We start from the raw sequence: 55,090 nt of genomic DNA on the forward strand, positions 1-55,090 counted from the left end.
AGGCCGCCTACGACGTCCACCGCAACCTCCACCAGGGCAAGGTCGGCGTCCTCGCGCTCGCCCCCGAGGAGGGCCTGGGCGTCCGCGACCACGAGTTGCGCGCCAAGCACCTCGACGCGATCAACCGCTTCCGCGCCGCACCGGCGGAGCGGACCGATGTACCCAGCCGACCCGAGCAGTGAGAACCACGAGCCAACCGGCGCCGGGCGTCCCCGAGAGGTGAAATAGCTTTGGAATCCACCGCATTCGCAGCAGCTGTGGAAGGCGGCACGAGCGGGACCCTCCCCATGGGCTCCTTCTACCGCGACGGCGGCGCGCCGGCCATCATGCGCGCCGCCCACTTCCCCGACGAACTGTTGTCCTACCTTCAGATGGAGGGGCTCGCGGCCCTGGAGTCCGCCACCCGTCACTGCTGCGACAGCCTCGTCGAACACGGCTGTTACGACGGCCGGGCCCTGGAGGTCGCGCGCGCCGCCGGCCTTCCCTACCTGGGCATCGACATCAGCCCCGGTGCCATCACCGAGCTGGACCGCCGGGTCGGCGCGGAGGGCCTGGACGGCCAGGCCCGTGCCGTCGTCGGCGACATCCTGCACAACGGTTCCTGGGTCACCGAGGTCGTCGGCCGGCGCCCGCTCCAGCTGCTCCCCTTCAACCTGCTGGGCAACTTCGCCGAGCCCGAGAAGGTGCTGGCGAGCGTCGCCGCGGTCGGCGGCATAGCAGTGATCTCCGTCTTCAACGAGCAGCCCTGGACCAACGAGGTCCGCAGGTCCTACTACACCGCCTGCGGCATCGAGCGGCTGGACGAGACCGCCGGTGAGTACGGCGGCGTCGTCTTCCGGGGTGACGGCGGTTTCGCTTCCCAGTCCTTCAGCGAGGAGGGACTGCTCCGACTGCTCGGCACGGCCGACGCGACCGTCCTGAACCGCACCGGCAACCGGCTGGGCCAGTGCGTCACCGTACGCCTGGGCAGCGGGCTCGACCCCGAGCAGGAGGACTGAGATGCCCACGGAACCGACTGCCGGCGCCTGCTCGCCGCGCCCGTCCCTCGAGTGGTCGGACGGGGCGGTGCTCGTCGTCGACCAGCGGGCCCTGCCGCACGAGTACCGGCTGCTGAGGCTGGAGACCGTCGACCAGCTGGTCGACGCCGTCCGGTCGCTCGCCGTGCGCGGGGCCCCCGCCATCGGCCTGGCCGGTGCGCTGGGCGTGGCCATGTCCGCCTTCCGGCACACCCGGACGGGCATGTTGGACGAGTCGGCCGTCCGCGCCGACGCCGCCCGGATCGCCTCCGCCCGGCCCACCGCCGTCAACCTGGCCTGGGCCGTGGAGCGCGTCCTCGGCGCGCTCGGCGGCGGAGCACAGGCCGTACTCGGCGAGGCCCTGACCATGCTGGACGAGGACATCGCCGTCAACCGGGCCGCCATAGGCCAGGCTGCCGACCTGGTGCTCTCCCTCACCCCGGACCGCCCCCTGCGGATCCTGACGCACTGCAACACCGGGCGGCTGGCCACCGCCGCCCTCGGCACCGCCCTCGGCACGATCGTCGAACTGGCCGGCCGCGGCCTGGTCGAGGAGGTCCTCGTCGACGAGACCCGGCCGTTGCTCCAGGGTGCCCGGCTGACCACTTGGGAGCTGGCCGAGGCAGGCGTCCCGTACCGGCTGTGCGTGGACTCCGCCGCGGCCGCCGCGATGGCGCGCGGCCTCGTCGACGTCGTCCTGGTCGGCGCCGACCGGATCGCCGTCAACGGGGACGTCGCCAACAAGGTGGGCACGTACGGACTGTCGGTCGCCGCCGCCCGCCACGACATCCCCTTCATCGTGGTCGCCCCCGAGTCGACCCGGGATCCGGCACTTCCCGACGGCTCGGGGATCGTCATCGAAGAGCGGTCCGCGGACGAGGTGACCCACGTGGCGGGCACCGCCGTCGCCCCCGCCGGGGCGGGCGCGTACAACCCGGCCTTCGACGTCACCCCGGGTGAGCTGATCACCGCTGTGATCACCGAGAAGGCGGTCCAGCGCCCGGCCGCCACCCGGCAGCGGCTCGGCGCGGAACTGGCCCGCTTCTCCCGGCAGCTCTACGAACGGGGCTGGATGCCCGGCACCTCCGGAAACCTCTCGGTACGGCTGCCCGGTGAGTCCGGGCACGCCCTGATCACCGCCAGCGGCCGGGACAAGGGCGAGCTGACCGCTGGCGACGCCGTCCTCGTCGACGCACGGACCGGCGAGAAGACCGAGGAGAGCGCGCTGCGCGCCTCCGCCGAGACCGCCATCCACGCCGCCGTCTACCGGGCCGCCGACGCGGGCGCCGTGATCCACGTGCACGCGCCGTACGCCACCGCCGTGGCCACCGCCACCAGCGCGGCCGACGGTCCGCGGACGGTCGAGCCGGCCGGGTGGGAACTCCTCAAGGGATTCGGCCTGGCCGACCCGTCCCGCGCCGCCCTGCCGGTCTTCCCCAACCACCCCGACGTACCGAGGATCGCCGCCGACGTGGAGGCGTACCTGGGGGCCCCGGTCCCGGACGGCGGCCCGGAGCGGATACCCGGCCTGCTGATCGCCGGGCACGGAGTGACCGTCTGGGGCCAGGACCTGTCGCAGGCTCGCAACCGGCTCGAATGCGTCGAGGCCATCTGCCACCAGATGGTGCTGGCAGACGCCCACGCCCCCGCCCACTCCCAAGGAGGCCATCGATGACCCTGCTCCATGTGATGCCGGACGACGCACCGGACACCGTGCTCCTGCGGACCCGTGACGCGGACGAGATCGCCTCCGCCCTGCGCGAGCATTCCGTCGTGCTGCGCCACTGGGAGGTGCGCGGCCCGGTCTCCTCCGGCACCGACCCCGCCGAGGTGCTGGAGCGCTACCGCGCCGAGGTGGACGCGCTCCGCACCGCGGAGTCACTGGGCCTCGTCGACGTCGTCCAGATGCACCCCGAGGACTCCGACGCCTGGCGCGAGAAGGCCGCCGCCGCACGTGGCACCTTCCTGGAGGAGCACCGGCACACCGAGAACGAGGTCCGCTTCTTCGCTCACGGTACCGGCTGCTTCTACCTGCATCTGGAGGGCAAGGTGCTCGCGGTGGTGTGCGAGGCCGGTGACCTGCTGTCCGTACCGGCGGGCACCACCCACTGGTTCGACATGGGCCCGGTCCCGGAGTTCTGCGCGATCCGCTTCTTCGAACGCGAGGACGGCTGGGTCGGAGACTTCACCAGCGACCCCATCGCGCAGCGCTTCCCCCGTCTGGATGCCCTGCTGGCGGCCTCCCGGTGATCACCTTCACGGCCGCAGCGGTGGTCCTCGACATCGAGGGCACGACCGGCTCGGCCGCCCACGTCCGCGATGTCCTCTTCCCCTACGCCCGGCAGCGGATCGCCGACTGGTTCGCCGCGCACCGGGGCACCGCGCGCCACGCCGAGCTGGTCCTCGCGACCGGTGCGGCCGAGGAGTCGGATGCCGTACGCATCCTGACCGAATGGGCCGACGCGGATGTCAAAGCCGCCCCGCTCAAGGCGGTCCAGGCCCTGATCTGGGCCGAGGGGTACGCCGACGGCAGCCTGCACGGGCACGTGTACGAGGACGTGCCCGGCGCGCTCGCGGCCTGGGCCGACGCGGGCATCGGCCGCTGGATCTACTCTTCCGGGGCCCGTGCCGCGCAACGCGACTGGTTCTCCTCCACCGCGTACGGGGACCTCACCCGCCACCTCGACGGCTACTTCGACCTGGAGAACACCGGACCCAAGCAGGACCCGGTCTCCTACCACCGGATCGGTGGAGTCCTCGGAGTCCCGGCCGGGCGGATCCTCTTCCTCAGCGACGCGCCGGCAGAGCTGGCCGCCGCGGCCGAGGCAGGCTGGCAGACCGCACGGGTTCACCGCCCCGAGGACCCGCCGGTCACCGAGCCGGGCCCGCACCCCACCGTCCAGACCATGACCGAGATCCAGGTGGTACGACCGTGAACACGACATCCGAACCCGCGCGGCCCGACACCCCGGCGGACATCCGGGCCGGCATCGGCGCGGACATAGGCGTCATCGGCGGCAGCGGCTTCTACCAACTGCTCGACGGCGCCGAACAGATCAAGGTCACCACGCCGTACGGTGACCCGTCGGCCCCGCTCTCGGTCGGCACGGTGGCCGGCCGCCGGGTGGCCTTCCTGCCCCGGCACGGCCACGACCACGAGTTCCCGCCACACGAGATCAACTATCGGGCGAACATCTGGACCCTGCGCGCCGCCGGCGTCCGTCAGATCCTGGCGCCCTGCGCGGTCGGCTCGCTCCGCCGCGACCTGGCCCCCGGCACCATCGTCGTCCCCGACCAGCTGGTCGACCGGACCAGCGGCCGGGTCCAGACCTTCTACGACCGGGGCGCGGTGCACGTGCCGTTCGCGGACCCGTACTGCGCGCACGGCACGGCGGCGATCTCCGAGGCGGGTGGTTCAGGCGTGCGCACCGGCGGCGCCATGGTCGTCATCGAGGGCCCGCGCTTCTCGACCCGCGCGGAGTCCCAGTGGTACGCCGCCCAGGGCTGGTCCCTGGTCAACATGACGGGCGCCCCCGAAGCCGTCCTCGCCCGCGAACTGGCCGTCTGCTACACCTCGCTGGCGCTCGTCACCGATCTCGACGCGGGCCTGGACGCCGACGAGAGCGTCTCCCAGGACGAGGTCTTCAAGGTCTTCGCCGCCAACATCGAGCGGCTTCGCGGAATCGTCCTGAAGACCGTGGAACTCCTGCCGGCCGAGCGTACCTGCCGCTGCGCCCAGACCCTCGACGGCATGCGTCTCCCCTTTCAACTACCGTAGCCCCTCAGCCTTTTGAACGAATAGGAACAGAGCGAGCAGATGAGCGACGACCACACCACCCCCAAGCCCCAGACGGACCCGGCCCACTTCTTCTCCACCGACATCCGGGTCGGCCGCATCCTGACGGTGGACGAGTTCCCGGCGGCCCGGAAGCCCGCCTACAAGATCACGGCGGACTTCGGCCCGGCCGGCGTGCTGGCCACCAGTGCCCAGGTCACCAACTACCGGCCCGAAGAGCTGAAGGACCGACTGGTCATCGGCGTGATCAACCTCGGAAAGAAGCGGATCGCCGGTTTCACCAGCGAATTCCTGATCCTCGGTTCGTACGACGCGGACGGCGCGGTCCACCTGCTGTCGCCCGAACCGGTGGCCGTGCCCGGCGATGTCATCGGCTGACCGGCTGCCGGAGCCGCACCCGGCGGGGCGGCCGGACGTCCACCTCGCCCGGGTGGCCCCCGGGCTGGCCCACGCGGAACGCCACGCCGGGGTCCTGAGCATGGCGGAGCGGGCCCGGCTGGCCCGCTTCGCGGTCGCGGCCGACCGCGACCGCTACCTGGCCGCGCACGTGGCGCTGCGGGTCCTGCTGGGCGATCGGCTCGGGCAGCGCCCCGAGGACGTGCCGATCGCCCACGCCGCCTGTGCCGGCTGCGGCGGCCCGCACGGCCGACCGGTGGTCCCGGGCAACCCGGTCCACTTCAGCCTCTCGCACGCCGGCGAGTTCTTCGTGATCGCCCTGTCGGAGCACGCGGCGGTCGGGGTGGACATCGAACGCGTCCCGCCGCGCCCCCTCCCGGGGGCCCTGCACCCGCAGGAGGAGGACGAACTCGCCCTGCTCGCCCCGGCGGACCGCCCGGCGGCCTTCGCCCGTGCCTGGACGCGCAAGGAGGCTGTGCTCAAAGCCCTCGGCACCGGCCTCCAGAGCGACCCCACCACCCTCCTCCTGGGGACGGCACCCACCCCGCGCCCCCACCCGGTCTGGCACCTCACGCCGATCCCGACCCCCTCGTCCTACGCGGCCACTCGCGCGGATCCCCGCCACCCGAAGAGGCTCGGCGTCCTCCAGGAATCCAAGGAAGGCGCCTGATCCGGGCTCAAGTCCAGGTCAGGCGCCTTTCCCAGGGGGCGGTTGCGCGCCCTGCGGGTGGTTACGCTGCGGGCTGGGCGTCGCGGACGACGCTGGTGTCCTCGCCGGCGGCGGCCGCGCGCAACTCCAGGGGGGCGCCGCACGTCACGGTCGGGCTATCCGTTCCCGTATCAAGACGAGCAGTTCCTCCCGTGTGCGGGAGTCCAGTCAGGCGTCCAGCGCCGAGTCCGCGAGGCTGCGGCCGATCGCTGCTCGCGGTACGGAATCGGCCTGTCGCAGAACGGTCAGGCGGACTGCTACACGGTGCTTGCAGAAGTTGCCCTCCTGGCGCGGTACTGGGTAGTAGCACCAGCCGGTGAGCCCGCTGTCCTCGTCCCCGGTCAGTTCCACCTGGTAGGCGTCGCTTCCGTCGACAGCGGCGGTGATTGCTTCATCCCCGATCTCCAGCCGTGAGACCGCGGACAGGTAGCCGAGCCCCGCTCCCAGGATCGAGCACAGACGGATCTGCCGGCGCGTCAGCAAGGTCAGCAAACGGTCAGCATGAGTCCTGAAACACCTGGGGAAAGCTGACCGAACATGCGAAACGTTGTAGGCTGCCGGGACGCCCTTGACCTGCAGGAAGCAGGCAGGGAGCCGTCTTCTAGGAGCTCACATTGCTGCGCACCATGTTCAAGTCCAAGATCCACCGGGCCACCGTCACCCAGGCCGACCTGCACTATGTCGGGTCCGTGACCGTCGACGCCGATCTGCTGGACGCCGCCGACCTGCTCCCCGGGGAGCTCGTGCACATCGTGGACATCACCAACGGTGCGCGGCTGGAGACTTACGTCATCGAGGGTGAGCGCGGCTCCGGCGTGATCGGGATCAACGGGGCCGCCGCGCACCTGGTGCACCCCGGGGACCTCGTCATCCTCATCAGCTACGCGCAGGTCGAGGACGCCGAGGCCCGGGCGCTGAAGCCGCGTGTCGTGCACGTCGACGCCGACAACCGGATCATCGAACTGGGCGCTGATCCTTCCGCCCCGGTACCGGGCACGGACCAGGAGCGCAGTCCCCACGCCGTGGCCGTTCGCTGAGTCCCGGAAGGAGCCGGGGACCATGCCCGAGAGCAGGAACACGCCGATCGAGTACCGCGACGATCGCAAGGCCGGGCGGTTGCTCGCCGTCGAGGACGGGACGGCGGTCGGGTACATCGCCTACTTCGTGCTCGCCGGGCCGCCCCGCGCCCTGGTGGCGGTGCACACGATCGTGGAGCCGGGCCACGAGGGCCGGGGCATCGCCGGAGGGCTGGTCAGGACCTTCTACGGACTCGCCGAGGCCGAAGGCGTGCCCGTGGTCCCGCTCTGCCCGTACGCGGCGAGCTGGGCCGCCAAACACCCCGACGAAGCACCCGTCGCGCCCGCCGAGGCGGTCGCGGCGGCGAAGGCGCAGCTGGCGGCCGACTCCGACCTGTGGTGACGGCCCGCGGCCCGACCCTGCTGCACACCTCGCCCGCACACGTCCCCGTCTTCGACGCGCTGCGTGACCGGCACCACCCCGGGGCCGCCCTGCGGCACCTGGTGGTGCCGGAGCTGCTGGAGCGGGCCCGTGCACACGGGCCGCGGTCCGTCGCCCCGGGCGGGCCTGCCGGAGCTGCTTGCCGGGGCCGGGTCGGGCCCCGTGCTGGTCACCTGCTCCACCCTCGGGGCGACCTCCGAGGCCCTGGCTCCGGCTCTCGGCGCCCCGGTGCTGCGCGTGGACCGGCCGACGGCGGCCGCGGCCGTGCGTACCGGCCCGCGCATCGCCGTCCTGGCCGCCCTCCGATCGACGCTCGCCCCGACCGTGGAGGCCGACGGCCGCGGGCACCCGGTGTCGGTCACCACGCACCTCGTCGCCGGAGCCCGGGAGAGCTTCGAGGCGGGCGACACCGCCCGCCACCTCTCCCGGATCGCCGCCGCCGACGCCGACGCCGTGACCGGTGCCGACGTCATCGTCCTCGCCCAGGCCTCCATGGCGGGCGCGGCCGGGCCGACCACGACCCGGATCCCGGGGCCTGCCAGCCCCGCGAAGGGTCTGGCCGCCGCGCTCGCCCTGACGGCCGCCCCCTGGGGGCGTACGTGCCGCGATCGCGGGAAAGTGCCGTATATGGTGCGAAAACTCATGGTGCGAAAACCCGAAGACACCCAGCCGCCGGTCCCCGAGCCCGATCCGACGCCGGCGCCCAACCCGTTCCCCGACCCCGAGCCGATCCCGCGCCCCGTGCCACCCGTACCCGGCCCCGTTCCGGAGCCGGACCCGGTACCCCCGCCCCCGGGACCCGCGCCGGTTCCCCAGCCCGGGCCCTGGAGCCGGGTGTAGGCGTCAGTCCGTGCGGACCTCGGAGCGGTCGCCGCTCCAGAGGGTGTGGAAGGAGCCGTCACGGTCGGTCCGCCGGTAGGTGTGCGCGCCGAAGAAGTCCCGCTGGCCCTGGGTGAGGGCCGCCGGGAGCCGCTCCGCGCGCAGCGCGTCGTAGTAGGCCAGTGACGCCGCGAAGGCCGGCACCGGAATGCCCGCGCCCACCGCGGCCGCGATCACGGACCGCCAGCCCTCCTGCGCCGCCCCGATCTCCTCGGCGAAGCGCTCGTCCGCCAGCAGGCTCGGCAGGCCGGGCCGCGCGTCGTAGGCCGCGCGGATCCGGTCGAGGAACGCCGCCCGGATGATGCAGCCGCCGCGCCACAGGGCGGCCACCGCGCCCAGGTCCACGTTCCAGCCGTACTCCTCGCTGCCGGCCCGGATCTGGTGGAACCCCTGCGTGTACGAGACGATCTTCGACGCGTACAGCGCCTCCTCCACCTGTGCGGCGAACGCGTCCGCCGCCTCCGGCGACAGCGCGGCCGGCGCCGGGCCCGCGAGGCCGCGAGCGGCCGTACGCAGGTCCGCGTGGCCGGAGACGGCGCGGGCGAACACCGCCTCGGCGATCCCCGACACCGGGACCCCGAGGTCCAGGGCGATCTGCACGGTCCAGCGGCCGGTGCCCTTCTGCTCGGCGGCGTCGGTCACGATGTCGACGAAGGGGCGCCCGGTCGCCGCGTCCGTGTGGGCCAGCACCTCCGCCGTGATGTCGATCAGGTACGAGTCCAGGCGCCCGCGGTTCCAGTCGCGGAAGGTGTCCGCGATCTTCGCGGGGGAGTAGCCGGCGACCTCGCGCAGCAGGTGGTAGGCCTCGGCGATGAGCTGCATGTCGGCGTACTCGATGCCGTTGTGGACCATCTTGACGAAGTGTCCGGCGCCGTCGGGACCCACATGGGAGGTGCACGGCGTGCCGTCGGCGGCCTTCGCCGCGATCTTCTCCAGCAGCGGGCCGAGCGAGGCGTACGACTCCTGCGAACCGCCCGGCATGATGCTCGGGCCGAGCAGTGCCCCCTCCTCGCCGCCGGAGATGCCCACGCCCACGAAGTGGATGCCCTGCTCGCGCAGCTCGCGCTCGCGGCGGCGGGTGTCTTCGAAGTGGGCGTTCCCTCCGTCGATGATGACGTCGCCCTCCTCCAGGAGGGGGGCGAACTCGCGGATCACGGCGTCGGTCGGCTCCCCGGCCTTCACCATGACGACGATGCGCCGGGGGCGCTCCAGCGCGTCGACGAACTCCTTGGCCGACTCGGCGGCCACGAACGCGCCCTCGTGACCGAACTCCTCCACCAGCGCCGTCGTCCTGGCGGCGGTGCGGTTGTGGACGGCCACGGTGAATCCGTTGCGGGCGAAGTTGCGGGCCAGGTTGCTGCCCATGACTGCGAGGCCGGTGACGCCGATCTGGGCCGTGCTGGTGCTCATCTGTGCGCTCCTGCGTGCTTCGGTGTGCGGGCTGTGCCGACGCTACCCCGCCGTCGCTCCCGCGGCGCCGCGGCCCGTCGAGGGATTGTCAAGTTCCGCTGAAGAGCGCCCCGTTGCTCCCTTGCCGTGCAATGATCCCGACGTTACGTTGTGCGATTCCTGATGTCTCGAATGGGGGCTCCCATGGGCGTACGGGGCCGGCACCGCCGGTATCAGCCGAACAGCATCAACCGGGCCTCGCTGGCCGTCACCGCGGGAGGGGCCGGGATCGCGCTCCCCTTCATGGGGGCCGGAGTGGCCGACGCCGCCTCCGTGGACACGTGGAACAAGGTCGCGGCCTGCGAGTCGACGAACAACTGGCGCACCAACACCGGCAACGGCTACTACGGCGGACTCCAGTTCAGCCAGAGCACCTGGCGGGCCTTCGGCGGCACCGGCTACGCCCCGCGCGCCGACCTGGCCACCAAGGAGCAGCAGATCGCCGTCGCCGAGAAGGTCCTCAAGGGGCAGGGACCCGGTGCCTGGCCCCACTGCGGCAAGGGGGCCGGTCTCACGCGCGGTGGCCCGTCGCCGGCCCTCGCCGCGCAGGTCCCCGCGCAGCCCGAGGCGCGGTCGCAGCAGCGGGCGCCGGAGGTGCGGACGGCCTCGGCGCAGGGCACCGCGCCGCGCCCGACCGGCACCTCGGTCCTGCCCAACCCGTACGTCGTCGCGCCGGGCGACTCGCTCTCCGCCATCGCCACCGAACAGCACGTCGAGGGCGGCTGGCAGGCGCTCTACGAGACCAACCGGGCCGTCGTGGGGGACAACCCGAACCTGATCTTCCCCGGGCAGCGGCTCACGATGCGCGTCACCACCGCCCCGCCGGCCCCGCCCGCGCAGAACCCCGAGAAGCCGCCGCGGACGGCCGAACCGGTCAAGCCCGGGGAGCCGGCCGCGCAGAAGCCGGCGGAGCGGCCCGCGCCGAAGCCCGTGGAGAAGGAGACACCGAAGGAGGCGCCGAAGCCGACGCCGAAACCGGCCGAGAAGCCCGCCGAAACGCCCGCGGGGAAGCCCGGCTCCCAGCCCGCCTCAGCGCAGCAGAAGCCCGCCGCGGGCGGTTTCTCCGCCCCCGTCGACGCCGCCCTCGGCACTGCCTACCGCGTCTCGGGATCCTCCTGGTCCAGCGGCTACCACACCGGCGTCGACTTCCCCGTGGCCACCGGCACGACCGTCAAGTCCGTCGGGCCCGGCCAGGTCGTCTCCGCGGGCTGGGCCGGCGCCTACGGCTACCAGGTCGTCATCCGGCACACCGACGGCCGGTACTCCCAGTACGCCCACCTCTCGGCCCTCGGGGTGAAGTCCGGCCAGCAGGTCTCCGGCGGCCAGCGGATCGGCCGCTCCGGCTCCACCGGCAACAGCACCGGCCCGCACCTGCACTTCGAGATCCGCACGGGCCCCGGCTACGGCTCCGACATCGACCCGCTGAAGTACCTGCGGGGCCACGGGGTCCGTATCTGACCCGGGGGCGTGATCTGACCCGCGCACCTGCGGCGGCACGGCGGTGAGCAGGACCAGGCCGGCCGCCGCCAGCACGCCGCTGGCCAGCGCCGCCGCCGTGCCGGGCGCCCCGTACCGGAAGCCCTCGTCGAACAGCGTGATGCCGACCGTCGCCGCGACCACCGGATTGACCACGGTCAACGTGGCCAGCGGCGCGGTCAGCCCGGCGCCCCGGTAGGCAGCCTGGGACAGCAGCAGCCCGCCCGGGGCCAGCACCGCGATCGCCGCCAGGTCCGGCCACATGCCGGCCGGCGCGCCCGACCCGATGGCCTCGGCCACCGACTTGGTGAACACCGAGGCCATGCCGAAGGCCGTACCGGCGGCCGCGGCCAGCAGCACGCTGTGCAGTACCACCCGGTGCATCCGGTGCGCGGCCAGGAACAGCGCCGCCACCGCGGCCCCGGTCACCACGAACAGCAGGCTCCGCTCGTCGCCCGTCAGCGTCTGCTCCGTCCGCCCGTTCCCGCCGGTCAGCGCCAGCAGCCCGGCGAGTCCGACGGTGGCCAGCAGCGCCCCGCGCCAGGCCGCCGCGCCCGCCCGGCGACGTACCAGGACGGCGGCCATCGGCAGTGCGAAGACGATGGTGAGCGCGCCGAGGGGCTGCACCAGGCTCAGCGGCCCGTACGCGAGCGCCACCACGTGCAGCAGCGCACCGAGGCCGTTCAGCCCGACCGCCACCCACCAGCCGGCCCGGCGCAGCGGTGCGTACCGCCGGTCCGGCGTGCTCGCCGCGACCCTCTCCTGGATGATCGCGCCACCCGCGTACGCCACGGCGGACACGAGGCAGAGCAGGACCGACAGCGCCAGTGCACTCATAAGGTCCACAATGCCGGACCCACCTGCGCTATTCCTCCGCCCACAGGTGGTCACGGGTCATACTCCCGACGTAGTACGGGAGTACGCAGCGTGCTCCCTCCACCAGCACAGCGCCATCCCCGTCGTGCCCCACGGTCACGGCCTGGAGCCATACGGTGACGGGCCGTTCGCGGTGCGTGAGGCTACGGGCACGGGTTTGGCTCGGGGCGCGTGGGATCCGTACAGTTTCCCTTTTGAGGACCTCCGCAGCAGGCGGATGCGGACGAGTGATCAAGGAACGGCAGCGGCCATGACGGTGACCGAAGACAGCCACGACCAGGTGCAGGCCTACGGACCGGGCATCGACCCCGAACGGCTGGCGCTCTGCCTCGACGTGCTCGCCGAGCTCGACAACATCGACGTGGACCACCCGGACGCCATCGCCGTGCGCCGCGCCACCGCGGGCGTCTACCGCACGGTCAAGCAGCGCCGCCGCCAGGAGCGCCGCGCCGCCAAGACCGCCAACGACAAGGCCGTCACCGAGGCGACCGCGACCGGCTCCGCCGAACGCATCGACGACGAGACCGAGGGCATCCTGCCCTCCTCGGTCACGGAGGCCGGCCGGATCGCCGGGATACTCCAGCGCCCGCGCTCCTGCTACGTCTGCAAGGCGCGGTACGTCGAGGTCGACTACTTCTACCACCAGCTCTGCCCGACCTGCGCCGTCGAGAACCGGGCCAGGCGCGAGGCCCGGGCCGACCTCGCCGGCAAGCGCGCGCTGCTCACTGGCGGCCGCGCCAAGATCGGCATGTACATCGCGCTGCGGCTGCTGCGCGACGGCGCGCACACCACGATCACCACCCGCTTCCCCAAGGACGCCATCCGCCGCTTCAAGGCGATGGAGGACTCGGCGGACTGGATGCACCGCCTGGAGGTCGTCGGCATCGACCTGCGCGACCCGGCCCAGGCCGTGGCCCTCGCCGACCAGGTGGCCGAGGCCGGTCCGCTCGACATCCTGATCAACAACGCGACGCAGACCGTGCGCCGCCTGCCCACCGCCTACGCGGCGCTGGTCGAGGGGGAGTCCGCCCCGCTGCCCGCCGGCGAGCTCCCCGCCCACCACGTCATCGGCGCCTTCAACTCCGGTGCGGTCGACGGCCTGGCCGCGCTGCCCGTCGGGGTGAGCGGCCTTGAGGCGCAGAAGGTCGCGGACCTCGCCCTGGTCGCGGGCAACGCCAGCCTGGAGCGGCACCTCGCCGGCACCGCCATCGACGCGGGCGGCCTGCTGCCCGACGTGGTCGAGAGCAACACCTGGGTGCAGACCATCGACCAGATCTCCCCGGTGGAGCTGCTGGAAACCCAGCTGTGCAACTACACGTCGCCGTTCATCCTGATCAGCGCGCTCCGGCCGGCCATGGCGGCGGCCGCCCGGCAGGCGCCCAGCGGGCGGGCGTACGTCGTCAACGTCTCCGCGATGGAGGGCGTCTTCAGTCGCGGTTACAAGGGTGCGGGGCACCCGAACACCAACGCCGCCAAGGCCGCGATGAACATGGTGACGCGCACCAGCGGGCAGGAGATGTTCCAGACCGACCGCATCCTGATGACGTCCGTCGACACCGGCTGGATCACCGACGAGCGTCCGCACTTCGACAAGCTGCGCCTCGCCGAGGAGGGCTTCCACGCCCCGCTCGACCTGGTCGACGGCGCGGCCCGGGTCTACGACCCGATCGTGCGCGGCGAGGGCGGCGAGGACCTGTTCGGTGTCTTCCTGAAGGACTACGCCCCGGCGAACTGGTAGCCCCGGCGGCCCCGGGTCTACCCCGTACGCGTGATCGACCCCCTCGGCGGCCCGAGGGGGTCGATCACGTTCGCGGCCCGGCAGGACCCGGCCGCGACCAGCTCCAGCAGCGGACGCCAGTCCTCCAGTACGCCCGCGTCGGGGCCGGAGGCCCCCGCCCCCTCGCGGGCCCGGCGCAGGGTGGCCACCGCCTCGGCGTCGTCCGGGCCGCCTCCCGGCCCGCCCGACCCGTCGGCCGCCCGTACGAGCCGGGCCACCCGGTCGCCCAGCAGGGGGCGCAGCGCCTGCGCTGCGAGTACGGCGTGTCGCACTCCGTCACCCGGACGGAGCATCCTGCCGACGTCGTGGAGCAGGCCCGCGAGCTGCAGTTCCTTGTCTGCGGGATGGGAGCGCCGCAGCAGCGCCGCGGTCCGCAGGGCGCGGTCGTCGGGGCTGCCGCACAGCAGCTCCATCAGCTCAACCACACTGGTGAAGCACGGCACTTCGGCCTCCGGCACTCCGGACCCCGACATCGCCGACCTCCTGCCTCGCGCCTCCCGCATTCCGGGTCCGAGCAGACCACCTCTGACGTACCCGTCGGCCGACGACTTGCTGAACTCGCGGCGAAACTGAGAGGGCGCAGCGGATTTTGCCTTCCTATCGAGCGGAGGTCCGCTCATATGTGTACCCTGGGGCATCAAGACGGCCCCCATCCGGGCCGCGCTCCACTAAGGCGCCACCGCGTCCGGAACCCTTGATCCCTTGCCCGGCCCGCGGTCAGCCTGCCGGGTTACGCGACACAGAGGAGTGCGCGGTGACTGAAAAGACAAAGCCCGAACCGAAGTTGATGGAGCGGACCGGACCGCGCGCCAAGAAGCGGTCCGACGAACTCGGAAGCCTGGAGGTCTGGGCGCGTTCCGCCCCGATCCGGCTCGCCGGGTACGAGGACGACCTGGCGGAGGCGCACATCCTGCCCGGCATCGACTAGCCGCCGGTCCGCGGGCCGGCGTGCCGGCCCGCGACGCGGTGACAAGCGCCCCCACGTGCCCACCCGCACCGGGGGCGCTGCCCTGCCCGGCCGCGCCACCGCCCCGCTACGCCCTGAGCGTCATCGCCCGGAGCGATCACCGCTTCCGGGGCCCGGCCCGCCGGTCCAGGGTGACCGCATGAAGCTGCTGATGCCGGGTGGAACCGAATGCGTCGGACGTGCGATCACCGAGGGCGCCCTCGCCCGGGGCCGGGAGGTGACCGTCTTCCACTGCGGCCGCCACGCCGACACCTGGGCCTGGCCGCGCACCCTCGGCGGCGTGGCTGCGCAGCGGTCGGACCGGCCCGCCCCCGGGCTGGCCGTCGAGCGGGAGGCCGCGCTACTCGGGGTCTGACAGGCGGGCGTCCGCGAGCCGGGTCGGCGGGAGGTACTCGCGCACCAGCGTGCGGTGCCACCAGTCCCCGGTCGCGCGCAACTCCCGCCAGGTGGTGAAGCGGTACCGGTAGAGCAGAGCGCGGACATGGACGGGCGGGGCGTCCGGGAACGGGTTGTGGCGCAGCAGCCGCAGCGTGTCCCGGTCGCCCGCGAGCAGCCGCTCCACGAACGGCCCGAACCAGTCGCGCGCGTAGCCCGGGGAGATCGCCGCGAACCACATCAGCCAGTCCAGGCGCAGGTGGTACGGGGCGAACTGGCGCGGCAGCCTGTGCGGATCGCCCGGTTTGCCCTTGAAGCCGTACTCCTTCCAGTCGCCGTCCTCGCGCGGCACGCGGTCCGCGGTGCCCTCCACCGCCACCTCCATGCGGACCCGGCCGACCGTGCCGAAGGCCCCGTAGGTGTTGACCAGGTGCAGCGCGTCGAAGGAGCGGTTCATCACCTGGCGACGGGAGATCATGTTGAGCACCGGGTGGCGGCTGAGGAACAGGATCAGGGCGGTCACGGCGCAGACCAGGACCACGAACCACAGGGGGGCCTCCTGTGAGGCGGCGGCCGGGGGCGGACCGGCAAGCCCGGTGAAGTCCACGGCCGACACGGCGAGGGTGATCGTCAGCCAGTTCAGCCAGGCGAAGTTGCCTGACAGTACGAGCCACAGCTGGGTCGCGACGACGGCCCCGGCGGCGTACGAGGCCACCGGCTGCGGGGTGAACAGGAGGACCGGGACGACCAGTTGCGTCACGTGGTTGGCGGCGCACTCCACCCGGTGCAGCGGCTTCGGCAGGTGGTGGAAGAACCAGCTCAGCGGCCCCGCCATCGGCTGCGTCTCGTGGTGGTGGAACAGGCAGGTGAGCCTGCGCCAGCAGGGGTCCCCGCGCATCTTGATCAGCCCGGCCCCGAACTCGACGCGGAAGAGCAGCCAGCGCAGCAGCCACAGCACGAGCACGGGGGGCCCGGTCCGGGCGTTGCCGAGGAACACCGCGAGGAAGCCTGCCTCCAGCAGCAGTGACTCCCAGCCGAAGGAGTACCAGGTCTGGCCGACGTTCACGATGGAGAGGTACAGCAGCCACAGGGCGGCCCACATCGCCATGGCCGCGGCCAGCGGCACCTCGTCACCGGCCCCGGCGGCCAGGGCCGCCGCCAGCGCGGCCCCGGCCCAGGCGCAACCCGCGAAGAGCCGGTCCGAGTAGCGCAGTTGGAACAGGCTGGGGGCGCGCCGGAAGGGCACGTACCGTACGTAGCGCGGCACGGGCAGCATGCCGTGCGCCCCGATCAGGGCCCGGAACTGCAGCGCGGCCCCGATGAAGGCGACGAGGTAGACGCCGGCCAGGGCCCGCTGGAAGACCAGCCGGGCGAGCCAGTACCCGGGCGCCGTGAACCAGTCCATCACCTCCAGTATCCGGCCGCCCGGCCGATGGCGACACCGGCCCGTGTGCGCGGGCGGAGGCCGGTCCCGCGAGCCGGTCCCAGCCGGTCCGGCGGCCCGATTTCTTGAACGCGTTCGATTCATGGGCCGGGCCCGTGTGCCCCCTCGGGAGCGTTCGGGGGGCACTCCGGTTGCGGCTCCCGCGTGGATGCGGCAGACAAGAGGGGAGCAATCGGGGCGAAAAGGGAGAAATTCGTGAACGGATCGTCACTTCCGACACCTCGTCAGGCGTCGCGTCGTCAGGCACCGGCCGGCGCCGCCCTCTTCGCCCTGCTCGGCCTGTTCGCCGTGGCCTGCGGCGGGCACGAGGAGCCGACCAGCGCGGCCGGGCCCGAGAGCCAGGATGTCTACCTCCAGCCGGTGGCCAGCCCCGGCCCCGACCCCTTCACCGCCTCCTCGGCCACCGGCGAGTCGGCACCCGTCCAGCCCCCGCTGCCCAACCCCACCGGGCAGGGCATCCGCACCGTCAACGCGGCCACCCCCGGCCTCTACGGCGGCACCCAGCGGCTCGGCAGCTGCGACGTGGAACTGCAGGTGCAGCACCTGACCGACGACAGCGCCAAGGCCCGCGCCTTCGCCCAGGCGTCCGGGATCGAAGAGGCCGGGATCCCCGGCTTCCTGCGCGGCCTCACCCCCGTCGTGCTGCGCGCCGACACCCGGGTCACCAACCACGGCTTCCGCAACGGCCGCGCCGACGGCTACCAGTCCGTCCTCCAGGCGGGCACCGCCGTCCTCGTCGACGACCACGGCATGCCACGGGTCAGATGCGGCTGCGGCAACCCGCTGGGCTCCCCGCGCTCGGCCAAGGGCAGCCCGGTGCACAAGGGCGCCCCGTGGAACGGCTACCAGCCCAACCAGGTCGTCGTCATCGAACCCACCACCCACGTGATCAACAACCTGGTGATCGTCAACGTCGCCGACAACACCTGGATCGAGCGCAAGCGCGGTGACGACGGGGCCCAGGACCGGACCCCGCAGGTCCTGCCCCCCTACGACCCGGCCGACGGCATCCCGAGCGGGCCCGCCACCCCCTCCGGCACCCCGGACCAGGCGGCCCCGCAGAGCCCGCCGGGCGCGAACCAGCCGCAGAGCCCCGCAGCGCCGCTGCACCCCTCCACCCGGCCGCGGCAGCCGCAGCAGCCCCAGCAGCGGCCGCCGTCGGACGTCCCCTCCGACCCGCTGACGCAGGACCCCGCCGATCCGGCGCTCCCGCCGTACCCCGACGGATCGACGACGCAGCCCGGCGACCCCCAGGACCCCTACGCGGACCCCTACGCGGACCCGTACTCCGACCCGTACGCGGATCCCTACGCCGACCCGTACACGGACCCCTCCGCCGACGCCTACGTCGACCCGGACCTCCAGCCGACCGCCGACCAGTACTACCCGCTGGAGAGCGCCTGACCGGCCCGTGTGTCATGGTGGACCGGTGCCGACCACCGTATCGCTGCCGGACGACTGGCCCGCACACCCGGACCGGTCGCTCTCGCTCAACCGCATGGGAAGTTTCGACTGGGACCTGGTCACCGGTCTCATGCACATGGACGAAGCCGCCCTCGACGTCTTCGACATGGCCCCCGAGCAATACGACGGCCGGCCCGAGTCCCTCTCCCCGCGCGTCCCGCCCGCCGAATCGGCCCGGCTCGACGCCATGGTCTCCTCCGCCCTCAAGAGCGAGGTGGACAGCTACGGCGCCTATTTCCGCATCCGCTGCCGGGACGGGCGGCTGCGCTGGACGCACACCCAGGGCCGCGTCATGCGCGGCGGGGACGGGCGCCCCCACCGGATCATCGGCATCGTCCGGGACGCCACCGAGGAACTCAGCCACTCGGCGGAACGGCTCGGGCTCGACGAGGAGCGGCGCCGCCAGACCTCGGTGGTCGAGTCCACCACCGCCGCCCTCGCGCACGCCCGGACCGTCCAGGACGTCATCGACGCGCTCGGCGACGCCCACGGCCTGGAGCGGCTGGGCTCCATGGGCATGGTGATGGGCCTGGTCGAAGCCGGCCGGATCCACCTGGTGGCCGAAGGCCCGGACGGCAGCTTCGTCCCCGGGACCCGCTACACCCGCATCGACGAGCAGTACCCGATGAGCGAGGTGGTCCGCTCCCTGCAGCCGCGCTTCCTCGACTCGGCGGAGGAGTTCGCCGAGGGCTACCCGGCGCTCTGGGCGAAGATCTCGTACATGCAGATCTCGGCGGCCGCCTACCTGCCGCTCATCGCCCAGGCCCGCCCGATCGGCGCCATCGGACTGCTCTACCAGGACAAGGACGGCTTCACCCAGGAGGAGCGCAACCTGCTCGTCGCCCTCGGCAGCAGCATCGCCCAGAGCCTCCAGCGGGCCATGCTGCTGGAACAGGAGCACGACCTGGCCGAGGGCCTCCAGCAGGCCATGCTGCCCCGGCGGATCCCCGCCGTCCCCGGCGGCGAGATCGCCGTACGGTACCGCTCCGCCAGGATGGGCCAGGACATCGGCGGTGACTGGTACGACGTCATCCCGCTGCCCGGCGGCCGGGTCGGCGCGGTCATCGGCGACGTCCAGGGCCACGACACCCACGCCGCCGCGGTCATGGGCCAGCTCCGCATCGTCCTGCGCGCGTACGCCGCCGAAGGGCACTCGCCCGGCACCGTCATGGCCAGGGCCTCCGTCTTCCTGCACGAGCTGGACACCGAGCGCTTCGCCACCTGCACGTACGTGGAGGCCGACCTCTCCACCGGAGTGCTCCAGGTGGTCCGCGCCGGCCACATCGACCCCCTGCTGCGCACCCGCGACGGGGACTGCCACCGGCTCCCGGTGGGCGGCGGCATGCCGCTCGGCCTTTCGGCGGAGTTCGGCCGTCTCGAGTACCCGGTGACCACCGTGGAACTGGATCCGGGAGAAACGCTCCTGCTGTGCACGGACGGCCTGGTCGAACACCCCGGGGCCGACCTCGACGACGGCGTACACCTGCTGACCTCCCACATCCGCAGCGGCCCCGCCGACCTGCAGCTCCTCGCCGACCGGCTGTGCGAGATCGCCACCGAGCGAGGCGGCAACGACGACATGGCCCTGCTGCTGTTGCGTCGCCGCCCCGCCCCCGCGCCGCCCGGCGGCGGCCGGCTGCAGCAGCACGTGGCACCGGGCGACCCGGAGGCCCTGGTGGCCGCCCGCCACATGATCGGCGCGGCGGTGCGCGCCTGGGGCGCACGGGAACGGGCCGACGAGATCGAGCTGGTCGCCGACGAGCTGATCGTGAACGCGCTCATGCACACGGACGGACCCGCCATCGTCACCCTGCGCATCCTGGCGGGCCACGAACGCCGGCTGCGCGTGGAGGTCGCCGACCGCTCCAGCGCGCTGCCGCGCCGCCGCGAGGCGGGCGATTCGGGAGTGTCGGGCCGCGGCCTGATGCTCGTGGACCGGCTGGCGGACGTATGGGGCGTGGAGCCGCGCGGCAGCGGCAAATGCGTGTGGTGCGAGTTCGTCATGGGCTGAGGACCGCGCCGGGCCACCGGGCCCGGCGAAAGTCCGTTGCGGCGGGCGGCAGCGGTCCGTGAGGATCGGTGACGATGACCGACACCATGGACGAAGTACGCCGTTTGCTGCAGCAGGACGATCTGCCCGGAGCGGTCCGCTCCCTGCGACCCCACGCCGAGACGGCACCGATCGCCGAACTCGCCCGGGCCACCGGGGCCCTGGCCGACAAGGCCGGGTTCACCGACCTGGCCGACGCCGCCCGCACGGCCGCCGAGCAGCCCCACGAACCGCAGGCCCTCTACGATTTCGGGTACGCCTGCGTCGAGCGCGGCATCTCCTTCCTCGCCGTAGCACCGCTGCGCGAGGCGCTCGGGCTGCTCCCCGACGCCCGCCCGCTCCTCACCGAGCTGGTCGCCGCCCTGGAGGACGAGGGCCGGCACGCCGAGGCCGCCGCGCTGCTGGCCGGCCGCCGTGACCGGCTGCCCGCCTGGCCCGAGACCTACCTCCTCGTGCACAACACCCTCTTCGCCGGGGACCTGGAGACCGCCGAGGCGCTGCTGCCCGGTCTCCCGGCGCCCGAGGACCCGCGGTGGGCGCCCGCCAGGGACCGCCAGGCGCACCAGGTCCGGCGCAGTGGCCGGGCCCGCCAGGCCCAGCGCGGCGCCGGACACCCCGACCCGCTCGGCGCCGCCGACCTGCGGGGCTGGCACCACGGCCTCACCGGCGGGCTGCTCGCCACCCTGTCCCCGTACGGCTGGGACGCCGGGATGACCGGCCGGTACGCCTACCTCGGGGACACCCTCGGCCAGTGCCGCCACGGCCTGGACCGCCTCGGGATCGCCCTGGAGGCCGCCGGGCGCCGCCCCGCGAGCGTCTCGCTGCTGCCGGACCGGTCCGACCGGATCCTCGGCCTCGCCGCCGCCGCGGTGCTCGGGCTGCCCGCCGTACCGTACGAACCCGGCCGCACCGACACCCTCGTCGTCGCCTACGACCTGAACCGGAGCGACCCGGACCTGCTCCGCACACTGCACGCCCGCACGGACGGCCAGATCCTGTCCGAGCACGCCACCTGCTGGACCGACCCGCCCGCGGTGAGCGCCGACTTCAGCACGCTGCTGTGCCAGTTCGTCGCCCCGCCCTGGCAGGACGACGACCGGTCCGAGGTGGAGATCGCCCGGGACATCGCCGCGGCCGACCCCACCCCGGACGGCGGCGACGGAGCGGCCCCGCCCGATCCCGACGAGGCGTTCCGCGCCTTCGTGGCCGGTGTCGCCCCCGGCTGGCTCGCGGCCCCACGGGACCGCGTCGCCTCGCCCGGCCCCGTGCCCAGCTCGCGTTTCGCCTGAGGCGGCGGCAGGCTGGGACCATGCCGGAGCTGCCCGAGGTCGAGGCCCTGCGCGAGTACCTCGACGAGCACCTCGCCGGGCGGGTGGTCGAGCGCGTCGTCCCGCTCGCGGTGAGCGTGCTCAAGACCTACGATCCGCCGCTCACCGCCCTGGAAGGCCGGCCGGCCGGGGCGGTGGCCCGCCACGGGAAGTTCCTCGACCTGCGGATCGGCGAGCTCCACCTCGTCACCCACCTGGCCCGGGCCGGCTGGCTGCGCTGGCAGGACTCCCTGCCCGCGCAGCCGCCGCGGCCCGGAAAGGGGCCGCTGGCCCTGCGCGTCGCCCTCGACGGCGGCGGCGGCTTCGACCTCACCGAGGCCGGGACCCGCAAGCGGCTCGCCGTGTACGTGGTCCGCGACCCGCAGGAGGTCCCCGGCATCGCCCGCCTCGGCCCCGATCCGCTCGCCGACGGCTTCGACCGGGACGCCTTCGCCGCACTGCTCGCGGGGGAGCGGCGTCAGATCAAGGGCGTCCTGCGGGACCAGAACGTGATCGCGGGGATCGGCAACGCCTACAGCGACGAGATCCTGCACGCCGCCCGCGTGTCGCCGTTCAAGCTCGCCTCCTCCTTCGACGAGGAGCAGATCACGCAGCTGTACGCCGCGGTCCGGGACACCCTGCGCGAAGCGGTCGGCCGTGCGCACGGCGTCGCCGCGGGGAAGCTCAAGGCCGAGAAGAAGAGCGGCCTGCGCGTGCACGGCCGGGCCGGCGGGCCGTGCCCGGTGTGCGGGGACACGATCCGCTCGGTGTCCTTCGCCGACTCCTCGCTGGAGTACTGCCCCACCTGCCAGACCGGCGGGAAACCGCTCGCCGACCGGCGGCTTTCGCGCCTCCTCAAACAGCGGGGCGCTGCGTAGACTCCGGCACCATGCCCGAGGAGCTGCCGCCGCCCCGGCGCGAGGTCGTCACCGGGGTGCCCCGGGGCGCCCGCCGCCGCCCGCCCGCCCACACCCCGGCCCGCTCGGAGATCTCCGAGCAGACCAGCCTCGGGGCCACCTACGTACGGGCCCTGATGCGCAGCCAGCTGCGCGCGGGCCTGGGGGCGCTGGCCGCGCTGGCCTGCCTGGTCGGGGCACTGCCGCTGGTGTTCGCGCTGCCCCGGGCCAGGTCGGGGCCGCTCGTCTGGCTGGTGCTGGGGCTGCTGGTGTATCCGGTGATGTGGCTGATCGCCCGGTGGTACGTATGCCGGGCGGAGCGCAACGAGGCCGATTTCACGGGCCTGGTCATGGATCCGGCCGACCGGTCCAGCTAGCGGCTGCGCCGCCGGTCAGAACACGCGCGGCTGCGCCGCCGGTCAGAACAGGTGCATCGCCAGATGGCCCAGGGGCAGCCCGAGCTGCCAGGCCGGGGTCCACACGCGCGCGTCCTCGTCCAGTCCCGGCGGGGTGTCGGTGTGGCCGTGCCGCCCGGGGTCGAGATTGGTCGCGAACAGTTCGGTGCCGTCCAGCCAGCGCCACGCCACCCGGGCCAGTTCCAGGTCGGGGTCCTCGCCGCAACCGCTCTCCCGGGCCGCCTCGCCCAGGTCGAGGAAGCGGGTGTGCACCCAGTCGCGCCAGGGGTGGCCGTAGGCCGTCAGCGACAGCCACTCGTCGAGCTGCGAGACCACGCGGATCCCGGAGAGCTCGCCGGCCGCGTCGGAGAGGTAGATGGTCAGGGCGAGCGTGTCCCGTCCGGCCCGGAACTCCAGCGTGCTGACCGGGATCAGCCGGCCCGTGCGCAGCAGTTCGTCGGCGATGTACTCGGCGTAGAGCCAGGCCATGGGCACCGCGAGCCCACCGTCACTGGTGCCGTTCGTACCCTCGGGCTGCACCGTCCCACCTTCTCCCGCGCGTCGAGCGTCCCGTCGTCAGCCCCGAGCCTTCACCGAGCGGCTGACGGCGCGGGGGATGTTTACTCAACTTGGACGGTCTTATGTCGAATTCGATGCGCTTTTTGTCCGGTCCGCATCCCTTCACGCCGTTCCGGGATCCGTTCGCGGGTGGGCGGTGGTGTCAGGCGCCGAGGCCGTAGCCGTAGCCCTGGAGGCCCTTCCGCAGGGCGCGCAGGGCGTAGTACGTCCGGGACTTGACGGTTCCGGCCGGGATGCCGAGCTCGGCTGCGGCCTCCGCCACCGACCGGTCGCGGAAGTAGACCTGGAGCAGTACCTCCCGGTGCTCCTGCCCCAGGGATCCCACGGCCCGCCGTACGTCGATCGCGGTGACCGACCCGGCCACCGCGTCCTCGGGTGCGGGTGCCTGCTCCAGCCCCTCGGGGTCCACTTCCAGGGGGCGTGACAGCCGGGCCCGCCGGGCGTCGATCGCGAGCCGCCGGGCCACGGTGAACAGCCAGGGCCGCATGGAGTCGTGGCCGCTGGCCAGGGCCTCCGGGTGCTGCCAGACCCGTACGAGCGTCTCCTGCACGAGGTCCTCCGCGCGCTGGGCGTCGCCGGCGGTGAGGCCGACCAGGAATCCGAACAGGGCCCGGCCGTGGTCGCGCTGGAGTTCGGCCAGCGCCTCGGGATCCGTACGCGGGAGGGTGGGGGAGAGCGGCACGTGTGGCTCCTTCCGGGGTGCGCGGGGGGTCCATGGGGGCTGCCCCGTCCACCCTGACCTGCGCGGAGCCGACCCGGAACCGTCCTGCCCCGGCGTTGCGCCCAAGCAACCGGGTGGTCCGACGGGCGGCCGTGCCGGGCGGTGAACGGTCGAACGGCGCGGCGAACGGCAGGGGCGTGCGGTGTCCGCCGTCGGAGTGGGCTCGTCGGCCGGACACGGTCCGGTCCTTGACTTACCGCGTGCTGTTCTATGGATTTCAGATGATGACATGTCAGATAGTCATACAAATGGGAGCCGATGATGACCACGCGCACCCCGCCCCGGGCGCTCGCCCTGCTCTGCGCCCTCCTGCTGTCCGCGGCGGCGGGATGTTCGGCCGCCGGGGGCACCGCCCCGGCCCGCCTCGGGGAATCCGGCCCGCCGGCTCCCTCCAGCGCCGCGGGTGCGCCCGCCGCCAAGGGCTTCACCCTGGTCGCGAGCGGCGACGTACTGCCGCACACCTCGGTCATCCGGCGCGCGGCGAACGACGCGCAGGACGACGGCTACGACTTCAGGCCGATGTTCTCCGGAGTCAAGGCCATGGTCTCGGGAGCCGACCTGGCCCTCTGCCACATGGAGACGATCTACGGGGAGGACGGCGGCCCCTTCTCCGGCTACCCGGCCTTCACCTCCCCGCCGCAGGTCGCCGACGGCCTGAAGGACGCCGGCTACGACGGCTGCTCCACCGCCTCGAACCACACCCTCGACGACGGCGCCGCCGGGCTGCGCCGCACGCTGGACCGCTTCGACAAGGTCGGCCTGAAGCACGCCGGATCCGCCCGGACGGCGGCCGAGGCGGCCGCGGTGACCACCTACTCGGCGGGCTCCGCCGAGGTGGCGCACCTCGCGTACACCTACGACACCAACGGCTACCCGCTGCCGGAGGGCCAGCCGTGGGCGGTCAACCTGATGAAGCAGGACAGGATCATCGTGGATGCCCGGGCAGCGCGGAAGGCGGGCGCGGACGTGGTGGTGGTGAGCGTCCACTGGGGCACGGAGTGGCAGACGGAACCGGATGAGACGCAGCTCTCGCTCGGCAGGGCGCTGACCGCCTCCCACACCGGGGGCCGGCCCGACATCGACATCATTCTGGGTACGCACGCACACGTTCCCCAGCCCTACGAGAAGGTCAACGGGACCTGGATCGTCTACGGCATGGGCGACCAGGTGGCGGGCGAGATGTTCAACCACAGCGGCGCCCGCGACATGCGCGGCAACTACGGCTCGATCGGCCGTTTCACCTTCGCCCCACCGGCCGGGGCCGGGCAGCGCTGGCAGGTCACCAAGGCCGAGTTCGTGCCGCAGATGATGGACCTGTCCGCAGGCCGGGTCGTCCACCTCCCCGACGCCCTCGCCGAGGACCCGGGCCGTCAGGACTACGAGGCCGCCCGGGACGAGATCACCGAGGCCGTCCTCAGCCGAGGCGCCGCCAAGGACGGCCTGAAGGCCGCCCCGTAGGGACTCGGTTCTCCGTCGGTCCCCGGGCCCGGGGCGGGACCGGTCAGGGGACCACGGTCACCGGCCAGCGGCCCGCCTTGACCAGACGGATCGCCACCGAACCGACGATGCGGTGCCCCGCCTGCTCCGAGGCGCCGACCACCACCGCGTCCGCCATCAGCTCCTGCGCCGCGCTCACCAGGCCGGCGTAGGGGTCGCCGCGGAAGGTGTGGAACTCCCAGCGCACCTCGTAGATGCCCTTGAGCCGCTCCGCCGATGCGCGGATCTCGGCCACCAGCCCCTCCGCGATCTCCCCCGTCGTGTCCGCCACGGGCGCGCCGAGCGCCGCCCCGGCCGGCACCACCGGCTGCACGTACACCAGCGCCAGCAGTGCGTTCTGCCGCCGGGCCAGGCCCGCCGCGTAGGCCGCCGCCCGCAGGGAGGACTCCGAACCGTCCACCCCGGCCAGGATCACCTTCGGGCCGTCGGTACCGCGTTCGAATCCCGTGTTCACGTGCTCCGTCACCCTGCGAGGATAGGCCGTGGCGTGCGCGCGGCCCCCACCCGCTCGGCGCGCGCACCGGCGCACCCCTCCCTACAGTGCGAACCATGAGTGCCACCGCGCAGGAGACGCAACGCACCCGCAGCCGCTTCCTGAACCGGGTGCCCGACGGATTCGGCGCGTTCTTCGGGACGATCGGCCTGCTGTGCGCGCTGCTGTCGCTCTCCCCGACGCTGCGGCGCCTCCTGCGGCACGTCGTGCGCTTCCTCGACCTGATCGTCGTACCGGTCAGCGCGAACCTCGCCTACGCCGTCTTCCTCTTCCTCTTCGCGGCGGCCCTCGGGACCCGCAAGAAGGTCGCCTGGTGGATGGTCATCACCTATCTGGCCCTGCTGGTCGTCGACGACCTGCTGGACATCGCGGTCGGCGACTACTGGATCGGCATCTCCTCCATGGCGCTGGCCGTCGCCGCCCTGGCCGTACTGATCGCCGCCCGCAAGGAGTTCTACGCCGCGTCCCGGCCCGGGGCGCTGTGGCACGCCCTGATCGTCCTCGGCCTCGGCATGCTCGCCGCCGTCCTCCTCGGCTGGGCCCTCGTCGCCCTCTTCCCCGGCTCCCTGCCCCGCGGCCAGTGGCTGGACTGGGCAGCCAAACAGGTCTTTGGCGGCCTCTTCTCGGCCCGGCAGTTCGACGGCCGCCCGCCCCGGCCGCTGTACTTCCTCCTCGGCCTCTTCGGCGCCGTCGCCCTGCTCAACGCGGCCGCCACCCTCTTCCGTTCCCAGCGGCTGACCGCGGCCCTGCACGGCGACGAGGAACCCAGGATCAGGGCCCTCCTCGGCGCCTACGGGCGGTCCGACTCGCTCGGCTACTTCGCCACCCGGCGCGACAAGGCCGTCGTCTTCGCCCCCAACGGCCGGGCCGGCGTGACCTATCGTGTCGAAGCCGGCGTCTGCCTCGCCAGCGGCGACCCGGTGGGCGACCCCGCCGCCTGGTCCGCAGCCATCGACGCCTGGCTGTCCGTGGCCGGCCGCTACGGCTGGCAGCCCGCCGTGATGGGCGCGTCCGAGGCCGGCGCCACCGCCTTCGCCCGGTCCGGGCTGAGCGCCCTGCAACTGGGCGACGAGGCCATCCTGCACGTCGCCCACTTCGACCTCGACGGCCGGGACATGCGCGTCACCCGCCAGGCCGTCAACCGCGTCGAGCGGGCCGGTGCGACCACCGTCATCCGCCGTCACTCGGCCCTCTCCGAGGACGAGATGCGGACCATCATCGACCGGGCGGACCGCTGGCGGGACACCGAGACCGAACGGGGCTTCTCCATGGCCCTGGACCGGCTCGGAGATCCCGCCGACGGGGACTGCCTGCTGGTCGAGGCCTTCGACGCCCGGGGCGAGCTGATCGCCCTGCTCTCCTTCGTCCCCTGGGGCAGCGACGGCATCTCCCTCGACCTGATGCGTCGCGACCGCACCGCGCCCAACGGGGTCATGGAGTTCATGGTTGCCGAACTGTGCGCCGCGGCCCCCGGCCTCGGCGTGCGGCGCATCTCCCTCAACTTCGCCGTGTTCCGGTCCGCCTTCGAGGAGGGCGGCCGCATCGGCGCCGGCCCCGTTCTGAAGGTGTGGCGCAGACTGCTGCTCTTCTTCTCCCGCTGGTGGCAGCTGGAGGCGCTGTACCGCTCCAACGTCAAGTACGGCCCCGAGTGGTACCCGCGGTTCCTCTGCTACCAGGACGCCGGCTCGCTCGCCCGGGTCAGCCTCGCCTCCGGCATCGCCGAGGGCTTCGTCTCCGTACCCAGCCTGCGCACCCTGTGGGGCAACGCCCACCCCAAGGGCGTCACCGCCCCCGCCACCACCGAGGGCCTGCCCCCCATCGACTCCCTGGGCCTGGAGGCGGTGGGGGAGGAGCTCCCGGGCGTACCCGTCGAGCGGCTGCCCGAACAGGTACGCGTACGCCACGCCAAACTCGACCGCATCCGGGCGTTGGGCACCGACCCCTACCCGGTCGGGATCCGCCCGCGCACCCACACCGTCGCCCAGCTGAAGGCGGCCCACCCGAGCCACCCGCCGGGCGCCCGGACCACCGAGCCCGCAACCCTCACCGGGCGGGTGATGGTCGTGCGCGACCTCGGCGGCGTGGTCTTCGCCGTGCTGCGCGACTGGTCCGGCGACATACAACTGATGCTCACCCGCGACGAGGCCGGCCCCGAGGTGCTCGACTCCTTCACCTCCCAGGTCGACTTCGGCGACCACGTCCTCGTGACCGGCGAGCCCGGCGCCAGCCGCACCGGCGAGCTCTCCCTCGTCGTCCGTTCCTGGCAGCTCACCGGCAAGTGCCTGCGGCCCCTACCCGACAAGCGCAAGGGTCTCGCCGACCCGGAGGCCCGGGTCCGCCGCCGCTACCTCGACCTCGTCGCCAGCCCCGAGGCGCGCGACGTCGTACGGGCCCGCTCCAGCGCCGTCCAGGCGCTGCGCCAGGGGCTGCTCGACCGCGGCTACCTGGAGGTCGAGACCCCGATGCTCCAGCAGATCCACGGCGGCGCCAACGCCCGGCCCTTCCGCACCCACATCAACGCCTACGACCTCGACCTGTACCTGCGCATCGCGCCCGAGCTGTACCTCAAACGGCTCTGCGTCGGCGGCATGGAGAAGGTCTTCGAGATGGGCCGCACCTTCCGCAACGAGGGCGTCTCCTACAAGCACAACCCCGAGTTCACGATGCTGGAGGCCTACCAGGCCTTCGCCGACTACGACGTCATGCTCGACCTCACCCGGGAACTGATCCAGGGAGCCGCCACGGCGGCCTTCGGTTCACCGGTCGCGCACAAGGCGGGCCCCGACGGCAAGCTCGTCGTCCACGACATCTCCGGAACCTGGCCGGTCAAGACCATGTACGGGGCCATCGGCGAGGCCCTCGGCGAGGAGGTCGACGCCGACACCGAGGAGGGCGTGCTGCGCAGGCTGTGCGACCGGGCCAAGGTCCCCCACGGACCGCAGGACACCCGCGGCGACGTGGTCCTGGAGATGTACGAACGGCTGGTGGAGGAGCGGACGAAACTCCCCACCTTCTACAAGGACTTCCCGACCGACGTCTCCCCGCTCACCCGCCAGCACCGCCGGGACCCGCGGCTGGCCGAGCGCTGGGACCTCGTCGCCTTCGGAACCGAACTGGGCACCGCCTACTCGGAACTGACCGATCCCGTGGAACAGCGGCGCAGGCTCACCGCCCAGTCCCTGCTCGCGGCCGGGGGCGACCCCGAGGCCATGGAACTCGACAACGACTTCCTGGACGCCCTCGAATACGCGATGCCGCCGACCGGCGGCCTCGGCATCGGTGTGGACCGCCTCGTCATGTTCCTGACGGGTCTGACGATCCGCGAGACCCTCCCCTTCCCCCTGGTGCGGCGCGGCTGACCGGCCGCGGGGGCTGGTCCGCACGGGTGAGCGGGGCGGGGCGCGTCCGCGCCTCCCGACATCTGCGGGGATGTCGTTGATACGTAGTAATAATGAAAAAAGACGAGCCGACAGTAGGGCGACGCGTGCTCCTGCGCACCGCCGTCCTCCTCGGAGTCGCGGCCGCCGGACTGATCACCACCCGCAACGGCATCGAGGGCGGTACGCCCGCGACACCGGGCGCACCGGGACCCGCGTCCGGGCCCGGCCCGAACCCCGCGGCCGGAGCGCCCGGCGCGCTTCCCGGGGCCCTGCCCGAGAAGGCCTACCGGCTGCGCCCCATGACGGCGGACGCCCCCGCCCGGCCGGCCGCGGTGAAACCGGCCGTACGCAGCCGGCCCATCCTGGAACTCCCGGCCGACGCACACACCGACAGCTCCATGGTCCTCACCTTCGACGACGGGCCCGACCCCCGATACACCCCGGCCATCCTCGACACGCTCGCCCGCTACGGCGTGCGCGCCATGTTCTTCGTCTGCGGGGAGATGGCCGCGGAGAACCGGGACCTGCTGCGCCGCATGGCCGACGAGGGGCACGTCATCGGCAACCACACCTGGACCCACCCGCACATCCCCAAGCTGAGCCGGCCGGCCCTCGCCGCCGAGATCGGCCGCACGAGCGAGGTCGTCCAACGGGCCGTGGGCGAGGCGCCCCAGTGGTTCCGGGCGCCCTACGGGGAGTGGAACCGGGCCGCCTTCGAGATCGGGGCCGAGCTGGGCATGGAGCCGCTCGCCTGGACCGTGGACAGCCTGGACTGGGAGGAGCCCGGCGTGACCACCATCGTCTCCCGGGTCCTGCGCGGCGCCGGGCCCCGCGCGATCGTGCTCTCGCACGACGCGGGCGGCAACCGGTCGCAGAGCGTCCAGGCCATCGCCTCCTATCTGCCCCACCTGCTCGCACGGGGCTACCGGATGACGCTGCCGACCCTGTCCGCCGTGGCGTCGCACTGACGACGGGGCGGGGCCGGGACTTCCCCCGGCCCCCCGTTCAGCGGGCCTCCACCATCCGGGCGAAGACGACCACGTTGCCGTCGTACCCGCGCGCCTTGGAGTATCCGCCGCCGCAGGTGATCACCCGGAGCTCCGCGTGCCCGGTGTCCCCGTACACACGGGCTCCGGGGAAGGCCTCCTTGGAGAACACCTCCACGCCGTACACCTCGAACACCGCCGTGCGCCCGTCGTACCGCTCCACCTCGACCCGGTTGCCCGGCTTGACCGAGCCCAGGCCGTAGAAGACCGCCGGGCCCTGCGCGTTGTCCACGTGGCCGACGATCACCGCCGAACCCCGCTGCCCCGGCGAGATGCCGTTGAGGTACCAGCCCGCGAGGTTGCGGTCCTGCGGCGGCGGCGCGTCGATCCAGCCCTCCGCGTCCAGCCCGACCGTCATCACCGGCGCGTCCACGTTGATCGTGGGGATCCGGATGCGCTGCACGGACGAGTGCTCCAGCAGCTCCATGCCCGCGGGCGGCGTCGGCGGATTCGCCGGCAACTGGTCGGCCGTCACCGCGACGGCCGAGGCCGCGGTGGGCTGGGGCGGTCCGTCGTCGACGTTCACGCCGTTGCGCACCATGGCGAGGCCGGTGAGCATGACCAGGGCGATTACGCCCCACGGTGAGCGTTTGCGCGAGTGCCCTGTCTCGTCCTCGCCCATCGTTCTCCCTTCCCGACGCGGGGGTCCCGACCCGCGTTCCCGTCCCACCCCTGTACGCCCTGCTTCACGCACGCTAAGGCCGGGGCGGCAGGTCGGCGAGAGGGGAGGGGCGAACGGGTGGCCGCGGCCGCGGCGGGGGCCGCAGCAGCCGGAAGGGATGCGCCCATCCAGGTAATCGTCACATAAATGCCTGACGGGTCGTGACCTGCGGATCCACGGGCCCGGACGTCCGCGGTTCGGCGTGTCGCTCAACCGGGCGGCCCAAAGCCGGACATGCGCGGATTGCGGGACGACCGGAGGGTTCGACGTGGGAGGCGTTCTCGTCGATCATCCGGGGCCGACGCTCCGGGGCGCTTCCCGCTGGAGGTTCCACCATGCGTGTCTTGCGCGCTCTTACCGTGACGGCGGCAGCCTGCGCCGCCCTCGGCCTCAGTGCCCCGCTCGCCTCCGCGAACCAGGACCCCGGGGGCCGGGGTGGGAATGGGGGCGGGAACGGCCCCAGCAACATCTCGGTGAACCCGTACGCCGTGCACCAGGGCTCCACGATGCAGGTGAGCGCGGCGGGCTGCGGTCACGGCGGTACCGTCACCTCGCACGGAAGCTTTCCGCCGGCGAACCTGTCCGCCGGATCGATCGGGTTCGCGACCGTGCGGATCTTCAACCACGCCTCGCCGGGCACCCGCACGCTGTCGGTCAAGTGCAACGACAGCAACCTCATCGCCACGGCCCGCTTCCGGATCCTTGAGGGCAACCCCTCTCAGGGCGGCATCGGAGGGTCCCTCGGCCCGTCCACCGCCGAGACGGCCATCGGCGCGGGCCTGGTCGGCGCCTCCGCCCTGGGTGCGGGTGCCCACGTGCTGCGCCGTCGCCGTCCGCTCCGCGGCCGGAGCTGACCGGAAGGCCCTCCCGGTCGGACACCGCCCGCTGTGCCGGTCGCCCCGCGTCCTCCCCCGAGGATCCGGGGCGACCGGCGGTGGAGGGGGGAGACGCGGGGGAGGGGGAGACACGGGGGAGGCGGAGACGCGGGGGATTCAATGACCGCGGCCGGTGGCCCTGCGGCGCAGGGCGTACGCCGTGCCGCCCGCGGCGGCGAGGAAGAGGCCGGCGCCGACGCCGAGTTCCACCGGGTTCATCCCGGCCACGCTGCCGCCGAGGCCGCCGCGGACACCGCGGGCGGAGGTGGTGGTGAGGGGGGCCACGGCGGGGTTCGTCGCCCGGTTCGTGGCGGTGGCCGTCCTCGTGGAGCTCGTCGTGGGCGTGGTGGTGCCGCCGGCGATCGTCAGATCGGCCGAGCCGGTCTCCCCGTTGCAGGTGAAGGAGACGGAGTACAGGGCACCGGGCCGGGCGTCCCGGTCCACGGTGGCCCTCACGCTCTGGCCGCGCGCGATGCTCACGGTGTCGAACACACCGGAGGAGGCCGTGGAATAGGCGGCGTTGCAGCCGCTGACCGCGAGCACCACCTGGCCGCCGGGGGCGACGGTCGAGGGGGTGATGGTGAAACCGAACGAAGTGACCCGCCGGGCCTGTCCGTCCGCGGGCTTCTCGGCCCGGGGCACGGCCCGGGTGTCGGTCCGGGCCTCGGCCGCGGACGCGGCGGGCGCGCCGAGGGCTCCGAGCGCGAGCACGGCGGACATGGCACCGACGCTCAGCAGGGCGGTGACGCAGGGACGTATCGCACCCATGGTTGATTCTCCGGATCCCCGAGGAGCAGCCGCGGAACGGTTTCCGCACGTGGGGGGTCGTGCGCCTCGATGTCCGCCACGCTAGGCGCGGGTGCCGGGGCCCGCGATCAGGAACGGGCGAATGGGGCATGGTCGTAGGCCGAACCGGGGACGGGAGGCCCGTCCCCGGTTTGCCCGGCGGCGTCAGCCGCCGAGGTCCAGGTGGGAGAACTGCTTCAGGAACGGTTCGGCGGTGGCCGAGATGCCCCGCCCGAACGGTGAGTCGAAGTCCCAGATCAGGAACAGCAGGAAGGCGATCAGCGCGCTGAACAGCCCGGCCAGCAGCATCTCCCGGAACGAGCGCCGGATCTGCAGGGTGAAGATCAGCCCCACCGTGATCAGCGCGCCGGTGATCAGCCCGAACCAGACCACGCCCGGCATGGTGGCCCCCGCGCTCGCGCCGCGTGCGCTGCGGGCGTCGTCGGCCACCGCCACCTGGTCGACGAGGGGCTGGTAGGCCTGGCCCTCGTGGTCGGTCTGCGGCTCGTAGTCGGTGACGTCCCGGCGGATACGTTCCAGCAGCTGCCCGCCGCGGTCCGTGAGTTCGCCGTCGTCCGCCATCACCTTCCACTCCGTGTCCACCACGAAGGTCACGTACGCGTCGACGTCGGCCCGGATCCTCGTGCGGACCTCGGCCGGGTAGACCTGCGAGCGGACGCTGATCTCGTGCAGGGCCTGTGCTTCCTGGCGTACGTATTCCTGGGCGGCTCCGCGCCCCTCCCAGACGCCCGCGATCGCCAGGCCCAGCACGATCGCGTAGATCACCCCGATCATCATCGTCATGTACTCGATGACGTCCGGGGTCTCGTTCGGATCGTCGTCCTCGCCGATCCTGCGGTGATTTAAGAAGGCGATGGACAGCACCACGGCACAGGCCGCGGCCATCGCGAGGGACAGGACGAGCCATTCCGACAAGATGACTCCAGATCGTTCGACGTCGGGCGGTCTACCGCGGGCGCAGCGCGACGATCGCGAGCACCGCGGGAGCCGCGGTCAGCAGGGTGAAGGTGACCGGCGAGATGTGGTGCTCGGCCGGCTTGCGGGTCGCCGCGGCGTACGCCGGGCGGGCCACCGGTTTCGGTGGGGGCGCGGCCACCGTGGGGGGCGGCTGCGGAGGTGCGGGTGCCTGGGCCGCCCGGGGCGGGGCGGGCTTCGGCTTCGGCGGGGCCGGTGCGGGCAGGACGGGCTTCGGTACGGGTCGGGGCGCGGCCCTGGGCGGCGCGGGCGCGGGCTTCGGGGGCGGCGGCGGTGGGGTCGGCACCGGGCTCGGCGTGGGCTTCGGCGTGGGCTTGGGGGGCGGCGGAGTGGGCTTCGGCTCGGGCGGCGGGGTGGGCTTCGGGGGCGGCTTCGGCGGACACGGCGGGGGTGGCGGCGGTGGGCAGTGGGGGCGGCCGTGATGCCCCCCGCCACGGCCGTCACCACGGTGTCTTGCGTGGTCGGAGCGGTGGTCGTCACCGTGATGTCCACCACCCCGGCCGCGTCCGCGGCCGTCGCCGGAGGCCGCCGCGACCACGGCGGTGGCACTCGCGCCGTCGCCGGGGTCGGTCGTCGCGTAGGCGCTGCTATCAGCCACGGCCGGCGTGGCGGACAGGGCCGCCCACAGCAGGACCGGGACCGCCAGCAGGCGCCTGGCACAGGCTCTGTTCACCCGGGGAGCATGGAGCCGCGCGCCCCCGCGCACGCGAGGCTCGGCCCCGGTTCGCCTGAACGGGTGGAGTACCGACCGGATAGGTTTGAGCCAGCCGCGGAGCGGTTGCGGCGGAGTCCGATCACCCTCCGGTCAATTCTCAAAAGGGATTTGTCGGTACCGGTCTTTTGCTCCGCGGGGGCCGCCGGGTGCCTTTGGTGTGTGACGAAGAACGGATCGCCAATTTCCGCTTTTGCTCGCCCTGTTGGTCAATGATCAGTACATTCGGCTCGGACAGGAGTCCGACCCCGCGCGGACCGCCGCAGGAACAACGCTTGGAGATCCCGATGGAGCGCCCCGCCTGGGCCCCGCCAGGCATCGACATATCGGTGCCGAGCGTGTCCCGCATCTACGATTACTACCTCGGCGGGTCCCACAATTTCGAGGTCGACCGCCAGGCGGCCCGACGTGCCATGGAATTCATGCCGGGCCTGCCCAAGATCATGCAGGCCAACCGGGCGTTCATGCGCCGCGCCGTGCGGCACGCCGTCGCCGAGGGCGTCACGCAGTTCCTCGACATCGGCTCCGGCATCCCCACCTTCGGCAACGTCCACGAGATCGCCCGGGCCGCCAGCCCCGCTGCCCGCGTCGTCTACGTGGACCACGATCCGGTGGCCGTGGCGCACAGCCATGCCGTCCTCGTGGACGACGAGCACACCGGCGTCGTGGCCGCGGACCTCCGCAAGCCCAGGGAGATCCTGGCCGCCCCCGAGGTCGGGCGGCTCCTCGACCTCGACCGCCCGGTCGCCCTGCTGCTCGTCGCGGTCCTGCACTTCCTTGAGGACACCGACCGCCCGTACGAGGCCGTGGCCGAACTGCGCGACGCGCTGGCCCCCGGCAGCCTGCTGATCCTCACGCACGCCTCCTACGAGGGCATCCCGCTCACGCAGGAGGTCGCGGGCGGTGCCGTCGGCGTCTACCGGGACATCCGCAACCCCCTGGTCATGCGGACCGGGGAACAGATCAGCGGCTTCTTCGAAGGGTTCGAGATGGTGGAGCCCGGGCTGGTCTCCATGCCCGACTGGCGCCCGGACCGCGCCGAGGACGGGGAGGACGGCGAGGCTCCGGAGGATCCCTACGCGTTCTCGGGCTACGCAGGTGTGGGACGCAAGGCGTGAGACTCCCGGCACAGACGGCGGGCGCGCCGAACACCGTCGCGGCGCCCGCAGCCGCGTCCGCACCGCAGACGCAGCCCGCGGCGGGGCCCAACGGCGGCATCGAGGACCGGATCTCCCGCTTCGCGACGATCTGGGGCCGGGCGATCTTCCCCGTCACCGCGACCTCGCTCACCCGGCCCGAGTTCGAACGGCACCTGGTGCCGCTCACCCGGACGCTCACCGAGGCGCTGCACGCCAGGCCCTTCGACGCCACCGTCGCCCAGCGGGTGGGTGCGGAACTGGTCGCCGTGCACTGCACCGACCCCGAGGCCCTCGCCGGAACCCTCGGCGTGATCGAGTCCTACCTGGTCCTCTACTGCGGACCGGACGGACTCGAGGCCTCCGGCGTGGAGGCCACCGCCGAATACCACTCGCGCTGTGCCCGGCTCCAGCACGCGATCGCCGCCGGATACGCCCGGGCACTGCGCGAGCGCACCCTCAGCGAGCAGGAGGCCATCGCGCGTTCCGCGCTGACCGCCCGCACCGACGCCCAGCAGGCCCTGCACGCCAGCGAGGAACGCTTCCGGGCGGTCTTCGAGGGCGCCGCCGTCGGCATCGGCATCGCCGACCTCGACGGGAACGTCCTGGAGGTCAACGACACGCTGCTGCAGATGTTCGGCGGGCTGGAGGGGCACGTCCGCAGCCGCAACATCAGCGAGTGGGGCCACCCCGACGACACCCCCCACGTGTGGCGGATGTACGGCGAGCTGGTGCGCGGCGAGCGCGAGAGCTACCGCGTGGAGAAGCCGTACTACCGCCACGACGGGACCGTGCTGTGGACCAACCTCACGGTGTCGCTGCTGCGCGACGCCGACGGCAAGCCGCAGTACCAGCTGGCGCTGATGGAGGACACCACCGAACGCCGGCTGCTGAACCTGCGCCTGCGCTACGAGGCCACCCACGACGCCCTCACCGGACTGCCCAACCGGACGCTGTTCTTCGAGCGCCTGGAGAAGGCCCTCAGCGGGTCCGGGGGCGACCGCTACGGCCTGTGCTACCTGGACCTCGACGGCTTCAAGGCGGTCAACGACAGCCTCGGGCACTCGGCGGGGGACCGGCTCCTGGTGGAGGTCGCCGACCGGCTGCAGAGCTGCGCGACCGGCCCCGGCGAGGTCGTCGCCCGGCTCGGCGGCGACGAGTTCGTCGCGCTGACCACCGGCCCCGACACCGAGCAGCAGGTCACCGACCTCGCGGTCCGCATCCTGACGGCCCTGTCGACGCCGATCCGGCTGGAGGGCCGGGAGCTGTCGGTCCGGGGCAGCATCGGCATCGTCGAGGGCCGGGCCAAGGAGCGCACCCCGGCCGAGGTGCTGCGCAGCGCCGACATCACGATGTACCGGGCCAAGGCGGCGGGCGGCAACCGCTTCGAGTTCGCCGACGCCGAGGCCGACGCCCGCGCGATCACCCGGCACGGCCTGACCAACGCCCTGCCGGCGGCCCTGGAGCGCGGCGAGTTCTTCATCGAATACCAGCCGCTGGTCCACATGCGCGACGGCACCGTGCACGGTGCCGAGGCACTGGTGCGCTGGTCCCACCCGCAGTACGGGGTGCTCGGCCCCGACCGCTTCATCCCGCTCGCCGAACGGACCGGGCTGATCGTCCCCCTCGGCCGGTGGGTCCTTGAGGAGGCCGTCCGTCAGGCCCGCGTCTGGCAGCGCGAGCACGGGGGCGCGGCCCTGCGGATCAACGTCAACCTCTCGCCGACCCAGCTGCACCACCCGGGCCTGGTCGCCGACACCGTGGCGGTGCTGGAGAAGTCCGGCCTCGCCCCGGGCGCGCTGTGCCTGGAAGTCACCGAATCGGCCCTGATAGGCGCGGACGACGAACTGCTGGAGCCGCTGCGCCGCCTGGCCGAACTCGGCGTGGACATCGCCCTCGACGATTTCGGCACCGGCTACTCCAACCTGGCCAATCTGCGGCGCCTGCCGGTCAGCGTGCTCAAGCTCGACCGCTCCTTCACCCGGGGGATGCAGCAGCAGCCGGCGGACCCGGTCGACGTGAAGATCGTGGAGGGGATCGTCGCGCTGGCCCACAGCCTCGAACTCGCCGTCACCGTCGAGGGCGTGGAGACCGGGGCACAGGCCGCCCAGCTGCGCGCGCTCGGCTGCGACACCGCCCAGGGCTGGTACTACGCCCGCCCCGGGGCCCCGGACCGCATCCACGCCCTGTCCCTCTCGGATGCGGTGCCCACACCTTCCTGACGCTGTCCGGGCCCGTGGCGGGCCCGGGCCGGGCGGTCCCGGTGGCGCCCGCCTCCGGCGTGCGGCGCCATGTCAGTCCAGTCCGACCTCCGTCCCGCGGCCGGGGGTCCGGACGGCCTCCACGACCCGCTCGTACCGCTCGGCGGTGTCGGCCAGGACCCCCGCGGCCACCGACAGCCGCTCCGCCTCGCTCGACCGGACCCTGCTCATAGCCCCGCCCACCCCCGCCTGAGGCCCCTGCCCGGGCGCCGCGCACGCCCCGCCTGAGGTCCCTTGCCCGCAGCCCGGTCGACCCCCGCCTGAGGCCCCTGCCCGGGCGCCGCCCCGCCCCAGAGACCCCCGCCCACCTCCGCCCCCTGAGGCCCCCGGGGTGTGCGACCCCGGGGCCTGGTCATGCCATCAGCATCCGCTTCAGCTCGCGCGCCGCCCGCGGGGGAGCCACATCGGTGCGGTGGGCCAGTGCGATCGTCCTGCGCAGCGGCGAGCCGGCCAGCGGGGTCGTCCGCAGCCCAGGGCCGGCGCCCGCCACCACCATCGCCGGGACCACCGCGAGGCCCAGCCCCGCCCGCGCGAAGCCGAGCACCGCGTCCATCTCGCCGCCCTCCACGGTGAAGGCGGGCTCGAAGCCCTCCGCCCGGCAGGCGGCCACGGTCAGCTCCCGCAGGTCGTAGCCGTGCCGGAACATCACCATCGGCTCGTCGCGCAGCCCCGCGATGGTCAGCTCCCGGCCCCCGCCGGGTGCCGGCAGCCTGGTCGAGGACACCACCACCAGGTCCTCCGTCAGCAGCTCCACCGTCGTGAGCGCCGGCGCCGAGGGCGGCAGCGGCAGGGCGATCAGCGCCAGGTCCAGCGCCCCGCGCGCCAGCTCCCGCACCAGGTCGAGCGAACCACTCTCCTCGATCAGCAGCTCGATCCCCGGGTGCGCCGCGTGGAAGGCGCGCAGCACCCCCGGCAGCAGGCCGGTGCACACGCTCGGGGTCGCCCCGAGCCGGATCCGCCCGCGCCGCAGCTGCGCCAGTTCCTGTACCTCCAGCCGCGCCGTGTCCGCGTCCGCCAGGATCCGCCGGGCCAGCGGCAGGAGGGCCTCACCCGCGTCCGTCAGCGCGATGTTGCCCCGGGCGCGGCTGAAGAGTTCGGCACCCAGCTCCCGCTCCAGCGCCTTGATCTGCTGGGAGAGCGACGGCTGGGCGACGTGCACCCGCTCCGCGGCCCGGGTGAAGTGCCGGGTCTCGGCGACGGCGACGAAGTAGAGGAGCTGCTGGAACTGCATAGGCCATGTCTATCAAGATGACCGACATCATGTCTTGGACCTTTCGGGTCCTCCGTCCCTACCGTCGATGCCATGGCTCTGGCAACGCGCACCCGGACGCGCGCCCCCTCGCTCTGGCGCTCCACCATCGGAAAGAAGACCGTCATGGCGGTCTCCGGGCTGATCATGCTCGGCTACCTCGTCGTGCACATGCTCGGCAACCTCAAGATCTTCTTCGGGGCGGACGAGTTCAACGGCTACGCCCACTGGCTGCGCACCCTCGGCTCGCCCTTCCTCCACTACGAGTGGGCCCTCTGGCTCGTCCGCGTGGTCCTCCTCGCCGCCGTCGCCGCCCACGCCGTGTCCGCCTACCAGCTCAGTCGGCTCGACTTCAAGGCCCGCCCGGTCACGTACGTCCACAAGCGCCGCCGCGCCGGCTACGCCACCCGCACCATGCGCTGGGGCGGCGTCATCCTCGGCCTGTTCATCGTCTGGCACCTGCTCGACCTCACCACGCTCACCGTCAACGAGCGCGCCTGGGCCGGTCACCCGTACGAGAACGTCCTCGCCACCTTCTCCACCTGGTACGGGAACACCGTCTACATCGTGGCGATGGCCGCACTCGGCCTGCACGTCCGGCACGGCTTCTGGAGCGCGGCCCAGACCCTCGGCGCGGGCAGCGCCCGTCGCGAGCGGACGCTGAAGGCCCTCGCGAACGGCCTGGCCGCCGTCCTCTTCACGGGCTTCGTGTCCGTCCCCGTCGCCGTCATGACCGGAATGGTGAACTGACCGTGAGCAGCTACGCGCACCACACCACCGGCGAGCCCATCGCCGACACCAAGGCTCCCGAGGGCCCCATAGCGGACCGCTGGGACCGGCGCCGCTTCGAGGCGAAGCTCGTCAACCCCGCCAACCGCCGCAAGCACACCGTCATCGTCGTAGGTACCGGCCTGGCGGGCGGATCGGCCGGCGCGACCCTCGCCGAGCAGGGTTACCACGTCGTGCAGTTCTGCTTCTCCGACTCCCCGCGCCGGGCCCACTCCATCGCCGCGCAGGGCGGCATCAACGCGGCCAAGAACTACCGCAACGACGGCGACTCGGTGCACCGCCTCTTCTACGACACCGTCAAGGGCGGCGACTTCCGCGCCCGCGAGTCCAACGTGCACCGCCTCGCCCAGATCTCCGTCGAGATCATCGACCAGTGCGTGGCCCAGGGCGTGCCCTTCGCCCGCGAGTACGGCGGTCTCCTCGACACCCGCTCCTTCGGCGGCGTCCAGGTCTCCCGCACCTTCTACGCCCGCGGCCAGACCGGTCAGCAACTCCTCCTCGGTGCCTACCAGGCCCTCTCCCGGCAGATCGCCGCGGGCAACGTCGAGATGCACGCCCGCACGGAGATGCTCGACCTGATCGTCGTCGACGGCGTGGCCCGCGGCATCGTCGCCCGTGACCTGATCACCGGCGAGCTCTCCACCCACTACGCCGACGCCGTGGTCCTGGCGAGCGGCGGCTACGGCAACGTCTTCTACCTCTCCACCAACGCCATGAACTCCAACGCGACCGCCGTCTGGCGGGCGCACCGGCGCGGCGCCTACTTCGCCAACCCCTGCTTCACCCAGATCCACCCCACCTGCATCCCGCGCACCGGCGACCACCAGTCCAAGCTCACCCTGATGAGCGAGTCCCTGCGCAACGACGGCCGCATCTGGGTCCCCAGGGCCAAGGGCGACACCCGCCCCGCCGCCGACATCCCCGAGGCGGAGCGCGACTACTACCTGGAGCGGATCTACCCCTCCTTCGGCAACCTCGTGCCCCGCGACATCGCCTCCCGCGCCGCCAAGAACGTCTGCGACGAGGGCCGCGGCGTCGGCCCCGGCGGGCAGGGCGTCTACCTCGACTTCGCCGACGCCATCCGCCGCATGGGCCGCGACAAGGTCGCCGAGAAATACGGCAACCTCTTCGAGATGTACGAGCGGATCACCGCGGAGAACCCCTACGAGGTCCCCATGCGGATCTACCCCGCCGTGCACTACACGATGGGCGGGCTGTGGGTCGACTACGACCTCCAGACCACCGTCCCCGGCCTGTTCGCGATCGGCGAGGCCAACTTCTCCGACCACGGAGCCAACCGCCTCGGCGCCTCCGCCCTCATGCAGGGCCTGGCCGACGGCTACTTCGTGCTCCCCTCCACCATCAACGACTACCTGGCTCGCCACCCGCACCGCGACACCGTCGACGACACCCACCCCGAGGCGGTGGCCGCCGTCCGCGAGACCCGCGAACGGCTGGAGAAGCTGCTCGCTGTCGACGGCGACCGCACACCCGACTCCTTCCACCGCGAGATCGGCGAACTCATGTGGGAGTACTGCGGGATGGCCCGCAGTGAACAGGGCCTGCGCAAGGCGCTGGACCGCATCCCGCAGATCCGCGAGGAGTTCTGGCGCCGCATCAAGGTCCCCGGCACCGGCGAGGAGTTCAACCAGTCGCTGGAGAAGGCCAACCGCATCGTCGACTACCTCGAACTCGCCGAACTGATGTGTCTCGACGCGCTCCACCGCGCCGAGTCCTGCGGCGGCCACTTCCGCGAGGAGTCCCAGACCCCGGACGGCGAGGCGGCCCGCCGGGACGAGGCCTTCGCCTACGCCGCGGCCTGGGAGTTCACCGGCACCGCCGCCGCCCCCGTCCTGCACAAGGAAGACCTCGTCTTCGAGTACGTCCACCCCACCCAGCGGAGCTACGCATGAAGCTCACCCTGCGCGTCTGGCGCCAGCGCGGCGCCGACGCCCCCGGCCGCATGGCCTCGTACGAGGTCGACGGGATCTCCGAGGACATGTCCTTCCTGGAGATGCTCGACACCCTCAACGAGGACCTCATCCTGCGCGGCGAGGACCCGGTCGCCTTTGACCACGACTGCCGCGAGGGCATCTGCGGCGCCTGCAGCCTCGTCATCAACGGCGACGCCCACGGCCCCGAGCGCACCACCACCTGCCAGCTCCACATGCGGTCCTTCGACGACGGCGACACCATCGACGTCGAACCCTGGCGGGCCGCGGCCTTCCCCGTCGTCAAGGACCTGGTCGTCGACCGGGGTGCCTTCGACCGGATCGTCCAGGCCGGCGGCTACATCACCGCACCCACCGGTTCGGCCCCCGAGGCGCACGCCACCGCCGTACCCAAGGCCGACGCCGACTTCGCCTTCGAGCACGCCGAGTGCATCGGCTGCGGCGCCTGCGTGGCGGCCTGCCCCAACGGCTCGGCGATGCTCTTCACCTCCGCCAAGGTCAACCACCTCAATGTGCTCCCGCAGGGCTCGCCCGAGCGCGAGACCCGTGTGCTCGACATGGTGGCCCGCATGGACGAGGAGGGTTTCGGCGGTTGCACCCTGACCGGCGAATGCGCCACGGCCTGCCCGAAGGGCATCCCGCTGCCGTCGATCGCCGCGATGAACAAGGAATGGCTGCGGGCGGTCCGCAAGGGCCCCCGCTGACCCGCCGGGCGCACCAGCCGCCGCCGGCGCAGGGGCCCCGCCGTCCCGGGGTCCCTGCGCCGATCGGCTGACCGGCCCCGGCGCCGTCGTGCCGCGCCCCGGCGGGCCCGCGGCCATGGGAGACAGTGGTCCCATGCCAGCACTTCCCGCCGGGACCGGACCACGCCGCCGAGCCGTACTGGCCGCCGCCCTCGCGCCCCTGGCCGCAGCGGGCTGCTCCGGTGGGGAGGCGCCCCGCCCACCGGCGCCCGGGCAGCAGCCCGCCGCCAAGGACGCCCTGATCATGGTGATCCGGCACGCGGAGAAGCCGTACGCCGGGGACACCGGCTGGGACGAGGACGGCGAGGACGACCCCGGCTCGCTGGCCGGGCGCGGCTGGCGCCGGGCCGAGGAGCTCCCGAGGCTCTTCCCGCCGGCGAAACGGTCCTCCCTGCCCCGTCCCGCCGTGGTGTTCGCCGCCGGAGGCAAGGCCCCGGCTCCCGCCCGGTGCCGCCAGACCGTGACGGCCCTGGCCACCGCCCTGCGCACCCCGGTACGCGCCGAGTTCGCCGTCGGCGCCGAACCGGCCCTCGCCCACGCCCTGCTGGCCGGGCCCATGCCCGCGCTCGTCTGCTGGGAGCACACCGGGATCCCCCGCCTCGTGCGCGCCCTCGGCGCCGACCGGGTCCTCGGCCTCCCCGCGGCCTGGCCGGACCGCTACGACCTGGTCTGGCAGTTCACCCGCCGCAGCGGGCGGTGGAGCTTCCGCGAACTGCCCCAGCAGCTGCTGTCCGGCGACGCCTGAGCCTCACGGGTACCGGTACAGCTCGTTCCCGCGCCGCGTCCGCCACCGGGGTGACCCGTCGCCTCCAGATCACGCACGCACGCCCCGACCGCAGCTGCGTCGCCAGCCGCAGCCGCTGCAGCTCGCCCGTGGACAGGGCCGGCCACGCGGTCCGGTCCAGGCTCAGGTAGCCCAGTCCCAGCTCTAGACGGCGGGCGTACGGGGCCACCGACTCGAAGCAGCGGCGCTGGGCCTCCGCGTACAGCGTGCCGAAGGCGAGCGAGCTCTTCCCGGAACCGGACACTCCGGTGAACACGGTGAGAGCGTCGCGCGGGATGTCCACATCGACCCCGCGCAGGTTGTGCTCGCGGGCGCCCCGCACCCGTACGCAGGGGTCGTGGCCGTGGTCGGTCCGGGGTCCGGTGGACTGGTGCATTCGTCCCACTTTACGGCCCGGGTGCGCGGGTGGGGTCAGGGGCGGTACCCGGTGATCGCGCCGGCCACCGAAGGATGCCTGAGGTAGTCGAGCACGCTGTGCGGCCACAGGGGCGCGATGCTGATCTCCGGCTGCTCCTCCACGCCCTCGAAGACCCGGGCCAGCGCGCCCTTCGGGATGGCCACGAAATCTCCGACGTCGGCGATGTCGGCCCAGCGTCGCACGCCCGGGGGCCGCATTCCACGGCCCTCCAGCGGGCCGGGATCGAGCCGGTGGAACACCGCGTTCGGCAGGGCCAGCGGTGAGCCGAGCGTGAGGAGGAGCCGCACCTCGAACTCGCCGGCCAGCTCGTGCAGGGCCTCGTAGGCGACGACGCTGCCCAGCGAGTGCGCCACCACGACGTCCGGCCGGTGCCGCAGCAACGCCGCCCTGACCCGCTCGCGCACGGGCTCGCGTCCGGCCGCGAAGTACCGGGTGACCTCGGGGAAGAACAGCCTCACGCTCTTCTCGACCACCGCGGGCCGCTCCCCCGCCCGTTCGGCGACCCGGCCGCAGATCCACCGCAGCCAGCCGGTGGCCCGGCCCTGCGCCCCGCTCGGATCCACACCCCAGGCCCGCGCCCACTGCTCGACGAGCGCCAGCTCCTCATCGGCGGGTTCCGTGCTCTGCCTCTCGCTGCGCAGCAGGTCGGCGTAGTACGCCGTCTCCAGGTCGAGCCCCGCGGCGGCGCTCCCGAGCGCGGTGAGCCAGTCGGAGCGCAGCCGGGCGCCGCCGAGGTGGGGCGTGCTGTCGGCGGCCTTGTAGTTGCGGACGCCGTGGACACCGAGGACGCGGGTCATTCGGGCAGCTCCTGTGCGTGTGTGCCGTCGCAGCTGTAGACGGCGACGGCTCCATCGATGGTGGCGAACAGCTTGTCGGGTCCGGCGAAACCGATGCTGCTCGGGCGTCCGGGCAGTGGAATCCGCTGGACGAGGCGTAGGTCGTGTGCGTCCCAGACCTTGATCACACAGTTCCGGGACGGGTGTTCCTCGACCCCGAGCGCGAACAGCCTGCTGTCGGAGGAGAAGGCGAGGGGGGATTCGTACACCGCGGTTCCCTCGATGCGCAGGGTCTCCGCGGGCGGGGGCGGCAACGAACCCGTGCGGACGATGTGGAGGACGCGGGAGTAGGCGACGGCACCCAGCGTCCGGCTGTCGGGAGAGAACGCCAGCCGGACGGCGCTTCCCAGGGGAGCGGCCGACGCGAGGATGCGGCCCGTCGCCGGATCGCGCAGCTCGAGACAGGACGTGGTGCGGTTGACCACCGCGATCAGGCGGCCGTCGGGCGAACCGACGGCGCCGACGGAATCGAACTGTGTCAGGCGGGGGACGGCCCCGCTCGGCGCGGTCGCCTTCCACACCCGCACCCGACCGGTGGCGTCACCGCTGACCAGCATCGAGGGGTCCGACGGGTGGAACGCCAGGGACGTCGTGTTCGCCTTGATCGAGGTCTGGTGGCTCGTGAACCGTCCCGACGCCACATCGACCACGTCGATCGATTTCAGGGCCCCGACGGCCAGCACGGATCCGTCCGCCGCGAACGCGAGGTTGTGGCGCAACCCACCACTTCCGGCATCCACCGTCCGGAGGTATGCGAGGGTGTCGCCCGTCCACAGCCCCACGCCGGTGCCGCCCAGCGCGGCGAGCAGGCGGCCGTCGGCCGAGAAGGCGACTCCCCGCGTGCCGTGCGTGCTCAGGGACGTCGGATGCCAGTCCTCGGTGCGCCAGACGACCAGGCCGCCCGTTCCGCTCGCGGCGAGCAGGAGCCCGTCGGGGCTGAAGCACACCTGGGTGACGGATCCGCTGAACTCCATCCGGGCCGTCTCGACCGGACGCTCGCCCGTCACGTCCCAGACGGAGACGTCGAGATCCGCGCTGCCGACCGCGATGTGACGGCTGTCGGGGGAGAACGCCAGGGCGCGGACCGCTCCGGTGCGGCACGCCCACGGCTCTCCGACGAGGGCTCGCCGCCGGACGTCCCAGAGCTGGACGTTCTTCGTCCAGCGCCGCGATCCGAAGACCAGCAGACGGCCGTCCGGTGAGAAGGCGACATCACTGGTGTCCTCGTTCCCGAGCAGGGGCCCGACGGACTGCCAGGTCTGCGTGTCCGTGACCTTGACGCCACTGGTCGTGGCGGCCGCGAGAAGCGTTCCGTCGGGTGAGAAGGCCAGGCTGTGGACCATCGCGTCCCGGTGCTCGATGCAGCGGGCACTCGAATCCAGCTGGCCCCCCTCCGCCCAGAGCACGGTGTGGGCCTCCCCCAGCCGAAGGGCGACCTCGGCCCCGATCCGGGTGAACCGCGCGTGATGCTCCGGGAGGTTCAGCCGGTGGGCGTCGAAGGCGAACACCGAAGCACGGTCGGCCGCGTTGCCCAGCTGCGAGTGCACGGACCACGACGCGCTCAGCAGCCGGACGTACTCCGAGGCACGCTCCGACCGTGTCAGGTCCATGGCGCCGGGATCCTGCCGTGGATCGAAGCGGATGAGGAAGTACGGATCGGTCAGCAGCTGCTCGGCGTACCCGGGCGAGTCGGCCCGGGTCACGTGCCCCAGCGCGTGCCGCAGCACGTACGGCTCGGCGGAGGCCCAGCGTTCACCCGCCCGGTCCGCGTCCGCGACGAAGGGGCCGACGATCTCCGACAGCAGCCTGCGCTCCAGCTCCAGACTCTGCGCGGCGTCCACCGGGTCCGAACTCACCGGATGGTCGCGCAGATAGTCCGCCAGCCCCTGGTGGAAGATCCGGTAGAGAGCCACGTCGCTCTCGGGGTCGACTCCGGTACGGAGGAACGGCGTGGCCTCCCGCAGCGTGGCCAGGAACGCCCTGTCGGTGACCTCGCCCGCGCCCAGGGCCCCCAGGCACCGGCGCAGAGTCGTCTGCGGCATGCCGTCCCCGTGAGATCGCGCGAGGACGGCCAGAACGGAGCGGAGCGACACGAACTCGTCCTTGCGGGCGGCGAGCACGGCCTCCATCAGGTGCGGAAGCTCCGCCGAGGCCGCCAGAGTGTGCGCCCGGGCCGTGGCCTCGTCCTGCGGGGGATTCCTCAAGGTCACGAGGTAGTGGACGTACAGACCCGCGATCAGGAACGGCCCCCAGAGGCTGTCCGGTCGCAGCCTGCGGACGATGTTCTGCGCGCCCTGCTTCGCCAGGTAGTCGACGAACTCCGCGGGCGGACCGTAGGAGTACGGCTTACTGGCGGTCAGAAGGCCTTTGACGTAGCGGTGCACGTCGTCCTGCAGCGCGAGCGGCTCGGCGGTGTCCAGGTCGATCCGGTCCACGGCGATCCCGGAGGTCTCGGCGGTGTCCGACAGCTCGGCCGTCACCTCCCTTCGGCCGCCCAGCAGGATCCGGCACGGCGCGACCGGGTCCGCCCCGTCCCGCTCCGCCGGTGAGATGAGCGCGGACACCAGGCGCAGGACCGCACGGGGTTCGGTGCTCTCGTCCACGGCGTCGACCACGATCAGCCGGTGCCTGCCTTCCCGTCGGAGGGCCTCCCGCAGCAGACCGTACCTCCACGCGACGGGTTCGTGGCCGCCGCCGGCCTGGTCCGGGGCCTCGTCATCGGTGCCGTCACCCCTGGGGACGGCGAGCCCGGCCTGGTCCGCGATGGCGGCCATCACCTGCTGCGCCGAGCGCTGCCGCGCGTGGACGGCCACGACGTCCGGAACCTCCGGAAGACCGCCTCCGGCGGGCTCCCACAGGGCCCGGACCGTGCGGCGAAGGTGTGGATGGGCCGCGCACACGATGAGGCCGAGCAGCCCCGACTTGCCGGCGCCGGCCGCGCCCGTCACCGTCAGCAGCGGGCTGTCGCCGTCCAGCCAGGCCAGGTAGTGCCCCAGTTCGGCGGCCCGCCCCGAGAAGAAGCCCGTGCCGTGGTCGGTGGAGAAGAGGCCGCGGCCGGAGGCACGGTCGATGAAGTAAAGGCCGTCGGTGACCTCCTCGCCCGCGGCGATCCGGTCGCCCAGGTCTTCGCCGGGGACGTAGCCGAGGGACCGCCGCTGCCACCGGATCTGCTCCGGCGTGCTGCGCAGCGTCAGCGGATTCGGCAGGAACGGCCACTCGCCGTCGCCCTGCTCCACACTGAAACCGAGGGACATGCGCCAGGTCGTGTCCGCCTTGACCTGGGCTATCAACTCCTTGACGAAGTGCGTGAATCCCACGGCCTCGACATCCGGGGCGAAGTCCCGGTACCGCAGGACGTCCAGCGCCGAGGCGATCCATCCGCTGAAGCGGCCGCGCTCCGTCGGCGAGCTGCTCACGGACGCCCCGAGCGACCACACGCCCCGTCGGCCGTCGAGTTCGGAGATCGGCTGCCGGCCGGTCGCGGTGCCCGCCGAGCACGTGTCCACGAGGAAGACGACGCGGCGCTGATCGCCGCTGCGTTCGGCCTCCTGCTGCGCCTTCTCGATCCACCGGTCGACGTCGACGTCGCGGTCGTCGTGCGCCACCAGGGAGAGGCGGCCGCCGCGGTCGGCCCGGCCGTGGCCGATCAGGTGGACGACGAGGACGTCGGCGGACTTCCGCTCGTCCACGATCCACTTCCGTAACAGGGCGTCGATCTCGCCCTCGGTCCGGTCCAGCGCCGTTTCCCCCGACGCCCCGAACGAGCGGAACGCCTCCTGCACCTCCTTCACGCGCGCCGGCACGAAGCCGAGGTCCTCCATCTCGGAGCCCTCGTCGAAGCCACCGACCCCGATCGACAGCACCATGAGGCCGGTTGCGTCCCGGCCTTGCGTCGTTCCGCTCAACACGCCCCTCGCACACCTCGGTTGGCTGTCGACGCTACCCGATGCCCACGGCCGCAGGCCCGCGATACGGGCCAGCCGGGTGTGCGAGTCCAGCAGGGCGGCACGGTCGTACGTCGAGGTGGTGACCAGCAGTTCGTCCGCGCCGGTCTGCTCCGCGACCCGGGACAGTTCGGCGGCCACCTGCTCCTCCGTCCCGTGGTTGTGCCCCGTGAGGGCGCCCTCGTACAGGTCCCGCTCCTGCGGGCTCATCTCCAGGGCCTCGACCTCCTCGGCCCGGCGGAGCGGCGGGAAGCTGCCCCGCGTGCGGGAGTACGCCAGGGACCAGGCCTCCGGGAGCAGGATGCGCCGGGCCTCCTCGGCGGTCTCCGCGACGGCCACCGTCCCGGAGACCACGACGTACGGGCCGGTCCCCGCGGCGCAGGGCCGGAACTCCTCGCGGTACCTCTCCGCGATGCCGGTGACGCGGTTGCGGCTGCGCCCCGCGTCCGGGCGGGGTCGGGGGCGGTGTCGGTGCACGGCCCTAGGCTGGCGGGATGAGTGAGAAGCCCACCTCGCGGCCGCCGCTGGCCGTCTTCGACATCGACAACACCCTGTCCGACACGGCCCACCGCCAGCACTTCCTGGAGCGCCGCCCCAGGGACTGGGCGGGATTCTTCGGCGCGGCCCCGGCCGATCCGCCGCTCGCCCGCGGGATCGCCCTGGCGGTGGAGAGCTCGGCCGACTGCGAGGTGGTGTACCTGACCGGGCGGCCCGAGCGGTGCCGTGCGGACACGGTGGAGTGGCTCACCGGGCACGGCCTGCCCGAGGGGCGGCTGTGGATGCGCGGCAACCAGGACCGCAGGCCTGCCCGGACGACCAAGCTGGAGGTGCTGGGCCGGATCGCCCGGGGCCGCGAGGTACGCATGCTCGTGGACGACGACGAGCTGGTCTGCCAGGCCGCGCGGGCGGCCGGCTTCCGGGTGGTCCTCGCCGACTGGGCGGCGGACGCGCCCGAACTCAGGTCCGGCCAGGAGGTCGAGGGCCGGACCTGAGCGGCTTCGTGGCCTGGGCCAGGGGCCCCGGTGCGGGCCTCCGGGCGGGTCCGGTTCCCTCCCGGTGTCAGTCCTCGCCCTCCAGCCGGAATCCGACCTTCAGCCCCACCTGGTAGTGGGCGATCTCCCCGTTCTCCAGGTGGCCGCGGATCTGGACCACCTCGAACCAGTCCAGGTTCCGTACGGTCTGGCCCGCTCGGGCGATCCCGTTGCGGATGGCCTGATCGATGCCCTCTTGGGAGGTGCCGACGATCTCGGTCACCCGGTACGTGTGGTTGGACATGGGGTCTCCCGACAGTGGGTCGCTTTTGTCTGGTTCCAAGGTGCCCCAGTAAGTCCTGCTCCGCGAACTTTGCGCGAACAATCCCGAGCGAAAGACCCTTGACCGGCCTATTGGTCTATGCCAATTTCGAGCCATCTGAGACCGGACCCCAGAAGGTGACCTCTTGAAGATGCGCTTCCTCGCCGCGTGCACGGCGCTCGCGGCCGCGACCGCCCTGACGGGCTGCAGCCAGTTGGCCGATCAGGCCGAGGGGCGGCAGAAGGTGACGCTGTGGCTGATGAAGGGCAGCGCCTCCGAGGACTTCATCGACAGGTTCACCACGTCGTTCGAGCAGGAGCACCCCGACCTCGACCTGGACGTCAGGATCCAGGAGTGGACGGGCATCGGCGACAAGGTCAACGCCGTCCTGGACGGTACGAGCAAGGAACCGGCCGACGTCATCGAGGTCGGGAACACCCAGGTCGCGCAGTACATCGAGACCGGAGGCCTCTCCGAACTCACGCTCGAAGGGCTGCGCGAGTGGGGCAGCAAGGACTGGCTCAAGGGCCTGGCCGACCCGGGCAGCGTCAACGGCGCCCAGTACGGCGTCCCCTGGTACGCCGCCAACCGCGTGGTCGTCTACAACAAGGACCTCTTCGCGAACGCCGGGATAAAGACCCCGCCCAGGAACCGCCAGGAGTGGATCCAGGTCACCCAGAAACTCGACAAGGGCGACCAGCAGGGCATCTACCTCGCCGGACAGAACTGGTACGTCCTCGCCGGCTTCGTCTGGGACGAGGGCGGGGAGCTCGCCGTCGAGACGGACGGCAAGTGGGTCGGCACCCTCGACGACGAGAAGGCCCTGGCCGGCATGGAGTTCTACAAGCAGCTCCAGGCCCTCGGCGACGGGCCCAAGGGCGCCGACGAGGAGACACCCCCGCAGTCGCAGGTCTTCGCCCGCGGCCAGGTCGCCCAGATCATCGCCCCGCCCGGCCAGGCCGCCGAGATCGAGGCGGCCAACCCCGCGCTGAAGGGCAGGCTCGGCTTCTTCCCCATCCCCGGCAAGACCTCCGACAAGGCCGGTTCCGTCTTCACCGGCGGCTCCGACCTGATCATCCCGGAGCGGACCGGGCACCGGAAGGGCGCCGTGTCCGTGATCACGGCCCTGGTCAGCGAGAAGTGGCAGACCGACCTCGCCCGCACCATGAGCTACGTACCCAACAAGAGCACCCTCGCGCACCTGGTCGAGGGCAACGAGGGCGCCGCCAACATGGCCCCCGGCGCCGCCCAGGGCCGGGCCACCCCCGCCTCCGCCCTCTGGGCCGAGGTCGAGGCGAAGAACCCGATCAAGCCCTACATGACGGCCGTGCTCACCGGACAGGACCCCAAGCAGGCCGCACGGGCGGCCTCCGAGGAGATCGGCCGGGTGCTCAGCTCCGACCGCTGACACCGCCGCCCGTCCCGTCGGGGAACGGGAGTACCGGCGAGTTCGCCGTCCGCACACCCGAGGGCCGCAGAGCGGTCATGTCGAATCCAGCCGGTCACGGAAGAAGTAGAGGAGCCAGGCCACCACCTGCCGGCCTGGCCCTCCGTGCCCGGTTCAGGAGCCGCCATGACCATCGCACCCCTGTCCCAGTCCCTCTCCACGGCCAACGCCCCCACCTCCCCCCTCCTCGCCCCCGCGCCCGCCCCCGCCAAGGCCGCCGCCCCCGGGCCCCACTACACCGTGCGCCTCGCCCGCGACGAGGAGGAGGTACGGGCCGCCCAGCGCCTGCGCCACCAGGTCTTCGCCGGCGAACTCGGCGCCCGCCTCGACGGCCCCGAGCCCGGCCTCGACGCTGACGCCTTCGATGCCTACTGCGACCACCTCCTCGTCATCGACGAGGAGACCGAGCAGGTCGTCGGCACCTACCGGCTGCTGCCGCCGGAGCGCGCCGCCGTGGCGGGCCGCCTGTACTCCGAGGGCGAGTTCGACCTCTCCGCGCTCGCCCCCATCCGTCCCGACCTCGTCGAGGTCGGCCGCTCCTGCGTCCACCCCGACCACCGCAACGGCGCCGTCATCGCCCTCATCTGGGCCGGCCTCGCCCACTACATGGACCGCACCGGCCACAACTGGCTCGCCGGCTGCTGCTCGATACCGCTCGCCGACGGCGGCGTCCTCGCCGCGGCCACCCGCGAGCGCGCCCTGACCCGCAGCCCCGCACCCGAGGAGTACCGGGTCACCCCGCACACCCCCTGGAACCCCCGAGGCATCGCCTTCCCCGACGGCATGGAACTGCCCCCGCTGCTGCGCGGCTACCTGCGCCTGGGCGCCTGGGTCTGCGGAGAGCCCGCCCTCGACACCGAGTTCGGCTGCGCCGACCTGTACGTGCTGCTCTCCCTGCGCCGGACCAACCCGCGCTACCTGAAGCACTTCCGCGCGCTCATCCCGGGCGCATGAGCGTCTGGCTGCCCACCTCGCCCTGCACCCCCGAGGCCTGCTCCGGCCACGAGGGGCGCACCGCGAGCATCCCCCGCGCGGTCCTGCGCCTCACCGGCGCCGTCGCCCTGATCCTGCTCGGGATCGTGGGCGCCCCACCGGTCCGGCTGCTGCCGGCCGGCCCCCGGCACGCGGTGGTACGGGCCTGGTCGGCCGCACTGGTACGCGCCTTCGGCCTGCGGATCACCGTGCACGGCAGCCCGGGCCCGCCCGGCGGCCGCCTCCTCGTCGCCAACCACATCTCCTGGCTCGACATCCCACTCGTCGCCGCCGTCCTGCCCAGCCGGATGCTCGCCAAGAGCGACATCCGCGCCTGGCCCGTCCTCGGCCGCCTCGCCGCACGGGCCGGAACCCTGTTCATCGAGCGCGACCGGATCCGCGCCCTGCCCGCCACCGTCGGCGCGATGACCCGCGCGCTGCTCGCCGGCCACCGGGTCGCCGTCTTCCCCGAAGGCTCCACCTGGTGCGGCCGCGCCGGGGGCACCTTCCGCAGGGCCGCCTTCCAGTCCGCCCTGGACGCGCGCGTCCCCGTACAGCCCCTGCACCTGGCGTACCTGCGGGCCGACGGGGAACCGGCCGGGGCGCCCGCCTTCGTCGGGGACGACCCGCTGACCGCCTCGCTGTGGCGGATCGCCCGGGCCCGCGGCATACGGGCCGAGGTCACGCTGCTGCCGCGGATCCCGCCGGGCCGGTACCCGGACCGGCGGGACCTCGCGGCCGCCGCCCAGCGGGCCGTGACCGACCGCGCGCCGGAGCGGACGACGCGGCCGGCCCCGCCCGATCAGCCCACCGGGCCTTCGGCGACCGACAAGGACAGCGCGAAGCGGCCCGCCGCGTCCGTCCACCACTGGGTCAGCTCCAGCCCCGCCGCGGCCAGTTCCTTCCGTACGCCCTCCTGACGGAACTTCGCGGACACCTCCGTCAGGATCTCCTCACCCTGCGCGAACGGCACCACCAGGTCCAGGGCCCGGACCTTCACCGTCAGCTCGGACCGGGCCCGCAGCCGCATCTCGATCCACTCCTGCTCCCTGTTCCACACCGCCACGTGCTCGAAGTCGGCGGTGTGGAAGTCGGCGTCCAGCTCCCGGTTGATGACGGCCAGCACGTTCTTGTTGAACTCGGCCGTCACCCCCCGTGCGTCGTCGTACGCCGTCACCAGCACGGCCTCGTCCTTCACCAGGTCCGTGCCCATCAGCAGCGCGTCCCCGGGCGACAGCATCGACCGTACGGCCGACAGGAACACCGCCCGCTCCGGCGGCAGCAGGTTCCCGACGGTGCCGCCCAGGAACACCACCAGCCGGGGGCCGGGGGAGTCCGGCAGCTGCAGCGCACGCGTGAAGTCGGCCAGCAGGGCGTGCACCCGCAGCCCCGGATGGTCGGCGAGCAGCGCGGTGGCCGCTCCGCGCAGGGCGCTCTCGCTCACGTCCACCGGCACATACGTGTCCAGTGCGGGCATCGCCTCGATCAGATGGCGGGTCTTCTCCGAGGAACCGGAACCCAGCTCCACCAGGGTGCGGGCCCCGCTCACCGCGGCGATCTCCCGCGCCCGCTCCAGCAGGATCTCCCGCTCCGCCCGCGTCGGGTAGTACTCTGGCAGCCGGGTGATCTCCTCGAAGAGTTCGCTGCCCCGCGCGTCGTAGAACCACTTGGGCGGCAGCACCTTGGGCGTGTGCGTCAGCCCGTGCAGCACGTCCGCACGCAGGGCGGTCTCCGCCGCGTCCTCGTCCAGGGTCCGGGTCAACTGAAAGCTGGTCACGTGCGGTTCTCCTTGAGCGGGGTCAGACGGACCCGCGTAGGGGTGGCGGTCAGCAGGGTCCGGTCGGGCACTTCGCACCACCGGGTGTCGTCGTCGTAGGGCTCGGACGCCACCACGGTGCGCCCGCCCCCCGGATCGGTCAGATACCAGAGCGAATCGCCCCAGGCCGTCGCGGCGATCGCCGCGCCGTCCGTGAGCAGCAGGTTCAGCCGGGAGCCGGGCGCGGCCGAGGACAGCTCCCGCACGGGCTCGGCGAGCGCGGTGCCCAGGTCGTCCCCGGCCCGCAGCCGGCGTCGTACCAGTGCCCAGACCAGCGCCGAATCAGTACGGGCCGCCAGCTGCAGCAGCTCCTCGGGCGGCAGTGCCGCCGCGAGCGGCGCCGCCGACTCCGGCCAGTCGCGTACCGCGCCGTTGTGGCTGAACAGCCACGGCCCGTCCGCGAAGGGCGCGGCCGCGGCCTCGCCGTCGGCCCCGGCCAGCGTGGCGTCCCGTACGGCGGCCAGCACGGCCCCGCTGCGCACCACGCGGGCGAGATCGGTGAAGGTCAGGTCGCCCCAGATCGGCCCGGAGCGACGGTAGCGGGCGGGCACCGGGTCGCCCTCGGCGTACCAGCCGATGCCGAAGCCGTCGGCGTTGACCGTGCCGTGCTGCTGGCGGCGCGGCTCCCAGGACTGGCGCACCAGCGAGTGCTCGGGCTCGCTCAGCAGCCTCCCGAGCGCCACCTCCGGTCCCAGATAAGCGATATGACGGCACATCAGGCATCCCTCGCCGTGCGGAAGCCGGAGAAGATCTGCCGCCGCACCGGAAGGTCCCAGTTGCGGAAGGTGCCCCGGCAGGCCACCGGATCCACCGCGAAGGAACCGCCCCGCAGCACCTTGTGCTCCGGGCCGAAGAACACCTCCGAGTACTCCCGGTAGGGGAAGGCCCGGAAGCCCGGGTACGGCAGGAAGTCGGACGCCGTCCACTCCCACACGTCGCCGATCAGCTGGCGCACCCCGAGCGGGGACGCCCCG

At 72.9% G+C, this 55,090-nt stretch carries 52 protein-coding genes and 4 pseudogenes (1 of these 56 cut by a window edge); 34 read left to right on the top strand and 22 right to left on the bottom strand.

The features are described 5' to 3' along the window. The 8 genes and pseudogenes from ACIPXC_RS02360 to ACIPXC_RS02395 all read left to right on the top strand — a co-directional run. Nucleotides 1-182: pseudogene (locus ACIPXC_RS02360) on the top strand (crotonyl-CoA carboxylase/reductase); the annotation flags it as partial. A 48-nt stretch (nucleotides 183-230) separates the two neighbouring features. Further along, nucleotides 231-998, top strand: coding sequence for a class I SAM-dependent methyltransferase (locus tag ACIPXC_RS02365; protein WP_401612603.1), 768 nt, complete (start codon nucleotides 231-233; stop codon nucleotides 996-998). A 1-nt stretch (nucleotide 999) separates the two neighbouring features. Beyond that, a complete protein-coding gene (gene mtnA / locus ACIPXC_RS02370; protein ID WP_401612606.1) occupies nucleotides 1,000-2,691 on the top strand; it encodes an S-methyl-5-thioribose-1-phosphate isomerase in 1,692 nt (563 codons plus the stop codon). Beyond that, nucleotides 2,688-3,266 carry a 1,2-dihydroxy-3-keto-5-methylthiopentene dioxygenase gene (locus tag ACIPXC_RS02375; RefSeq protein WP_401612609.1) on the top strand — a complete coding sequence of 193 codons (579 nt, stop codon included), beginning with the start codon at nucleotides 2,688-2,690 and terminating at the stop codon, nucleotides 3,264-3,266. Before mtnA ends, ACIPXC_RS02375 begins: the two co-directional genes overlap by 4 nt. Continuing rightward, entirely contained in the window at nucleotides 3,263-3,952 is a 690-nt protein-coding gene (gene mtnC / locus ACIPXC_RS02380) for an acireductone synthase (RefSeq protein ID WP_401612612.1), read from the top strand. The genes ACIPXC_RS02375 and mtnC overlap by 4 nt, the downstream gene beginning before the upstream one ends. Nucleotides 3,953-3,993: 41 nt before the next feature. Next, nucleotides 3,994-4,794: an S-methyl-5'-thioadenosine phosphorylase gene (locus ACIPXC_RS02385; protein WP_401613103.1), complete on the top strand. Its 801-nt coding sequence runs from the start codon at nucleotides 3,994-3,996 to the stop codon at nucleotides 4,792-4,794. A gap of 39 nt (nucleotides 4,795-4,833) precedes the next feature. After that, nucleotides 4,834-5,190, top strand: coding sequence for a tRNA-binding protein (locus tag ACIPXC_RS02390; protein WP_401612615.1), 357 nt, complete (start codon nucleotides 4,834-4,836; stop codon nucleotides 5,188-5,190). After that, nucleotides 5,177-5,878, top strand: coding sequence for a 4'-phosphopantetheinyl transferase family protein (locus ACIPXC_RS02395; protein WP_401612618.1), 702 nt, complete (start codon nucleotides 5,177-5,179; stop codon nucleotides 5,876-5,878). The genes ACIPXC_RS02390 and ACIPXC_RS02395 overlap by 14 nt, the downstream gene beginning before the upstream one ends. Before the next feature lie 207 nt (nucleotides 5,879-6,085). On the opposite strand, the gene ACIPXC_RS02400 is transcribed toward ACIPXC_RS02395, so the two are convergent. Continuing rightward, a complete protein-coding gene (locus ACIPXC_RS02400; RefSeq protein ID WP_401612621.1) occupies nucleotides 6,086-6,409 on the bottom strand; it encodes an SWIM zinc finger domain-containing protein in 324 nt (107 codons plus the stop codon). 122 nt (nucleotides 6,410-6,531) lie between these two features. On the opposite strand from ACIPXC_RS02400, the gene panD reads away from it, so the two are divergent. From panD to ACIPXC_RS02415, 3 genes are all read left to right on the top strand, one after another. Beyond that, on the top strand, nucleotides 6,532-6,954 hold the full coding sequence (gene panD, locus ACIPXC_RS02405; protein WP_386463957.1) for an aspartate 1-decarboxylase: 423 nt from the start codon (nucleotides 6,532-6,534) through the stop codon (nucleotides 6,952-6,954). Nucleotides 6,955-6,976: 22 nt separating this feature from the next. Next, the gene (locus ACIPXC_RS02410; protein WP_401612625.1) at nucleotides 6,977-7,336 is read left to right on the top strand and encodes a GNAT family N-acetyltransferase; all 360 of its coding nucleotides are present in this window, start codon (nucleotides 6,977-6,979) and stop codon (nucleotides 7,334-7,336) included. Nucleotides 7,337-7,465: 129 nt separating this feature from the next. Beyond that, nucleotides 7,466-8,215: a hypothetical protein gene (locus ACIPXC_RS02415; RefSeq protein ID WP_401612628.1), complete on the top strand. Its 750-nt coding sequence runs from the start codon at nucleotides 7,466-7,468 to the stop codon at nucleotides 8,213-8,215. 3 nt (nucleotides 8,216-8,218) lie between these two features. On the opposite strand, the gene gndA is transcribed toward ACIPXC_RS02415, so the two are convergent. After that, a complete protein-coding gene (gndA, locus tag ACIPXC_RS02420; RefSeq protein ID WP_401612631.1) occupies nucleotides 8,219-9,664 on the bottom strand; it encodes an NADP-dependent phosphogluconate dehydrogenase in 1,446 nt (481 codons plus the stop codon). A 183-nt stretch (nucleotides 9,665-9,847) separates the two neighbouring features. Between gndA and ACIPXC_RS02425 the strand changes: the two genes are divergently transcribed. Beyond that, on the top strand, nucleotides 9,848-11,161 hold the full coding sequence (locus ACIPXC_RS02425) for a transglycosylase family protein (protein WP_401613105.1): 1,314 nt from the start codon (nucleotides 9,848-9,850) through the stop codon (nucleotides 11,159-11,161). A 123-nt stretch (nucleotides 11,162-11,284) separates the two neighbouring features. Here ACIPXC_RS02425 and ACIPXC_RS02430 read toward each other — a convergent pair. Beyond that, a pseudogene (locus ACIPXC_RS02430) lies at nucleotides 11,285-12,016 on the bottom strand (DMT family transporter); the annotation flags it as partial. A 289-nt stretch (nucleotides 12,017-12,305) separates the two neighbouring features. Between ACIPXC_RS02430 and ACIPXC_RS02435 the strand changes: the two are divergent. Next, a complete protein-coding gene (locus ACIPXC_RS02435) occupies nucleotides 12,306-13,793 on the top strand; it encodes an SDR family NAD(P)-dependent oxidoreductase (protein ID WP_401612634.1) in 1,488 nt (495 codons plus the stop codon). Nucleotides 13,794-13,810: 17 nt separating this feature from the next. On the opposite strand, the gene ACIPXC_RS02440 is transcribed toward ACIPXC_RS02435, so the two are convergent. Further along, complete coding sequence (locus ACIPXC_RS02440; RefSeq protein ID WP_401612637.1) at nucleotides 13,811-14,305, bottom strand: HD domain-containing protein; 495 nt, start codon at nucleotides 14,303-14,305, stop codon at nucleotides 13,811-13,813. A 281-nt stretch (nucleotides 14,306-14,586) separates the two neighbouring features. Between ACIPXC_RS02440 and ACIPXC_RS02445 the strand changes: the two genes are divergently transcribed. Then, a complete protein-coding gene (locus ACIPXC_RS02445) occupies nucleotides 14,587-14,760 on the top strand; it encodes a hypothetical protein (RefSeq protein ID WP_401613138.1) in 174 nt (57 codons plus the stop codon). A gap of 178 nt (nucleotides 14,761-14,938) precedes the next feature. After that, nucleotides 14,939-15,154, top strand: a complete 216-nt coding sequence (locus ACIPXC_RS02450; protein ID WP_401612640.1) for a hypothetical protein — start codon at nucleotides 14,939-14,941, stop codon at nucleotides 15,152-15,154. Here the strand turns inward: ACIPXC_RS02450 and ACIPXC_RS02455 are convergent. Then, entirely contained in the window at nucleotides 15,140-16,579 is a 1,440-nt protein-coding gene (locus ACIPXC_RS02455; RefSeq protein ID WP_401612643.1) for a lipase maturation factor family protein, read from the bottom strand. The genes ACIPXC_RS02450 and ACIPXC_RS02455 overlap by 15 nt on opposite strands. A 234-nt stretch (nucleotides 16,580-16,813) precedes the next feature. On the opposite strand from ACIPXC_RS02455, the gene ACIPXC_RS02460 reads away from it, so the two are divergent. The 5 genes from ACIPXC_RS02460 (at nucleotide 16,814) to ACIPXC_RS02480 (ending at nucleotide 22,712) form a co-directional block, all read left to right on the top strand. Next, complete coding sequence (locus tag ACIPXC_RS02460; RefSeq protein ID WP_401612645.1) at nucleotides 16,814-18,022, top strand: DUF6777 domain-containing protein; 1,209 nt, start codon at nucleotides 16,814-16,816, stop codon at nucleotides 18,020-18,022. A 7-nt stretch (nucleotides 18,023-18,029) separates the two neighbouring features. Next, on the top strand, nucleotides 18,030-20,093 hold the full coding sequence (locus ACIPXC_RS02465; protein WP_401612648.1) for a SpoIIE family protein phosphatase: 2,064 nt from the start codon (nucleotides 18,030-18,032) through the stop codon (nucleotides 20,091-20,093). Between the two features lie 74 nt (nucleotides 20,094-20,167). Then, nucleotides 20,168-21,421, top strand: coding sequence for a hypothetical protein (locus ACIPXC_RS02470; RefSeq protein WP_401612650.1), 1,254 nt, complete (start codon nucleotides 20,168-20,170; stop codon nucleotides 21,419-21,421). A 20-nt stretch (nucleotides 21,422-21,441) separates the two neighbouring features. Next, nucleotides 21,442-22,317: an Fpg/Nei family DNA glycosylase gene (locus ACIPXC_RS02475; protein WP_401612653.1), complete on the top strand. Its 876-nt coding sequence runs from the start codon at nucleotides 21,442-21,444 to the stop codon at nucleotides 22,315-22,317. 11 nt (nucleotides 22,318-22,328) lie between these two features. Then, a complete protein-coding gene (locus tag ACIPXC_RS02480) occupies nucleotides 22,329-22,712 on the top strand; it encodes a hypothetical protein (protein WP_401612656.1) in 384 nt (127 codons plus the stop codon). Between the two features lie 42 nt (nucleotides 22,713-22,754). Here ACIPXC_RS02480 and ACIPXC_RS02485 read toward each other — a convergent pair whose 3' ends face one another. Both ACIPXC_RS02485 and ACIPXC_RS02490 read right to left on the bottom strand, forming a co-directional pair. Further along, a complete protein-coding gene (locus tag ACIPXC_RS02485) occupies nucleotides 22,755-23,219 on the bottom strand; it encodes a hypothetical protein (RefSeq protein WP_401613107.1) in 465 nt (154 codons plus the stop codon). 232 nt (nucleotides 23,220-23,451) lie between these two features. After that, a complete protein-coding gene (locus ACIPXC_RS02490; protein ID WP_030957433.1) occupies nucleotides 23,452-23,991 on the bottom strand; it encodes a sigma-70 family RNA polymerase sigma factor in 540 nt (179 codons plus the stop codon). A 300-nt stretch (nucleotides 23,992-24,291) separates the two neighbouring features. Between ACIPXC_RS02490 and ACIPXC_RS02495 the strand changes: the two genes are divergently transcribed. Beyond that, a complete protein-coding gene (locus ACIPXC_RS02495; RefSeq protein WP_401612659.1) occupies nucleotides 24,292-25,488 on the top strand; it encodes a CapA family protein in 1,197 nt (398 codons plus the stop codon). A 43-nt stretch (nucleotides 25,489-25,531) separates the two neighbouring features. On the opposite strand, the gene ACIPXC_RS02500 is transcribed toward ACIPXC_RS02495, so the two are convergent. After that, nucleotides 25,532-25,993: a universal stress protein gene (locus ACIPXC_RS02500; RefSeq protein ID WP_031147185.1), complete on the bottom strand. Its 462-nt coding sequence runs from the start codon at nucleotides 25,991-25,993 to the stop codon at nucleotides 25,532-25,534. An 83-nt stretch (nucleotides 25,994-26,076) separates the two neighbouring features. On the opposite strand from ACIPXC_RS02500, the gene lysX reads away from it, so the two are divergent. Beyond that, the gene (gene lysX / locus ACIPXC_RS02505; RefSeq protein WP_401612662.1) at nucleotides 26,077-29,379 is read left to right on the top strand and encodes a bifunctional lysylphosphatidylglycerol synthetase/lysine--tRNA ligase LysX; all 3,303 of its coding nucleotides are present in this window, start codon (nucleotides 26,077-26,079) and stop codon (nucleotides 29,377-29,379) included. Nucleotides 29,380-29,471: 92 nt separating this feature from the next. After that, a complete protein-coding gene (locus ACIPXC_RS02510; protein WP_401612665.1) occupies nucleotides 29,472-30,368 on the top strand; it encodes a polysaccharide deacetylase family protein in 897 nt (298 codons plus the stop codon). 37 nt (nucleotides 30,369-30,405) lie between these two features. Here ACIPXC_RS02510 and ACIPXC_RS02515 read toward each other — a convergent pair whose 3' ends face one another. Continuing rightward, nucleotides 30,406-31,068 (bottom strand): class F sortase, encoded by a 663-nt coding sequence (locus ACIPXC_RS02515; protein WP_401612667.1) that lies wholly within the window; start codon nucleotides 31,066-31,068, stop codon nucleotides 30,406-30,408. 374 nt (nucleotides 31,069-31,442) lie between these two features. Here ACIPXC_RS02515 and ACIPXC_RS02520 point away from each other — a divergent pair, with 374 nt between their 5' ends. After that, on the top strand, nucleotides 31,443-31,961 hold the full coding sequence (locus ACIPXC_RS02520) for a hypothetical protein (RefSeq protein WP_401612670.1): 519 nt from the start codon (nucleotides 31,443-31,445) through the stop codon (nucleotides 31,959-31,961). 138 nt (nucleotides 31,962-32,099) lie between these two features. Here the strand turns inward: ACIPXC_RS02520 and ACIPXC_RS02525 are convergent, their stop codons facing one another. The 3 genes from ACIPXC_RS02525 to ACIPXC_RS02535 all read right to left on the bottom strand — a co-directional run bounded on the left by ACIPXC_RS02525 (nucleotide 32,100) and on the right by ACIPXC_RS02535 (nucleotide 34,050). Then, a complete protein-coding gene (locus tag ACIPXC_RS02525; RefSeq protein ID WP_401612672.1) occupies nucleotides 32,100-32,750 on the bottom strand; it encodes a hypothetical protein in 651 nt (216 codons plus the stop codon). A 183-nt stretch (nucleotides 32,751-32,933) separates the two neighbouring features. Further along, nucleotides 32,934-33,704, bottom strand: a complete 771-nt coding sequence (locus ACIPXC_RS02530) for a hypothetical protein (protein WP_401612674.1) — start codon at nucleotides 33,702-33,704, stop codon at nucleotides 32,934-32,936. Between the two features lie 31 nt (nucleotides 33,705-33,735). After that, nucleotides 33,736-34,050 (bottom strand): hypothetical protein, encoded by a 315-nt coding sequence (locus tag ACIPXC_RS02535; protein ID WP_401612676.1) that lies wholly within the window; start codon nucleotides 34,048-34,050, stop codon nucleotides 33,736-33,738. Between the two features lie 713 nt (nucleotides 34,051-34,763). On the opposite strand from ACIPXC_RS02535, the gene ACIPXC_RS02540 reads away from it, so the two are divergent. Continuing rightward, the gene (locus ACIPXC_RS02540) at nucleotides 34,764-35,594 is read left to right on the top strand and encodes an SAM-dependent methyltransferase (RefSeq protein ID WP_401613109.1); all 831 of its coding nucleotides are present in this window, start codon (nucleotides 34,764-34,766) and stop codon (nucleotides 35,592-35,594) included. A gap of 98 nt (nucleotides 35,595-35,692) precedes the next feature. Continuing rightward, nucleotides 35,693-37,834: a putative bifunctional diguanylate cyclase/phosphodiesterase gene (locus ACIPXC_RS02545; protein WP_401613111.1), complete on the top strand. Its 2,142-nt coding sequence runs from the start codon at nucleotides 35,693-35,695 to the stop codon at nucleotides 37,832-37,834. A 72-nt stretch (nucleotides 37,835-37,906) separates the two neighbouring features. Here the strand turns inward: ACIPXC_RS02545 and ACIPXC_RS02550 are convergent, their stop codons facing one another. Together ACIPXC_RS02550 and ACIPXC_RS02555 are read right to left on the bottom strand one after the other, a co-directional pair. Beyond that, nucleotides 37,907-38,044 carry a hypothetical protein gene (locus ACIPXC_RS02550; protein WP_401612679.1) on the bottom strand — a complete coding sequence of 46 codons (138 nt, stop codon included), beginning with the start codon at nucleotides 38,042-38,044 and terminating at the stop codon, nucleotides 37,907-37,909. Between the two features lie 181 nt (nucleotides 38,045-38,225). Then, the gene (locus ACIPXC_RS02555) at nucleotides 38,226-39,104 is read right to left on the bottom strand and encodes a LysR family transcriptional regulator (RefSeq protein WP_401612681.1); all 879 of its coding nucleotides are present in this window, start codon (nucleotides 39,102-39,104) and stop codon (nucleotides 38,226-38,228) included. 72 nt (nucleotides 39,105-39,176) lie between these two features. Here ACIPXC_RS02555 and ACIPXC_RS02560 point away from each other — a divergent pair, with 72 nt between their 5' ends. The 4 genes from ACIPXC_RS02560 (at nucleotide 39,177) to ACIPXC_RS02575 (ending at nucleotide 43,351) form a co-directional block, all read left to right on the top strand. Further along, complete coding sequence (locus tag ACIPXC_RS02560) at nucleotides 39,177-39,872, top strand: succinate dehydrogenase (protein ID WP_401612684.1); 696 nt, start codon at nucleotides 39,177-39,179, stop codon at nucleotides 39,870-39,872. A gap of 2 nt (nucleotides 39,873-39,874) precedes the next feature. Further along, complete coding sequence (locus tag ACIPXC_RS02565; RefSeq protein WP_401612687.1) at nucleotides 39,875-41,824, top strand: fumarate reductase/succinate dehydrogenase flavoprotein subunit; 1,950 nt, start codon at nucleotides 39,875-39,877, stop codon at nucleotides 41,822-41,824. Beyond that, nucleotides 41,821-42,567 carry a succinate dehydrogenase/fumarate reductase iron-sulfur subunit gene (locus ACIPXC_RS02570; RefSeq protein ID WP_401612689.1) on the top strand — a complete coding sequence of 249 codons (747 nt, stop codon included), beginning with the start codon at nucleotides 41,821-41,823 and terminating at the stop codon, nucleotides 42,565-42,567. The genes ACIPXC_RS02565 and ACIPXC_RS02570 overlap by 4 nt, the downstream gene beginning before the upstream one ends. 133 nt (nucleotides 42,568-42,700) lie before the next feature. Next, nucleotides 42,701-43,351, top strand: a complete 651-nt coding sequence (locus tag ACIPXC_RS02575) for a hypothetical protein (protein ID WP_401612691.1) — start codon at nucleotides 42,701-42,703, stop codon at nucleotides 43,349-43,351. 177 nt (nucleotides 43,352-43,528) lie between these two features. On the opposite strand, the pseudogene ACIPXC_RS02580 reads toward ACIPXC_RS02575, so the two are convergent. The 4 genes and pseudogenes from ACIPXC_RS02580 to ACIPXC_RS02595 form a co-directional block, all read right to left on the bottom strand. Then, nucleotides 43,529-43,766: pseudogene (locus ACIPXC_RS02580) on the bottom strand (hypothetical protein); the annotation flags it as partial. 35 nt (nucleotides 43,767-43,801) lie between these two features. Beyond that, complete coding sequence (locus tag ACIPXC_RS02585) at nucleotides 43,802-44,605, bottom strand: serine peptidase (RefSeq protein ID WP_401612693.1); 804 nt, start codon at nucleotides 44,603-44,605, stop codon at nucleotides 43,802-43,804. Next, a complete protein-coding gene (locus ACIPXC_RS02590; RefSeq protein WP_401613113.1) occupies nucleotides 44,602-48,510 on the bottom strand; it encodes a hypothetical protein in 3,909 nt (1,302 codons plus the stop codon). Before ACIPXC_RS02590 ends, ACIPXC_RS02585 begins: the two co-directional genes overlap by 4 nt. 93 nt (nucleotides 48,511-48,603) lie before the next feature. Then, a pseudogene (locus ACIPXC_RS02595) lies at nucleotides 48,604-49,026 on the bottom strand (LLM class flavin-dependent oxidoreductase); the annotation flags it as partial. A gap of 56 nt (nucleotides 49,027-49,082) precedes the next feature. Between ACIPXC_RS02595 and ACIPXC_RS02600 the strand changes: the two are divergent. Further along, the gene (locus tag ACIPXC_RS02600; protein ID WP_401612695.1) at nucleotides 49,083-49,580 is read left to right on the top strand and encodes a hypothetical protein; all 498 of its coding nucleotides are present in this window, start codon (nucleotides 49,083-49,085) and stop codon (nucleotides 49,578-49,580) included. Between the two features lie 67 nt (nucleotides 49,581-49,647). On the opposite strand, the gene ACIPXC_RS02605 is transcribed toward ACIPXC_RS02600, so the two are convergent. Beyond that, nucleotides 49,648-49,863: a dodecin gene (locus ACIPXC_RS02605; RefSeq protein ID WP_046776659.1), complete on the bottom strand. Its 216-nt coding sequence runs from the start codon at nucleotides 49,861-49,863 to the stop codon at nucleotides 49,648-49,650. Nucleotides 49,864-50,026: 163 nt separating this feature from the next. Here ACIPXC_RS02605 and ACIPXC_RS02610 point away from each other — a divergent pair, with 163 nt between their 5' ends. From ACIPXC_RS02610 to ACIPXC_RS02620, 3 genes are all read left to right on the top strand, one after another. Next, nucleotides 50,027-51,289, top strand: a complete 1,263-nt coding sequence (locus tag ACIPXC_RS02610) for an extracellular solute-binding protein (RefSeq protein ID WP_401612698.1) — start codon at nucleotides 50,027-50,029, stop codon at nucleotides 51,287-51,289. 165 nt (nucleotides 51,290-51,454) lie between these two features. Further along, a complete protein-coding gene (locus ACIPXC_RS02615; protein ID WP_401612700.1) occupies nucleotides 51,455-52,282 on the top strand; it encodes a GNAT family N-acetyltransferase in 828 nt (275 codons plus the stop codon). Further along, a complete protein-coding gene (locus ACIPXC_RS02620; protein WP_401612703.1) occupies nucleotides 52,279-53,220 on the top strand; it encodes a lysophospholipid acyltransferase family protein in 942 nt (313 codons plus the stop codon). Before ACIPXC_RS02615 ends, ACIPXC_RS02620 begins: the two co-directional genes overlap by 4 nt. On the opposite strand, the gene egtD is transcribed toward ACIPXC_RS02620, so the two are convergent. The 3 genes in view from egtD to egtB are tightly spaced (each overlapping or abutting the next) and all read right to left on the bottom strand, a layout consistent with a single transcriptional unit that may run on beyond the window. Then, nucleotides 53,103-54,077, bottom strand: coding sequence for an L-histidine N(alpha)-methyltransferase (gene egtD / locus ACIPXC_RS02625; protein ID WP_401612706.1), 975 nt, complete (start codon nucleotides 54,075-54,077; stop codon nucleotides 53,103-53,105). The genes ACIPXC_RS02620 and egtD overlap by 118 nt on opposite strands. After that, nucleotides 54,074-54,832, bottom strand: coding sequence for an ergothioneine biosynthesis protein EgtC (egtC, locus tag ACIPXC_RS02630; protein WP_401612709.1), 759 nt, complete (start codon nucleotides 54,830-54,832; stop codon nucleotides 54,074-54,076). The genes egtD and egtC overlap by 4 nt, the downstream gene beginning before the upstream one ends. After that, nucleotides 54,832-55,090 carry the end of an ergothioneine biosynthesis protein EgtB gene (egtB, locus tag ACIPXC_RS02635; RefSeq protein ID WP_401612712.1) on the bottom strand. The gene runs 1,046 nt beyond the window's last position, so 259 of the gene's 1,305 nt are visible here — the last part of the coding sequence; its start codon lies beyond the right edge, outside the window; its stop codon occupies nucleotides 54,832-54,834. The genes egtC and egtB overlap by 1 nt, the downstream gene beginning before the upstream one ends.

The organism is Streptomyces sp. NPDC090021, assembly GCF_044748225.1.
Classification (GTDB): domain Bacteria; phylum Actinomycetota; class Actinomycetes; order Streptomycetales; family Streptomycetaceae; genus Streptomyces.

What these genes read in the sequence shown, in the direction of transcription:
- ACIPXC_RS02495 (WP_401612659.1), top strand. Translation starts at nt 24,292, where the DNA reads ATGACCACGCGCACCCCGCCCCGGGCGCTCGCCCTGCTCTGCGCCCTC.
- ACIPXC_RS02455 (WP_401612643.1), bottom strand. Translation starts at nt 16,579, where the DNA reads ATGGACTGGTTCACGGCGCCCGGGTACTGGCTCGCCCGGCTGGTCTTC.
- ACIPXC_RS02440 (WP_401612637.1), bottom strand. Translation starts at nt 14,305, where the DNA reads ATGTCGGGGTCCGGAGTGCCGGAGGCCGAAGTGCCGTGCTTCACCAGT.
- ACIPXC_RS02475 (WP_401612653.1), top strand. Translation starts at nt 21,442, where the DNA reads ATGCCGGAGCTGCCCGAGGTCGAGGCCCTGCGCGAGTACCTCGACGAG.
- ACIPXC_RS02605 (WP_046776659.1), bottom strand. Translation starts at nt 49,863, where the DNA reads ATGTCCAACCACACGTACCGGGTGACCGAGATCGTCGGCACCTCCCAA.
- egtC (WP_401612709.1), bottom strand. Translation starts at nt 54,832, where the DNA reads ATGTGCCGTCATATCGCTTATCTGGGACCGGAGGTGGCGCTCGGGAGG.
- ACIPXC_RS02390 (WP_401612615.1), top strand. Translation starts at nt 4,834, where the DNA reads ATGAGCGACGACCACACCACCCCCAAGCCCCAGACGGACCCGGCCCAC.
- ACIPXC_RS02585 (WP_401612693.1), bottom strand. Translation starts at nt 44,605, where the DNA reads ATGACCCGCGTCCTCGGTGTCCACGGCGTCCGCAACTACAAGGCCGCC.
- ACIPXC_RS02555 (WP_401612681.1), bottom strand. Translation starts at nt 39,104, where the DNA reads ATGCAGTTCCAGCAGCTCCTCTACTTCGTCGCCGTCGCCGAGACCCGG.
- ACIPXC_RS02615 (WP_401612700.1), top strand. Translation starts at nt 51,455, where the DNA reads ATGACCATCGCACCCCTGTCCCAGTCCCTCTCCACGGCCAACGCCCCC.
- ACIPXC_RS02575 (WP_401612691.1), top strand. Translation starts at nt 42,701, where the DNA reads ATGCCAGCACTTCCCGCCGGGACCGGACCACGCCGCCGAGCCGTACTG.
- ACIPXC_RS02470 (WP_401612650.1), top strand. Translation starts at nt 20,168, where the DNA reads ATGACCGACACCATGGACGAAGTACGCCGTTTGCTGCAGCAGGACGAT.
- ACIPXC_RS02515 (WP_401612667.1), bottom strand. Translation starts at nt 31,068, where the DNA reads ATGGGCGAGGACGAGACAGGGCACTCGCGCAAACGCTCACCGTGGGGC.
- ACIPXC_RS02435 (WP_401612634.1), top strand. Translation starts at nt 12,306, where the DNA reads ATGACGGTGACCGAAGACAGCCACGACCAGGTGCAGGCCTACGGACCG.
- ACIPXC_RS02525 (WP_401612672.1), bottom strand. Translation starts at nt 32,750, where the DNA reads ATGGGTGCGATACGTCCCTGCGTCACCGCCCTGCTGAGCGTCGGTGCC.
- ACIPXC_RS02425 (WP_401613105.1), top strand. Translation starts at nt 9,848, where the DNA reads ATGGGCGTACGGGGCCGGCACCGCCGGTATCAGCCGAACAGCATCAAC.
- ACIPXC_RS02520 (WP_401612670.1), top strand. Translation starts at nt 31,443, where the DNA reads ATGCGTGTCTTGCGCGCTCTTACCGTGACGGCGGCAGCCTGCGCCGCC.
- ACIPXC_RS02450 (WP_401612640.1), top strand. Translation starts at nt 14,939, where the DNA reads ATGAAGCTGCTGATGCCGGGTGGAACCGAATGCGTCGGACGTGCGATC.
- ACIPXC_RS02410 (WP_401612625.1), top strand. Translation starts at nt 6,977, where the DNA reads ATGCCCGAGAGCAGGAACACGCCGATCGAGTACCGCGACGATCGCAAG.
- ACIPXC_RS02485 (WP_401613107.1), bottom strand. Translation starts at nt 23,219, where the DNA reads ATGGCCTGGCTCTACGCCGAGTACATCGCCGACGAACTGCTGCGCACG.
- ACIPXC_RS02395 (WP_401612618.1), top strand. Translation starts at nt 5,177, where the DNA reads ATGTCATCGGCTGACCGGCTGCCGGAGCCGCACCCGGCGGGGCGGCCG.
- ACIPXC_RS02600 (WP_401612695.1), top strand. Translation starts at nt 49,083, where the DNA reads ATGAGTGAGAAGCCCACCTCGCGGCCGCCGCTGGCCGTCTTCGACATC.
- lysX (WP_401612662.1), top strand. Translation starts at nt 26,077, where the DNA reads ATGAGTGCCACCGCGCAGGAGACGCAACGCACCCGCAGCCGCTTCCTG.
- ACIPXC_RS02540 (WP_401613109.1), top strand. Translation starts at nt 34,764, where the DNA reads ATGGAGCGCCCCGCCTGGGCCCCGCCAGGCATCGACATATCGGTGCCG.
- ACIPXC_RS02510 (WP_401612665.1), top strand. Translation starts at nt 29,472, where the DNA reads ATGAAAAAAGACGAGCCGACAGTAGGGCGACGCGTGCTCCTGCGCACC.
- mtnA (WP_401612606.1), top strand. Translation starts at nt 1,000, where the DNA reads ATGCCCACGGAACCGACTGCCGGCGCCTGCTCGCCGCGCCCGTCCCTC.
- ACIPXC_RS02620 (WP_401612703.1), top strand. Translation starts at nt 52,279, where the DNA reads ATGAGCGTCTGGCTGCCCACCTCGCCCTGCACCCCCGAGGCCTGCTCC.
- ACIPXC_RS02550 (WP_401612679.1), bottom strand. Translation starts at nt 38,044, where the DNA reads ATGAGCAGGGTCCGGTCGAGCGAGGCGGAGCGGCTGTCGGTGGCCGCG.
- ACIPXC_RS02590 (WP_401613113.1), bottom strand. Translation starts at nt 48,510, where the DNA reads ATGGTGCTGTCGATCGGGGTCGGTGGCTTCGACGAGGGCTCCGAGATG.
- ACIPXC_RS02570 (WP_401612689.1), top strand. Translation starts at nt 41,821, where the DNA reads ATGAAGCTCACCCTGCGCGTCTGGCGCCAGCGCGGCGCCGACGCCCCC.
- gndA (WP_401612631.1), bottom strand. Translation starts at nt 9,664, where the DNA reads ATGAGCACCAGCACGGCCCAGATCGGCGTCACCGGCCTCGCAGTCATG.
- ACIPXC_RS02375 (WP_401612609.1), top strand. Translation starts at nt 2,688, where the DNA reads ATGACCCTGCTCCATGTGATGCCGGACGACGCACCGGACACCGTGCTC.
- ACIPXC_RS02560 (WP_401612684.1), top strand. Translation starts at nt 39,177, where the DNA reads ATGGCTCTGGCAACGCGCACCCGGACGCGCGCCCCCTCGCTCTGGCGC.
- ACIPXC_RS02480 (WP_401612656.1), top strand. Translation starts at nt 22,329, where the DNA reads ATGCCCGAGGAGCTGCCGCCGCCCCGGCGCGAGGTCGTCACCGGGGTG.